Raw genomic sequence first — 57,671 nt, 5'->3', positions numbered from 1 at the left:
GCCTTCTGCGGCTACCGCGTGGTGCCGGGCCGTCTTCTCCTGTCACGGCGGCGGAAGCGGCGCTACGCCATCGCGCGCCGCCGGTGGGAGGCGGCCTTTCTGGCCGGGCGCATCGGCGCGCGAGAGGTCCAGGCCGGGTGCTGCGGCGCCCTGGCCATCACCGCCCATGCCGAGGCCGCGGCATGGCGGCGGGAGCATCTGCGCCGCCGGCCTCTTGCCGACGCGCTCGACCGGCTTTAACCTGAAAGGCGGGACGATGGTCGAAACACCGACGCCGAGCGCGTTCTTCGCGGTGGTTCCTGGATCAACGACGCACGGAACGTCCGCGCCGCGATCCGCAACCGGAACGCCCCGGACGACCGCAACGACAACTTCGGCTTTCGCTGTGCCTCAGCTCACGCCCGGACGGAGTCTGGACCTGACCAGAGCGTCGTCCGGGGCGTTCCTCCGGGGCCGCCGAAACGCAAGGGCGGCCGGTGTGCTGGTAGCCGGGGCGGATGCCCGGCGACGGCTCGCCGGCTGGCCGCGTTCCGTCCGGGGGAGCCGGCTGTGAGCCGGTCTGGAACCTCCGGCCGGCACCCGTTGGCCGACGGCCACCCGCCGGACTGGGCGAGCGGCTGGGGGCAGGACCGGTACGGCGTCTTCGTGACCCTCACGGTGGATGACGCCACCCAGCGGATGCGCTGGATTCCGCCGGGAACCTTCCGGATGGGCTCGCCGGAGGATGAGCCGGGGCGGTGGGAAGACGAAGGCCCGCGGCACGCGGTGACGCTGACCCGCGGCTTCTGGCTGTTCGACACCCCATGCACCCAACGGCTTTGGGGCGCGGTGATGGCGGACAACCCAAGCCGCTTCCGGTCGCCGGACCGCCCCGTGGACAACGTGAGTTGGAACGACGTTCAGGGATTCCTGAAACGCCTGAACGGCCGCATCCCCGGTTTGTCGCTGGGGCTGCCGACGGAAGCGCAATGGGAGCACGCCTGCCGCGCCGGGACCGAGACCGCGCTGTACAGCGGCGCCATCGCAATCGAAGGCGAAAACAACGCCCCGGCACTCGATGCGGTCGCTTGGTATGGCGGGAACAGCGGCGTCGGGTTCGAGCTGGACGATGGTCATGACAGCTCCGGCTGGCCGGAGAAGCAGTATCCCCACACACGGGCGGGGACGCACCCGGTGGGCCGCAAGCAACCAAATCCCTGGGGCCTCCACGACATGTTGGGCAATGTCTGTGAGTGGTGCGCGGACGGCTGGCGGGATTACACGGCGGACGCGGTCACCGACCCGCGCGGACCGGAAACGGACGACGCCGAGCGCGTTCTTCGCGGTGGTTCCTGGATCCTCGACGCGCGGTTCGTCCGCGGCGCGATCCGCCGCCGGTTCGCCCCGGACGCCCGCGGCGTCCTCTTCGGCTTTCGCTGTGCCTCAGGTCCGGCGTGAGCACCAGCCGGCGGGAAGCGGCGCCGGGCGTGCCCCTCGGCCGCCCCGGCTGGCGGAGCGCCGGGGTGCCGTGGGGCAGGCATGGCGCCGCGGCGGGGGACCGGCTACGGTTTCCGGGCGCGTTCACAGGCGTTCCGGCGCCGTCCAGACGCGGAAGGCTTGACGTCCGGTGAGGTCGGCCACCAGGCCGCGGCGGCGCAGGCCGTCGAGCAGCGTCTGGGCGGCGCGCGGGGTGACGCCGAGCGCGGCGGCGAGGGCGGTGGCGGACACCCCCGGCCGCGCCACCAGCACCTCGACCGCGCGCGGCAACGCCGAGGCCCGGCGGCCTTCTCCCGCGGCCTCCTGCAGGCGGTCGCGCCACGAGTCCAGGTTGCGGTGCAGTTGCAGGCCGCGCTCCGCCGCCCGTGTCACCGCCTCGGCGAAACGGCCCGGCCAGAGCGCCGGGTCGTCCGGGGTGTAGGCGGCGCGGGCGCCGAGCCAGCCGACGTTCATCAGCGGCAGGTGCGCCTCGAGCAGGCCGGCGCGGACCAGCCAGGCCGCGGCGAGCTGGCGGCCGGGCGTGCCGCCGAGCAGGGCGGCGGCGCCGCAGCGGTGCCAGTGTTCGATGAAGCGGGCGGCGGCGAGCAGCGGCGGCTGGCGCTCCAGCTCCCCGAGCCACACCGGGTCGAGCGCCTCGACCAGGGCGTCGTGGATCGCCGCGCGGTCGGGGACGAAGAGGCCGGTCCAGGCGGGCAGCCGGCCGGGGCCGGGCGCCCGGGTGGCCGCGGCCGGCCGGCGGTGGCCGGCGCCGGCGAGGAGCCGGGCCGGGCGGAAGAGGTGGCGCGGCGACCGGCGCAGCAGGTGGCGCAGCAGGGCGAGCACCAGGGCGGCCCGGGCGACGTCGGGGTTGGACGGCCCAGTGGCGATTCCAAGGTCGTGGTCGCGCAGGACGCGGGGATTGACCGCCGGCCCGTGATCGAGGCGGACGGCGGCGGCGGCGTCCTCGAGCACCATCCGGGTGTCGCTTTCTCCTGAGAATTTTCGTGGCCCCTCACCAAGGTCGTAGCGACATTTCAACGGGTTCCGTGCGACGTTTGTGGCTCAGACCTTTCTTGCGACTGAGAATTTTCTTGCAGCCGAACGCTTTCGCGGGAGGGCCGGCAGGGTATGGGGCAGCGATCCGACGACCCACCGGGCGACCCACGCTGGTCCGAGGCCGCGCGCCTCGCCACACAGCTCGACCGTATCCTTGATCGCTTTCCGCCGCACAGCGAGGCGCGTGCCGCCGCCATCGACGATCTGGCCGCCCGGCTGAAGCGGACGCCGCAGACGATCCGCAGCTACCTGCGCAAGTACGGCCAGCGCCGCCTGGTCCGCGACCTGTTGCGGGATGATTCCGGCCGCGGCCCGAGGCTGCCACCGGAGACCGAGGGCATCGTCAAAGCGATCCTCGACCAAAAGCACCTCACCCCCGAAGGGTGTTCCCTGAACGAGGCGATGATCGTGATCAACGGCCGGTTGGAGCAAGCTGGGCTCAAGCCGGTCTCGTTCAACACGGTGAAGAGCCGCCTTTGGAAGCATTGGACCGCCGAAGAGGTTGCGCGCCGCCGCGGCGATCGGACTGCGGCGCGGAAACATCGGCGGCGTGGCGGCGCGCTGGTGCCCGATTATCCGCTTCAGGTCTGCCAGATCGACGAGACGGAGATCGACGTCCTTGCCGTCGACGATGAGGGCAACCTCCTGAGGCGGCTCTGGGTCATCGTGCTGGTCGATGTGCTGACTCACATGATCCTGGGGTTCTGGCTGTGGCCGCGCTCGGCCAACCGGGAGGCCATCGGCTTGTGCATTCAGCACGCCATTCGGCCGAAAGGAGCCTACTTCCAGAAATTCGGCATCGAGGCCACGGATGTCTTCGGCCGGCCGGAGCGGATCATTTCGGACCGGGCGGCTTGGTACAAGTCTCTCCAGGACAATCGGAGCCTGGAGGACCTGCGCGTCGTGGTGGAGCCACGGCGCGGCGAACCGCACATCCGAGGCGTCGTCGAACGTCTCCAGGGTTCGATCAATCAGCAGCTCCGCAAGGGCCGAGGACAAACAGGCCGTTCTGTCGCCGACCGCGGCGATTACCCGGCCAAGGAACGCGCCTGCCTCACCTACGAGCAGATCGAGACGGCGGTCGCCATCACCGCGTTCCGCATCTGCAACGGAGAGATGGACGAGAAGACCCGGAAGCGCCCCGACCTCGAATGGGGCAAACACGCTTGCCGGATTCCCGAACATCTTCTGACCGTCGACTGGGAGGCGGTGCAGCTCGCTTTCCTGCCGGAACGAGCATGCCGCCTGTCCAGCAAGGGGATTCCGGCCTTTGGTCTCACCTACTGGGAGGACGAGGATCCCCGACTGGCCGAGCTTTACGCCAACCGCGGCCGGGAATCGCTGCGCATCAAGGTCAACCGCAACGATGTCAGCCACATCTACGTACGGCATCCGTCGTGGGAGTCGTGGGTCGCGGTGCCGCGGGCTGACGGCTTGCTCACGCCCCTGACGGCTTGGGAGTGGGAGGCGCAGAAGGAACGAGAGCGGGCTGAAGCCGAAACCAGTTGGATGGAGCGGGGAAAGTCACGCGAGATGGTCGACGCGGCCCTGACGCCGACGGCGGGAACCGGGCGCAAACCGCGCGTCAGCCGGAAGGCCGCCAGTGAGGCGGTGGCGGCGCGCGTCGCTGGCGATGCCCCCAAGCCCCACGCATCAGAGATGGCGCTCAATCGCCTCAAGACGTCCGGCGATGGACTGGGCCGCTTGCCGGTGGTCGACGACTGTTTCGATGTGGAACCCTGGGGGAATGCATGACCGACCATCTCAGCGATGAGGCACGCCGGCAGTTGGAAACGCTGGGGACCGCGGAGCGTTGCGCCGCAATCGAAGCGAACCGATGGATCGGCTACCCCGCGGCGGTCCGCGCCCTCGACGCGCTGACCCAGGTGCGGGAGCGCCCGAAATCCACCCGGACAACCGGCGTGGTCGTGTGCGGGCCGTTTCGCAACGGCAAAACGATGGTCGCCGATAAGTTCCTCAGCATGGAAACCGTGCAGGTTCGTGCCTCGCATTATTATCAGCTGCCGACCGACGCATCGCGGCAGGAGTTCCTGACCGGCATGATCCGGGCGATGGGACGGGTGCCCGATCCGACGCAACGGACGATCGAGGGGCGGCGCCACCAGTTAGAGGCCCTGCTCGATGAGTACGAACCGCGGGTGTTCATCTTCGACGATGCGCATCATGGCTTCCGGGGCAGCGCCGCGAAGGAGTTCCACACGCTTCTGCGGGTCATGGGCCATCGCTGGGACATGTCACCGGTGCTGATCGGCGACCGGTCGTTGGCGGAAGCGATCCACAACGATGGCGAACTGCGTACGCGGCTGACCAACCGGTCCTTGCCGCGGTGGCAGTACGACGCTGATTACGCCCGCCTGCTGAACAGTTTGGTGCGCGCCCTGCCGTTGCGCCAAAAGTCCGAGCTGACCGATGAGGCCCTGGCCAAGCGGATCTTCCAGGTGTCGGAAGGCCTGATCGGGGACATCGTGCAGAATGTCGCTGCGGCGGCTGTGGCGGCGGTCCGGGGCGGCGAGGAACAGATCACCTTGGCCCTCTTTGACTCCCTGAAGCTGGAGCCGCCTTCGAAGCGATTCTCACCGGACGAATTGCGCGGGCTTTCCTGATGGCGGGCCGCTTGCCGACCATCGGGCACGGCGAGGTGTATTCCTGCGAACCGCTCGAACGGGGCCGGCCCAGTCAGGGGGCGCACCATTGGGCGTCCGAACCGGCCCCCATCGAGGGTGAGCTCCTCAGCAGCTGGTTCAGCCGTTATGCCTGGGCAAGCGCGGTGGGGCCGCAAGCCCTTCTTTTTGAGTTTCGCGGGGTTTTCGGTCGCCATCCGGCCGATCTCGACAACGGACTGCCGCGTCGCACCTTCATGCTTCTCGCGCAACGCACCGGAATTCCCGTTCTGTGGTTCGAGCAGGCGCAGCGCTTTTCTCCAACCGTCTCTGCGATGTGGACGGGAGCGCTGCGCAGCCCACGCTTTTGTCCCGGCTGCTGGGCGGCGGACCCCATCCCCCATGTCCGCTGGCAATGGCGGGGATCCTTGTTCCGGGTCTGCACAGAGCATCAGGTTTGGCTCAATCCGTGCTGCCCGACGTGCCGGTCTCCGCTGTCCGTGCTCGGCGGGCGGCTCCGGCGCCCTCTGTGGCGCTGTGCAACGTGCCGATCCGATCTGCGGCAGGAGCGAATGGATCCGGCGTTGCCGCAAGCGGTGCTCACGCAAGCCCTCATCGAGGTCATCACGGAGTTGGCGAAGGAGATCGGACTGGAGCGGACCGTCACATCGGCGGCGCGTGCGTTGTCCGCACTGGATGCCGACATGAGCGCCTTGGAGGCCGCCCGGTTCGATCGGGATGCTCAGCCAACGAACGCGGCGGGCGGACCTGCGGGGCATCTTGAGGACTGGACCATCATCCAAAAGCGGGTGAACGCGTTCTCTCATGGTCGCCTGAGGGCCCTGCTGCTGCATCGGCTGCATCAGAGAGGGTTTCGCGAAGGAACGACGCGGAGCATGGCGAGCCCAGGGGAGCCATTGCTTCTCTTGTCACCGTCCACCCGCCTCGGCGCCTCCGTACCGCGCGTCCGGCCGGCCACCGCCGCCGACATCCCAGCGCTTCGACAATTCTGTCGGGACTTGCTGGAGGCCCTGGATGCGGATCCCCTGTCTGGAAAGGGGGGCGATCACCGCGAACTCCTGCAGGATCTCGTCGCTTTCCGGTGGCGGAGTTTCCTTGACACCAAACAGCCCGTGGTCTTGGGGATGGACGGCGGCCGCGTTGTCGGTGTGGCGATGGTGTGGACGGAGCGGCTCGTGGAGATCTTTGTCGAACCCGCCGCCGAGGCGACCTTCCTCCCCGTTCTTCTGGAGGGATGTGTTCATCTGGCCGCCCGCCGCGGGGTAAGGCGGCTCGAGGCGGAGGTCCATTATTCCAACCATGCCGATTACGAGCGGGCCGGTTGGGAGCGCACGGGCCCTGTCCCGCTGTGGAGCTTCGGCATCGGCGCCGCGACGGAAGCCTGACCGTCGGGCATGGGCAGGCGCCCCCGCCATCGCTCGGCGCGCCAGCAAATGATACCGAAGTCCTCGTTTGCTTCCGCGACTTCCGAGTCGCCTCGGACCACCATCGCCGATGGTTTGGATAATCGCCGTTATCCAAAGCTCTAACCCTTGACGGCGGCCGGTTGCCCGCCGAGGATGGCCGTCCCGCCGTAGCAATCCTTGCCCAAAGTCCCGCCCGATGACCGACCTGTCGCCGCCGTTCTCCGCAGCGCCCCATCCCCACAGCGTCCGGTTTCGCGCGGACGGCCCGCTGATTCCCCTCGATCTCATCCGTGCCCGCGACGTCGGCGAGGTGGTGTTCATCGTCGGTGCCGGTGCCTCCAAGGGCAGCGGCTTGCCGCTGTTCAAAGAACTGACCGAGACGGTCTATTTCGACCTGACCGGGGCCAATCCCGCGGCGCCGGAGGGCGTGCCGCACGCCGAGCACAACGCGTTTGCGAGTGCCTCCTACGACGTCGCTCTGGGGTTACTTGAAAGTCGGCTGGAGGGTGGTGGGCCGCCGGGGCCCGCCGCCTATCAGCGGGTGCGCGAGGCCGTGGATAAAGCGCTGGACGCCGACAAGGCCACACGGCTCGACCGTCACAAGGACCTGCTCACCCTCGCGCGCGATCCTGCAGGCTGCCCGCGGCTGGTCACCACCAACTTCGACACCTTGTTCGAACGGGCCTGGGCGGAGGTGTGCGACGCCGCCATGCCGCTGCGCTCGCGCGCCAATCGCGATCTGCCCGCGCCCGGATCCCGCGAGTTCACCGGCGTGTTGCACCTCCATGGGCGCCTGGGGGACACCAAGCTCACGCCGCGGCTGGAGGCGTCGGAACTCGTGCTCACGAACGTGGATTTCGGCGATGCCTATCTGCGGAGCGGCTGGGCGGCGCGGTTCCTCTATGATCTGGTTCGCCGGTACCATTTGGTTCTGGTCGGGTATGGCGCGGAAGACGCACCGCTCAAGTACCTCCTGAGCGTGATCGCCGCTGACCGCCGTCGGTTCCCGGATTTGAAGACAATTTACGCGTTGGACCAGGTGAGTGGCGACAGCCTGGACGCCGCCGCCGCCAATTGGCTGGCCAAGGGCATCACGCCGCTGCTTTGTGAGGCTGACGCCGCGTGGCAGCGACTGTACGAGACGCTGGCGGACTGGGCGGCGTTCACCGACGATCCCCAAGGGTGGGCCGACCGACACTTCCGCTCCATCGGAGCGACGCCGTACGGTGCGGCGGCTGAGCATGACCAACGGGTCATGCGCCTGCTCCTGACGACGGCGACCAACAGCGCGCGATTTCGGGAGCTTGGGGGTGACTTCTCCTGGATCAAAGCGATTGAAAGCCATCGTCCAAACCCGCCCCAGGACGAAGCCGGGCCCACAACCACGCGGTCATTGTCCTACGCGCGGGCGTTTTCGGCGTGGCTCAACGACCGACTCCACACCCCTGAGGCCATGTCCTGGACCGTCGCGCGGATCGCACCTCCTCCGCCGAAGCGGTTGTTCGAAGACGACGCCAACGGTGCTGTGACGGTTCAGGGAGATGTCGACACTGTGACGCAACTGCAGGGGTTCTCGCGGGACGAGCTTGCCGAACTTCGACGGCACGTTGATGTCGCCTCTCCGTCATGGTCTCCCGCCGTCCGTCGGTTCTGGTTTTTGGTGCTGCTCGTGGCCGATGATCTCCAACGCCACCGTCGGGAGCGTTACGCCTACCAAATCCTCAAGCGTCTCAAGGCCGCCCGTGAGGCGCCGGACGAGGCTGACGTCCACCGGTTGGCGGAATTCCTGCGTCCCACCGTGCGCATCGAACAGCCGTGGTCGAGGACCGACACCGTGGACGCAAGCGTTGCGCAAACCTTCGATCCATTTTCCCTCGTTTCTGTCCGGTTGGCGTGGGATGGTCATCCGGAACACCGGGAGGTGGTCGCCGCGTTGCCAGATTCGGCTGGCTGGCTGCTGAGTCTCCTGCGTGCGCTCGAGGCGGAGTTGGACCGGGTCTATTGGCTCGCGCGCCAGTACCAACAGCCCGATGAGCGCGACTGGCTGAGCTTGACCATCAACCGTGTCGCCACCGAACCGCATTGGACGCGGCGTAGAGACCACGCGGCCGGCGACAGCGATCCCGACCAATACGCTCTCGACCACACGGAGCTCGTTCGGGTCATCGCCGGCGCATGGGACAGGCTTGTCCAGCTGGATGGTGCGGTTGCGCGTCGGGTCGCTACCGGGTGGTCCTTACGCGACGACCTCCTGTTTCTCCGTTTGTATCTTCATGCCCTTAAGCGTCAGGAGCTCTGGACGGGTGCCGAGGTGGCCCAGGCCTTCGCCGATCTGTCCGACCGGCACTTCTGGTTCGATTTGCCGGAAGTTAAATTGCTCCTCGTCGACCGGTGGCGGAGCCTCGGCGACGCCGACCGCGCTGCGCTGGAGGGTCGTTTGCAAACTGGTCCTGCCCCCTCACCGTTGCACGCAGCAACAGAGGACGAGAGTCTGGCGTGGCGGAGTGATCTGGGGGCGCGCCGGCTCGCGGCGATCGCCACGTCCGGCGGTGCGCTGTCAGCGACGTCTTTGCAGATGGTCGCAGAATTGCACACCCGGCTTGGACTCGATCAGCCAGTTCCCGGGGTGACCGCCCCCCTTCCAAAAGAGGGGCTAATCAGGACAGCGCCGGACGGGGATGCCGCCGCCTTTGGCGGGCTCGAGGGCGCGGAGCTGGTCTCGGCGATGGTGAAACACACCGTGGGGCATCAGCTGGGTGACGGCGATGCGTCCGACGCGCTGATCCGGGATCAGCCGGAACGGGTCCTCGGCGCCTTGCTCAAGGCCCCTCAAGAGCCCGCCACCGCCGGTCTGTGGCGGCGACTGCTGCGGCGGCTCAGTGAGCCGGGAGTCTTGGAGGCAACATCCCCGCCGACGAAAGCCGAGGTCTTGCGTGCCATTGCACAGCTATCCCCAACCACACTGTGCGAAACGGCACAAGCGGCCGTACACTTTGTGCAACGTTTGGTGTTCAGCGACGGGAAAGCTGAGCCGACCTTTGTCGCGTCTCAACAAGCGCTGATGCTGGCGGCGTGGCAAAATCTGGCAGCCTACGCCCAGAGGGAAGCGCTCACGGACGCACCCTTCGCTCCGCACCAGGGCGAGCGCCTGATGCACCGTGCGCTGAACACAGCTGTGGGGGACGTCGCCTTCCTTGCTCTCGCACTCGCCGACCTGAGCGAGCGTCACGCGCCTATGCTTTCGACCATTGCGGCGCAGAGGGGCACGCTTGACCGGCAACTCGCTGACATTGCCGATCCCGCCCGGATGCTCGTCGCGGCACGCCTGACCCAGTGGCTGTCCAGCGCGATCCGCCTCCTCCCCAAAGCGACCGAGGAACTCGTCCTCGGCCCTCTCACCACCGCCGAGGTGGCGGACACCCATTTGGTACTCCTGGACGTGCTGGCCCGGTACGGACACGGTCTAACGCCGGACTTGTTTGCCCGTTTGCAACCCCTGATCGCGCAGGAGGTCAAGCTGAACCGCTTGTCCGGTCAGGGGATTTCCAGGCTGGTCGAGCAGATGACGTGGCGCACGCTTGACGGTTTTGCCGGTCGCCTTGATCCGGCGCCGGACGAGCGCAGCATGCGGGGCATCCTGCAGCGGACCAGTACAGGTGCGCGGGGCGACGCCGCCGAGGTGGTTGGCCGTTGGCTGCAGATGTCGCCTTCCGAGGAGCGGGTGGAGCTCTGGAATCGTGCTGGTGCGCGATTTTTTGACACCGCTTGGCCGTTCGACGCGGTTTTGCGCAGCCCTGAGGTTTCACAGCATCTCGCGCGCGTGCCGGCCGCCGCAGGTGCGGCGTTTCCCCACGCTGTGGCGAAGATCCTTCCGCTTCTGACTCCCTATCCGCTCTGGGATGTCGCCACGATCTTTCTCTTTGCCGGAACAGCCGGTGCGGAAAACGCCGCCGAACTGGTGAAACCGGAGCAGCAGTTTGCCGCCACCCACTGGGCAGCCGCGCTCGATCTCCTCGAGGGCGCCCTCGGTTCGGCACCGGAAATCGTCCCGTACGACTTGGCCGATTGGCTCAAGGAGGTGGGCGAACAGGCGCCCGACGCCGTCCAGGACCAGCGGTACCGACGCCTGCTGCGCCTGACCCAGCGCTAAAGCCCCTTACTTATCAAGACAGACGGTCAACACACCATGCCCTCGCCGAAGCGCCACTCTCCCGGCTCCATTGCCGGAAATCGACCGGGGGCCTGGCAAACCGCGAAAGCAGCGTTGGCGGCATCCGCTCGCATCTTCGCAGTTCGTTCAAAACCCGTGCCAAAGGGTGGCGCGTTCCACCCCGCACCACATGAGACCGGGTCGTGAGGACATGACGACAAAGCTCCCCGCCATCGGCGCCCCGGATCGGCACAGCGCCCTTGTCACCGAGCAGGAGATGCCGCCCGAGATCGTCGCGCGGGCCCAAGAGTACCTCGCCGATTTCAAGAGCGCGCGCGCCGCCAAGACCATTCGAGCCTTCGAGAACGGCGTCCGGTTGTTCCGCGCGTGGTGCGAAAGCGGCGGCCATGGATGGTTTCCCGCATCCCCGGCCACGGTGGCGGCCTTTGTCGCGTCCATTGCCAAGCAGCCGTTCCGGCGGATCGTCACCAAGCGTGGCAAGCCCACCGCGATCACCACCGGTCCGATCGCGGCGGCCACCATGAAGCAGTACCTGTGGGCCATCGGCCTGCTGCACCGCTCCGCTGATCTGCCGGACCCGACCAAGACCGGCAAGGTCGGTTTCGCCGTCGACGCCTTCGAGCGCGACGTTGGGGTGTGGCAGCGGCAAGCGCCGGCGCTCACCCGTGAGGCCAGCGACCGCATGGTCGCCGAGATCGAGCGGCGCCTCGGCGACGCCCGCGAGGACGGCAAACCAGCCTCGCTCTATGATCTGCGTGACCGGGCGCTGCTCCTCGTTTGGCGCGACACGCTGGCCCGGGTCGGCGAGGTGGTGCGGCTGCGCTGGGACGACTTCGAGCGTCACCCGGTCAAAGCCAGCGGTTCGGTCCGCATCCGCCGCAGCAAGACCGACCAGAAGGGCCAGGGCCACGCGCGCCACCTGACCGCCGAGGCGGTGGCGGCCCTGGACGTGTGGCGCGACGCCCACGCCGCGGCCATCGACCAGGCGCTCGCCGCCATACCGGAACCGTCAGCGGGCAACGTGGAGGCTGCGCGGAGGCGGACGCGCTGGGCCGCCCTCGCGGCGGCGCGCGACTTCGTCTTCGTCGGCGTGCACCGCGCCGGCATCACGCCATTGTCCGACACCGCAGCCGTCCGCGTGCTCAACGACCGCGCCGCCGACGCTGGTGTGCTGCAGCGCTTTTCCGGGCACAGCGTGCGCGTCGGCACCACCCAGGATCTGCTGGCCGACGGCCACGAGGTGGCGGCCATCGCCCAGGCCGGCGGCTGGAAGGACATCAAGATGGTGCTGCGCTACGGTGACCGCTTGCTCACCGAGCGCAGTGCCGTGGCACAGGCGGAGGCGTCTCGGAGCAGGAAAGAACCATAGTGCCAAACGCTTCCTGGCGCGAAGTAAGTGTGGGCCGGTGAGGAGACGATCCTGATCCGTCATTCCAAGAGGGCCGGACTCATGACCAGTAAGTGGCGGTTACCGCTATGTGGACGGCCGCCATGAGGTTGGTGGCGGAGCAGACATAATGGGTGGAGATGTGCCGGAAGTCCTTGAGGTGCCCGAACATGCGCTTAATGACATTAATGTTCCGGTAGATGTAGGCAGAGAATAAGTTTTTCCAGCGCTTGTTGGCACGTGGAGGGATGTTGAGTGCGGTCCCAGCCTGCTCGATCTTCCGGCGGAGTAGTCGTGCGCAAGGTGGCGCGCGGCTCCACGCTTCTCAGCGAGTGCACCGGCGCTCCCATCGCGCGGTTGCGGCCGACCGGCAACGGCGACACGGTCCAAGTGCTCTGGTCGAGCGGCGAGCGTTGGGGAGCATCAAGCCCGCCGGGGATTGCGACCATGGGCTTGACCGTGTCTTCGACTATGTCGCCAACGAGCCGGACTTCTGGATAAACGCCTGATCCGAACGCCGTGAAATTGGCCAGAGTCCTGGTCAGTCTCGGTGTTCCTGCTGATTTCGTTCGTCTGCTGACCTGAATGAGCCTCCTTTCAGCGTCAATGTGCTGGATTGTCGCAAAGATGCTTGGGCCATCATTCTATATGCTTCAACAGTGTTAATGTCCGTGGCTATGATTGCGCTTCCTTCAGCGTCGGAAATCGCCAAGCAGTCTTCAAACGTCAGCATTTTTCGTCCTTCTAAAAAGAATTTGAAAGGGGTTTTACATGCTTGTCAGCGCGTCGGGACCTGCGGGTTCTTGGAGTAGTCGTAGAAGCCGCGGCCGACCTTGCGGCCGACCCAGCCGGCCTCGACATACTTCACCAGCAGTGGGCAGGGGCGGTACTTGGTATCGGCCAGACCCTCGTAGAGGACCTGCATGACCGCCAGACAGGTGTCCAGACCGATGAAGTCCGCCAGTTCCAGCGGGCCCATCGGGTGGTTGGCGCCCAGCTTCAGCGCCGTGTCGATGGCCTGGACGCCGCCAACGCCCTCATAGAGGGTGTAGACCGCCTCGTTGATCATCGGCAGCAGGATGCGGTTGACGATGAAGGCCGGGAAGTCCTCGGCCACCGCCGCGGTCTTGCCGATGTTCGCCGTCAGCTCGGCGATCGCGTTGAAGGTCGCCTCGTCGGTCGCGATGCCGCGGATCAGCTCGACGAGCTGCATCACCGGCACCGGGTTCATGAAATGCATGCCCATGAACTTGGACGGGCGATCCGTCGAGGCCGCGAGGCGGGTGATCGAGATCGACGAGGTGTTCGTCGCGATCAGCGCCTCGGGCTTCAGGTTCGGGACCAGCTTCTTGAAGATCTCGCGCTTGAGCGCTTCGTTCTCCGTCGCGGCCTCGACCACGAGATCGGCGTCATGGAACACGGACAGGTCGGAGCCGGTGGAGATGCGGGCGATCGCCGCCGTCTTGTCGGCCTCCGACAGCTTCCCCTTCTGAACCTGACGGTCCATGTTCTTGGAGATGGCGGCCACCGACTTCTGCAGAATCTCCGCGCTGATGTCGGAGATGACGACCTCGTACCCCGCCTGCGCGCAGACGTGGGCGATGCCGCTGCCCATCTGGCCGGCACCGATGATGCCAATCTTCTTGATCGTGGACATATGAGCTTTCCCGCTTGTCTTTGGCCCGCTGGTCTTCGGAAGAGGACTGGCCGGTTACGCCTTGTCCAGCGCGGCCGTCAGCTCCGGCACCGCCTTGAAGAGGTCGGCGACGAGGCCGTAGTCGGCGACCTGGAAGATCGGCGCCTCCTCGTCCTTGTTGATGGCGACGATGACCTTGCTGTCCTTCATGCCGGCGAGGTGCTGGATGGCACCGGAAATGCCGACGGCGATGTACAGCTCGGGCGCCACGATCTTGCCGGTCTGGCCGACCTGGTAGTCGTTCGGCACGAAGCCGGCGTCCACCGCCGCCCGGCTGGCGCCGACTGCCGCCCCCAGCTTGTCGGCCAGCGCTTCCAGAAGCTTGAAGTTGTCGCCCGACTGCATGCCGCGGCCGCCCGACACGACGATCTTGGCCTGGGTCAGCTCCGGACGCTCCGACTTCGTCAGCTCCTGGCCGACGAACTTGGCCGAGCCGGCGTCGCCCGTCCCGGCGATGCTCTCCACCGTCGCCGAGCCGCCCGTGGCCGCCGCCTCGAAGGCGGTGGTGCGCACCGTGACGACCTTGATCGGGTCGGCGGACTTCACCGTGGCGATGGCGTTGCCGGCGTAGATCGGCCGCTCGAACGTGTCGGCGGAGACCACCCCGGTGATGTCGGAGATCGCCGCGACGTCGAGCAGCGCGGCGACCCGCGGCAGCAGGTTCTTGCCCTCCGACGAGGCGGCGGCCAGCACATGGCCGTAGCCCTTGGCCAGACCGACGACCAGCGGCGCGACGTTCTCCGGCAGCGGGTGGGCGTAGGCCGCGTCGTCGGCCAGCAGCACCTTGGACACCCCGGCGATCTTGGACGCCGCCTCGGCGACGGCCTGGGCGCCCTGGCCGGCGACCAGGACATGGATGTCGCCACCGATCTTGGCGGCGGCGCTGACCGCGTTCAGCGTGGCCGCCTTCAGCGCGGCGTTGTCGTGTTCGGCGATGACGAGAATGGACATGTCAGATCACTTTCCCTTTAGAGCCGGTGGGCCCTTCAGATCGCGCGGGCTTCGTTCTTCAGCTTGTCGACCAGGGCGGCGACGTCGGCGACCTTGACGCCGGCCTTGCGCTTGGCCGGCTCGGCGACCTTGAGCGTGGTCAGGCGCGGCGCCACGTCGACACCCAGCGCGTCGGGGGCCAGCGTCTCGATGGGCTTCTTCTTGGCCTTCATGATGTTGGGCAGCGAGGCGTAGCGCGGCTCGTTGAGGCGCAGGTCGGCGGTGACGACCGCCGGCAGGGTCAGCTGCACCGTCTCCAGGCCGCCGTCGATCTCGCGGGTCACGGTGACCGCGCCCTCGGCCGGGACGACCTTGGAGGCGAAGGTGCCCTGCGGCCAGCCCAGCAAGGCGGCAAGCATCTGGCCGGTCTGGTTGCAGTCGTCGTCGATCGCCTGCTTGCCGAGGATGACCAGCGTCGGGCCCTCCTTGTCGACGAGCGCCTTGAGCACCTTGGCGACGGCCAGCGGCTGCGTCTCGGCGTCGGTCTGGACCAGGATGCCGCGGTCGGCGCCCATGGCGAGGCCGGTGCGCAGCGTCTCCTGCGCCGCGGTCGGGCCGACGGTGACCACGATGACCTCGGTCGCCTTGCCGGCTTCCTTGAGGCGGACGGCCTCTTCGACGGCGATCTCGTCGAAGGGGTTCATGCTCATCTTCACGTTGGCGGTCTCAACGCCGGAACCGTCCGCCTTGACGCGGATCTTGACGTTGTAATCGACCACCCGCTTGACCGGGACGAGGACCTTCATGTCTGGGCTGCTTCTTCCGTGGTTCGAATGTCGGACAGGAAACGTTCGATTTCGGTGCGCAGGCTGGCGGCTTGCCGGGTAAGGTCGCCGGAGGCGCTCAATACATCCCCCGCCGCCGTCTTGGTGCTGTTGGCGGAGCGCGCCACGCCGTCGATGATGGCGGTCACGGACTGAGTTGCCGTTGCCGCCTGGCCGGCGTTGGCAGCGATCTCGGCAATCGCCGCGCCCTGCTCCTCGACGGCGCCGGTCACGATGGCGGAGATTTGGCCCATCTCCTCAATCACCGAGACGATCTGGCCAATGGCAACGGCTGCCCCGTCTGTTACAGACTGCATGGTGTCGATCTGGGTGCCGATTTCCTCGGTCGCTCTGGCCGTCTGAGCGGCCAGGCTTTTGACCTCCGAGGCCACGACGGCGAAGCCCTTGCCAGCCTCTCCGGCGCGGGCCGCCTCGATGGTCGCGTTCAGGGCCAGCAGGTTGGTCTGCGCCGCGATGTCGTGGATGAGCTGCACCACGGCGCCAATGCGGCCGGAGGTTTCCACCAGAACCCGCATGGTATCGCCGGCTTGCACGGAGGCGCCGATGGCCGCTTGGGTGATGCGGCTGGATTCCTCGTTGTGGCGACGGATGTTGCTGATGGAAGCGCGGAGTTGGTTGGCCGCCGAAGCCACGGTGCCGACACTCGCCGCGGTCTGCTCGGCCGCAGCGGCGACGCCGGTGGCCTCGTTCAGGGTGCGGTCGGCGCCGCCGCTCATGGCTTGGGCGGTCGCTTGCAATCCGTCCGCGGAAGAGGCCACGGCGCGGACGATGCCCCCGACACGGGCGTCGAAGCCTTGGGTTGCCTGCTCCAGCGCACGCGTCCACTTTTCGCGCTGAGCGCGCACCCGCTCCTGTTCTGCCCTTAGAACCTCGGCACGCCCCAATGCCTCCTGAAACACCTGCATGGCGCCAGCCATCCGGCCGATCTCATCGCGCCGATCCCGGGCCGGAATCGTGATATCAAGGTCTCCTTCGGCGAGGCGTTGCATGGCGTGGCTCATTGCGCTCAGCGACGTCGTGATGCCACGGGCAAAAAGGACGCCACCCGCGCAGATGATGAGCAGCAACAGGCAACCCGCGATCATCATCTGGTTGCGCATGGCATAAACCGGCGCCAGCACCTCCGCCACCGAGGCTTCCGCCAGAACGGTCCAGGCCAGCCGGTCGTGCCGCAGCGGGCGGGCGGCGGCCAGGGCCGTTGCCGTGCCAAGCGCGTTCATCGTCTCGACCACGCGCGCGTTGTTATCAGATCCGCCAGTTGCGCCCATGGTTATGGTTCCGCCGACGTGGCGGGACAGGACGGGCAGGCCGTGAGCGAAGCGGGGTGTGCTGCGCAGCAGGCCATCGGCGCCGAGAAGGTAGGTGTCGCCGGTCTCACCCATGCCATCGGTCGCCCGCATGATGCGGTTCAGGCCGTCGGGCTCCAGCCGAAATGTGAGGAGGGCGAGCAACTGGGCGCTGCCGTCCGGCTGCGGCATGGTGATGGGACTGACGAGGAAGGCCGAGGGCGCTTCGTCGGGCGCTCCATAGACGGTGAAGTCAGCGATCTGCAGAGTGCCGGGGCGTGGATCGCTTCGGACGGCGGCCTGAAGGTTGGCCAGGGCGGGTGACGCGACCGGCTGGGCAAAGTCGGCCCCCTTGGCCACGCTGTAAATCACTATCCCCTCAGGGTTCAGCAAAAGCACGTCGGCGAGACCCCGGCGCTGCATGAGATCCTGCATCCAGCCATGCAGGCGCAGGTGCGCGATGTCGTACATCGCGCCGGAATCCGCCTTTTCCAGCCTGTGCCGCTCGCCAGCCGGGTATGGGTTGTCATCCACGTAGCGCTTGCGCAGGGAAATGCCGGCGTCCCCGCGGTCGGCCTCGACGCGCCAGCCGTTGCTCATCCCGACCGCCGCGTCACGCATGGAGCGGGTGCTGGCGGTCAGCACGATGTCGTTTTCCAAATTGTCCAGATAGGCGCGCACGCTGGCTTCGCGCGCATCGGCCAGCGCCACCAGCTTGTCCTGCGCCGTCTCCCGCAAGCGCCTGGACGCAGCATCATAGGCGAAACTGCCGAGCAGCACGGCAGCGAGCACCGCCGAGGTCACCAACGCGCCAGGAATTTTGTACGTCAAGAACACGGCTAATCCTCCAGTGCACGGCAAGGAAAGATCAGCGGCTGCGCCTGCCAATCCAGGCAAGGCACTCGCCGACGACGCCGCGTCGGAAGACCAGCACGCAGACCACGAAGATGGCGCCGGTCACCACCGGAACCGGCACGTTGAAGTCGGCCAGGTAGCTCTGCAGCGTGACGACGATGGCCGCCCCCACCACCGGGCCGAGCAGCGTGCCCATGCCGCCGAGAAGCGTCATCAACACCACCTCGCCCGACATCTGCCACGTCACGTCGGTCAGCGAGGCGAGCTGGAAGACCAGCGCCTTGGTCCCGCCGGCCAGTCCGGCGAGGCTCGCCGACAGCACGAAGGCCAGCAGCTTGTAACGCTCGGTCCGGTAACCGAGCGACACGGCGCGCGGCTCGTTCTCGCGGATTGCCTTCAGCACCTGGCCGAAGGGCGAATGCACCGTGCGCCAGACCACCGCGAAGCCGACCAGGAACACCGCCAGCACGAAGTGGTACATGGACATCAAGTTATTGAGGTCGATCACCCCGAACAGATGCCCGCGCGGCACCGCCTGGATGCCGTCCTCGCCACCGGTGAACTTGAGCTGCAGGGCCATGAAGAAGACCATCTGCGACAGCGCCAGCGTGATCATGGCGAAGTAGATGCCCTGCCGGCGGATCGCCAGCGCGCCGAAGGCGAGGCCGAGCAGGGCGGAGAAGCCCATGCCGAGCAGGATGCTGACCTCCGGCCCCAGCCCCCAGACCTTGGCGGAATGGGCGGTGATGTAGGCGGCCCCGCCGAAGAAGGCGGCGTGGCCGAAGCTCAGCAGGCCGGCAAAGCCGATCAGCAGGTTGAAGGCGCAGGCGAACAGCGCGAAGCACAGCACCTTCATGACGAAGACGGGATACAGCACGTAGGGCGCCGCCAGCGCGATCAGCAGGCCGATGCCGAGGATGATGGCGTTCCGCGAGGTGTCCTGCCCCGGACGGCGCAGCGCGATGGTGGTCGTCTGGGTGTCGGCCGCCTTGAGGTTGGCCGCCTTAATGCCGGTCGTCTTGCTTTGAGTGGCCATGGCTCAGCGCTCCCGTCCGAAGAGGCCCGCGGGCTTGATGAGAAGGACGATCGCCATCACGACGAACACCACGATGTTGGAAGCTTCGGGGTAGAAGACCTTGGTCAGGCCTTCCAGCAGCCCCAGCCCCAGGCCGGTGACGATGGCGCCGAGGATGGAGCCCATGCCGCCGATCACCACCACGGCGAAAACGACGATGATCAGGTTGGAGCCCATCAGCGGCGACACCTGGTAGATCGGCGCCGCGAGCACGCCGGCCAGCCCGGCCAGCGCGACGCCGAAGCCGTAGGTGGCGGTGATCATCACCGGCACGTTGATGCCGAAGGCCTGGACCAGCACCGGGTTCTCCGTCGCGGCGCGCAGATAGGCGCCGAGCCGTGTCCGCTCGATGGCGAACCACGTCCCGAAACAGACGATCAGCGAGGCGACGACGACCCAGCCGCGGTAGTTGGGCAGGAACATGAAGCCGAGGTTCTGGCCGCCCTTGAGCGCGTCCGGGATCGGATAGGGTTGGCCAGACACGCCGTAGAAGTGGCGGAAGGCGCCTTCCATGATCAGGGCGAGGCCAAAGGTCAGCAGCAGGCCGTAGAGATGGTCGAGCTTGTAGAGGCGCGACAGCATGGTCTTTTCCAGCACCACGCCGAGCAACCCGACGATCAGCGGCGACAGGCCCAGCGCCCACCAGTAGCCGAGGCCGAGCTTCGTCAGCAGCAGCCACGCCACGAAGGCGCCGATCATGTAGAGCGCGCCATGGGCGAAGTTGATGACGTTCAGCATGCCGAAGATGACCGCCAACCCGAGGCTGAGCAGCGCGTAGAACGAGCCGTTGATCAGGCCCAGCAGCAATTGGCCGAACAGCACCTGGGGCGGCACCCCCAGCAGGTCAAACATGACCGTCCCTCCCTATGAATCGAGCGCTTGTTGGGTTTTGATTGTTGGACGGCAGGTGGTTTCCGTGCCGTCAGACGCCCAGATAGGTGTGGAGCTTGTCCATGTTCTGGGCGAGCTGGTCGTTGGGGATCATGTCCACGACATGGCCTTCCTCCATCACGTAATGGCGGTCGGCGATGGTCGCGGCGAAGCGGAAATTCTGCTCCACCAGCACGATGGTGAAACCGCGCTGCTTCAGCTTGCGCACCGCCACCCCGATCTGCTCGATGATGACGGGGGCCAGCCCCTCGGTCGGCTCGTCGAGCAGGATCAGGTCGGCGCCGGTGCGCAGGATGCGCGCGATGGCCAGCATCTGCTGCTCGCCACCCGACAGGCGCGTGCCCTGGGTGGTGCCGCGCCCCTGGAGGTTGGGGAACAGCTCGTAGATCTGCGGCACGGTCATGCCGCCCGACTTCACCACCGGCGGCAGCATCAGGTTCTCGTCCACGCTGAGGGAGGAGAAGATGCCGCGCTCCTCCGGCACGTAGCCGATGCCCAAGCGGGGGATCTTGTGCTGCGCCATGCCGATCAGCTCCTTGCCCTGGAAGCGGATCGAGCCGTTGCGCTTGCCGACGATGCCCATGATCGAGCGCATGGTGGTCGTCTTGCCGGCGCCGTTGCGACCCAGCAGCGTCACCACCTCGCCCTGGCGCACGTCGATGTTGACGCCGTGCAGCACATGGCTTTCGCCGTAGAAGGCCTGGAGGTCGCGGATTTCCAGCATGGTGGTCTTCACGGTCGCGCCGTCAGGCATGGCCCACCTCACCCGTGCCAGCCCCCGTACCCATGTAGGCTTCCATGACCTGCGGGTTGCGCGATACGACGTCGTAGGAGCCCTCCGCCAGGATCTCGCCGCGGCGGAGTACGGTGATGGTGTCCGACAGGTGCGCGACGACCGACAGGTTGTGCTCCACCATCAGGATGGTGCGGTCGGCGGAGACGCGCTTGATCAGCGCGGCGGTGCCCTCGATGTCCTCGTGGCCCATGCCGGCCAGCGGCTCGTCCAGCAGCATCACCTCGGGGTCGAGCGCCAGCGTGGTGGCGATCTCCAGCGCGCGCTTGCGCCCATAGGGCAGCTCGGCGGCGGTGTGGCCGGCCCAGGGGGTCAGGTTCACCGCCTCGATCAGCTCCTCGGCGCGGGCGTGCAGGTCGTGCAGGCTGGCCTCCGGCTTCCAGAAATGGAAGCTGGTGCCGCGCGGCCGCTGCAATGCGACGCGGACGTTCTCCAGCACGCTGAGGTGCGGGAAGACGGCGGAGATCTGGAAGGAGCGCACCATGCCGAGCAGCGCCACGTCGGCGGGCTTCATGGCGGTGATGTCGCGTCCCTTGTAGAGGATCTGGCCGCGCGTCGGCGTCAGGAACTTGGTCAGCAGGTTGAAGACCGTGCTCTTGCCGGCGCCGTTCGGGCCGATCAGCGCGTGGATGGTGCCGCGGCGAACCTGGAGGTTCACCCCCTTCACCGCGATGAAGCCTCCGAACTCCTTCGAGAGTCCGCGCGCTTCGAGGATGATGTCATTGGTTCCGGTGATCATGCCCGCTGTCCCAAGTCCTGTCTCGTTCGGCCGTGGCGTCCATCCTTTCAGTGTCCGGTGAAGCTTGGCGGCCTCTTGCCCAGCAAGGCGGCCACCGCTTCCTTGTGGTCGGCCGTCGCGTGGGCAAGCGCCTGCATCGCCGCCGACAGCTCGAGCAAATGGTCGAGCGTGGCGCTGCGTCCTTCTCTCAGCAGCCGCTTGGTCATGCGGACCGCGTGGGGTGGGTTGGCGGCGATGCGCATCGCCAGCTTGCGGGCTTCGGCGAGCAGCTCGTCGTCCGGCACCACCTTCGATACGAGGCCGCAGGCCAACGCTTCGGCCGCGTTGATCGGATCGCCGGTCAGAGCCATCTCGCAGGCTTTGGAGAAGCCAACGACGCGCGGCAGCAACCACGCTCCGCCATCGCCCGGCACGATGCCGACTTTGACGAAGCTCTCCGCGAACACGGCGCGTTCCGCAGCGATCCGGAGATCGCACATGCAGGCGAGATCGCAACCGGCACCGATGGCCGGGCCGTTCACCGCGGCAATGATCGGGACCTCCAGCGCCTCGAAGGCCAGGGGAAGCCGCTGGATCCCAAATTTGTAGTTCCGTCGGGTTTGGGCCGGCAAAGGGTCGTTGATTCCGCCCTGCTCACCCATCGTTCTCAAGTTGCCGCCGGACGAGAAGCTCGTCCCGGTGCCGGTCAGGATCGCCGCACGGATTGACAGATCGCGGTCAATCCGGTCGAGCGCCTCCAGCATCGCCTCAATCATGTCAGGGTCGGAGATGGGGTTGCGGGTTTCCGGCCGGTTGATCGTCAACGTGACGATCCCGTCGTCGTTCTCGAAGATGATTGGATCGGACATGGGTGGAATTCCTGATAAGCCGGTGTGGGTCGCCGACGGACGGCTGAAGGGAGGAGCGTGTCAGCGCAGCCCCAGGCCCCGCGCGATGATTCCGCGCAGGATTTCCCGCGTGCCGCCACGCAGGGAGAAGGCCGGCGCGTTGAGGATGGAGTAGCCCAGGACAGCCGACAGGGCGTCGTGCGACCGCAGGTCGGGCTCCATCGCCATAAGCTGTCGGGCGATCTCCGGAATCTCCTGCTCGACCAGGGCGCCCAGATCCTTGACGACCGAAGCCTGCAAAGCGGGATTGCGGCCATCTTGCAGCATGCCGGCCACCGACCTCGACAGGCGGCGGAGAACGACCAGCTGGACGCCCAGCCGACCGAGTGCGCCCGCCGCATCCGGCGTCATCTGGCTGCCAAGCGCCCGCACCAGTTCGACAAACAGCACGAAGGTCGACAGGAAGCGTTCTGGGCCGCTGCGTTCATAGGCCAGTTCGCTCATCACCTGGTTCCAGCCGTCCCCCTCCTGCCCGATCAGGGCGGAGTGCGGCAGAATCACGTCTTCAAACACGACCTCGTTGAAGTGCCGCGCCCCCGACAGGTCGGCGATGGGCCGGATGGTGATGCCGGGAAGTGTCAGGTCAACCAGGAACTGGCTGGTCCCGCCGTGCCGATCGTTCGCAGCGCCGGTGCGGCAGTAGAGGATCATGGCATGGGCATGGTGGGCATAGGTCGTCCACAGCTTGGTGCCGTTGACCCGCCAGCCACCCTCCACCGGAACGGCGCGCGTGCGCACCGCCGCGAGATCGGATCCGGAATCAGGCTCGCTCATGCCGATGCAGAAGAAGAACTCGCCGGCGGCGATGCGCGGGAGGATGGTGCGCTTCTGTTCCTCGGTCCCGACCTTCAGCAGCAAAGGGCCGCTTTGCCGGTCGGCGATCCAGTGGGCGGCAACCGGAGCGCCGGCCGCCAGCAGTTCCTCCAGAACGACGTAGCGTTCCAGTGCGCTGCGTTCGTGTCCGCCATACTGCTTGGGCCACGTCATGCCGATCCAGCCGCGCTGCCCCAGCTTGCGGCTGAAGTCGGCATCGAACCCACTCCAGGAGCGGATGCGTTTGGCGGCGGGATAGCCGGCCAGTTCCGCCGCCAGGAAAGCGCGCACCTCGGCACGCAGCTCGGCCGTGTCCGGCGCCGTCGGCGGCGCCGGGAATGAAAAATCTTGCATCGAGGGATGTCTCCGGGAAGGGCAGCGCTGATCAGAGAGCGGCGATCAGCGGCCAAACTCCATCGGCGCCGGCCTCGGCCATGCGCTGTCCGAACAGGCGATTCCAGTGCGCCTCGTTCCCAAACTCGTCGCGCCAGGACCACAGGCGCTTGGTCAGGAAATGCAGGCTGTGTTCATGGGTGAAGCCGATGGCGCCATGCACCTGATGGGCTATGGTCGCGACCACACCCGCCGCCTCGCCCGCCCGCGCCTTGCCGGCGGCGACGGTCAATGACCGGGCCCCCTGAGACAGCCCCTCGGCGGCGAGGTCGGCGGCCCCGGACGCGGCGGCCGCGTGGCCCGCCATGACGGCCAAGGACTGCTGGATTGCCTGGAACTTGCCGATGGGGCGGCCAAACTGAGCGCGCTCGTTGGCGTAGCCGACGGTCATTTCCAGCACGCGCCCGATGGCGCCGGCCATCGCGGCGGTGCGCAGGGCCGCCCCCATCGCCATGAGGTCGCCGATTTCCATTCCTTCGGGGAGAGGGGCAACCGCCGTGTCTGGAACCGGGCCGTCCACGAACAGGCTGTCGCGCGGTTCAACGGCCAAATTATGAGCCGATTCCGTCCGGACCTGCCCATCGCCGAGCCGGACGGCAAAGGTCTGTCCACCCGCCTCGGCCAGGACGAGAACGGTCCGTGCCGACCGCGCCCAGGGGACGCGGTGGGCGGTCCCGGACAGGCGCCAGCCGCCGCTCGCTCGTTCCAAATGGAACCGATCGGTGGGGCGGACCGGCGCCACGGTCACCGGTCCGGAGGACAGAGGCAGTCCCGCGGCGGCCAGGAAGCGGTTCGCCAGCATGGTTTCGGCCAGGGGCAGTGGCACGGCGTTGGCTCCGGCGACGCGGATCACCATCGCGGCGTCCACGTCGTCGAGTCCGACCCCGCCATCCTCCTCGCCAACCATGGCGAGGGGCAAGCCCATCTCCTCGATCAGGGTCCACTCCTCGTCCAGCCAAGCGCCGGTTTCGGCGCCCAGCAGACGTTGCGGGGAGATGCGTTCCGTGAACAGCCGGTTGGCCGTGTCGCGTACGATCTGACTTGTCTCGCTCACGTTTGGATCTCTTGGCATGAAGGGGAGGGTGCGATGACGACGACCGCGCGCCGGGAGCGAAGAGTGCCGCCCCCTTCCTATTTCTTGAGCAGCGGGCACTGGCTTTCGGCGACGGGGCGGAAGGCCTGCTCGCCGGGCACCGTTCCAACCACCTTGAACAGGTCCCAGGAGTCGCGCGATTCCTCAGGCTTCTTCACCTGGACCAGATACATCTCGTGCAGCATCCGGCCGTCTCCGCGCACGGTGCCGCCGTCGGCAAACATGTCCTTTACCGGCGTGGCCCGCATGGCCTCCATCACCGTGTCGGCGTTGTCGGTGCCGGTCGCCTCAACCGCCTTCAGGTAATGCAACACCGCGGAATAGGTGCCCGCCTGCACGCTGGTCGGGCGCTTTCCGGTCTTGGCGTGGAAGCGGTCGGACCAGGCGGTGGTCTCCGGAGTGCGGTTCCAGATGAAACCGCTCGACATCAGGATGCCGGCCGCGTCGGACAGGCCGATGGCGCGGATGTCCGGTTCGAAGGCGAGCAGAGCCACGACCTTGACCTTGCTGTCGTCGAGAATGCCGAATTCCTTGGCCTGCTTGATTGCGGTGATGGTGTCCTGGCCGGCGTTGGCCAGAGCGATGACCTTGGCACCCGAGGCTTGGGCCTGCAGCAGGTAGGAGCTCATGTCCTGCGTGGGGAAGGGATGACGGACGCTGCCGACGACCTTGCCGCCATTGGCGTCCAGCACCTTGCGCACATCGTTTTCCAGGTCATGGCCGAAGGCGTAGTCGGCGGTGATGAAAAACCAGGTGTCGCCACCGCTCTGCAAGGTTGCTTTGGCGTTCACGGTGGCCAGAGAATAGGTGTCGTAGACCCACGACACGCCGTAAGGAGAGCAGGACGCGTTGGTCATGCCGGACGTGCCGGCGCCGGTGTTCAGCGCCACCTTCTTCGAGCGGACCGCCACCTGCTGGAGGGCAAGGCCGACCGACGATGTCACCATGTCCGCGATGGCGTCGACCTGCTCGGTATCGAACCATTTTTGAACGACGGAGCTGGCGATATCCGCCTTGTTCTGGTGATCGGCCTTGATGATCTCAATAGGAACGCCCTTGACCTTCCCACCGAAATCCTCAGCCGCCAATTCGGCCGCGACCACCGAGCCGTTGCCGGCGATGTCGGTGTAGACGCCTGACAGGTCGGTGATGACGCCGATCTTGACCTTGTTGTCGGAAATTCCTTGCGCGAAGGCCACCTGTGTCAGCGCAACGAGCGACGTGGCCAGAGCCGCCAAAGTCTTCATGATGCTCTTCCTCCCAAACCTGGTTTTGCTTTTCGCGGTGGTCGTGCCGGTGCCGTGTCCGGTCAGTCCGGCAGGCGCGGCGGGGTGACGCCGGCAATGTCGCAGGCGTAGTCGAGCAGTGCGGAGAAGTCGCGCTGGGCATAGGCGCCGCCGCGGGCGGCGCCGAGCGCACCGGCCGCCGCCAACCCGACCGGCAGGCCGAGACGCTGCTGCGCGGCCGCCGTCAGCGCCAGCATCAGATCCTTGTGGGCAAGGTCGATGGTGAAGCCGGGCGCCGTGTCCCCCTTCAGCACCTTGGTCGCGAAGTTGATCTGGAACTGGCCATTGGTCGCCGTGGTCCCACCCGACACCGCCTTCATCACATCCACCGGCAGGCCAAGCTTGGTCCCCAGCAAAATGGCCTCTGCCGTCAACTGCGCGCCGATCACCGCCAGGTAGTTGTTGACGATCTTCATGCGGGTGCCGGCCCCCTCCGGGCCGCAGCGGTGGACGGTCGTCCCCATGGCGTTCAGCATCGGTTCGGCGCGGGCGAAGCCCGCATCGCTGGCCCCGACCATGAACAGGGATTCGCCGCGCTCCGCATGGCTGACCAAGCGGCCGACCGGAGCGTCAACGAAGGCGATGCCTTTCTCCAGACACGCCGCGGCGACCGTGTCCGTGGTCTGCGGGTCGACGGTGCTCATATCGATCACCAGCGAGCCCGGCCGGAGGCCGGCGAGAACGCCTGCACCGCCTAGGATCACCTCGCGCACCTGCGGAGGGGCGGGCAGCATGGTGATGACGACGGTGGCGTCCCGCACGGCGGCGGTGACGTCGCCGGCCGGGCGTGCGCCCAGCGCAACCAGCTTGTCGAGCTTGCCCTGATCGAGGTCGAAGCCGATGACCGAAAAGTTCTTGCGGACCAGGTTGGAGGCCATCGGCAACCCCATGGCGCCAAGCCCGATGAACGCGATCGTCTCTGACATTTTCTCACTCCCCTTCGAATGCCGCCGGCGCTGTAGCGCCGTCTGGCTTGCTGGCCGACTTTTTGGTTTGGCTGTTCCGTCCGGCGTCAGCCGGCGATGCCGTGGTTGATGTACGCGGTCTTGCCTTCCGTGAAGAACTCGACGGCCGCGCTGCCCTGCTCGCGTCCGCCATAGCCCGAGGGGCCGCGGCCACCGAACGGGACGTGGTAGTCGATGCCGGCTGTGGGAGCGTTGACCATAACGAGGCCGGCCCGCGAACGGCGGCGGAAGGTTTCGGCCGATGCCAGCCCACGCGTGACAATGCCGCTCGACAGGGCGTGGTCGCTGTCATTGGCGATGGCAATGGCGTGATCGAGCCCATCAGCCGGTATGACGCAGGCAACCGGGCCAAACACCTCGTCACGGTTGATCCGCATGGCGTTGTCGGTGCCGACGAACAGGGTCGGTTCCAGAAAATAGCCGTCCCCATCCATGCGTCCGCCGCCGAAAGCCAGCTCCGCGCCTTCGCTGCGCGCATCCGCGATGCAGTGCAGGTCCTTGGCGAGCTGGGCTTCGCTGACGACCGGCCCCATGTCCGTCGCCGCGTCCATGGGATCGCCGACCCGCAGGGCGGCGATCCTCGTCACCAGCCGTTCGACGAAAGCGTCGTGCACCCGGCGGTCGACGATGATGCGGCTGGTCGCCGTGCAACGCTGTCCGGTGGAATGAAAAGCACCCTGCAACGCGATGTCCACCGCCAGTTCCAGATCGGCGTCGTCATGAACCACCAGAGGGTTCTTGCCGCCAAGCTCGAGCTGGACGCGGGTCATGCGGGCGACCGAGCGTTCCAGGATCGCCCGGCCAACACCCGGCGAGCCGGTGAAGCTGACCGCGTCGGCTCCGTCGACCAACGCCGGTCCCAGCGTCCGGCCGTCCCCCACCACCAGATTGAAGGCGCCGGCGGGCAGCCCCGCGCGGTGCAGGATGTCCGCCAGTTCCCAGGCGCAGGCCGGCGTGACTTCCGAGGGCTTCAAGACCACCGTGTTGCCGAAAGCGAGCGCATAAGCGGTCTTCCAGGCGGGAACCGCCATCGGGAAATTCCACGGCGTGATCAGGACGACGACGCCGACAGGTTCACGGCTGACCATGGCGGTGGTGCCGTCGCGCAGACCGGGAAGGGCTTCGCCACCCTGGCGGAGCGGTTCCCCGGCGGCGTAGTGGAAGATCTGCGCGCTGCGCCGGACTTCGCCGACGCCTTCACGCAGCGTTTTGCCTTCCTCTCGCGTCAGCAAAGCGCCCAGTTCTTCGGCGCGGGCGTTCAACTCGTCGCCGACCCGCCGCAACACGTCGGAGCGGGTCTGCGGGTTGCTCGCCGCCCAACCCGGCAAGGCCGCGCGTGCGGCGCCGAGCGCCTCTTCCGCCTGCGCGACCGAGGCCCAGGCATAATGGCCGATTACCTCGCTTGGACGCGCCGGGTTGCGGTTCGCGTCCAGTCGGACACCGTCGACCAGACGTCCGGCGATCCAATTCCTTCGTTCCATCATCTTCTTGGTCTCACGTCTTCGATGCGGCGGGCCGTTGGCGCCGGAAAGGTCATAGGAAGGCCGTCACGAGCGACCCGCGGTGCCGATCACGCCACCGGCGCGCAGCTCCTCAAGCTCGTTTTCGGTGAGGTCCAGCAGGTCGGACAGCACCTCGTCCGTCTGCTCCCCCAGACGGGGCGGGACACGCCGGTAGCAGGCCGGGGTCCGGGACAGGCGCGCCGGAAAGCCGACGATCGGCACCGGCGTGCCGCCGGGCGTCTCCAACCGATGGACAAGACCACGGGCCACCACTTGCGGATCGTCGAACACTTGATCGATGCGATTGATCGGACCGGCCGGGACCCCGCCGCCGGACAGCGCTTCGATCAGGTCCGCGGACGTCCACCGTGCCATGCTGTCCGCCAACGTGGCCTCCAGCTCCGCGCGGTGGGCCTGCCGACCGGGGTTGCTGGCGAACCGTTCGTCCGCCAGCAAATCCTCGCGATCCAGCAAGCGACACAGGGCACGGAATTGCCCGTCGTTGCCGACGGCGACGATGATGTGGCCATCGGCCGTCGCAAAGCAGCGATAGGGGACGACATTGGGATGTCCGTTGCCGAGCCGCTTCGGCACCTGACCACCAACCAGCCAATTCATGCCCTGGTTGGCGAGCACGGCGACCTGGGTATCCAGCAGAGCGCAATCGATGTGCTGGCCCTCGCCGGTGCGATCGCGGTGGCGCAACGCCGCCAACACGGCAATGGTGGCATAAAGCCCGGTGAACAGGTCCGACACCGGCACGCCAACTTTGAGCGGCTCGCTGCCGGGTGTCCCTTCCGGCTGGCCTGTAACGCTCATCAGCCCGCTCATGCCCTGGATCAGGAAATCATAGCCGCCGCGGGGGGCGTAGGGGCCGGTCTGGCCAAAGCCGGTGATGGAACAGTAAACCAGGGCGGGGTTCTCCCGCTTCAGGCTCTCGTAATCCAAACCGTAGCGAGACAGGCCGCCGACCTTGAAATTCTCCAGGACAACGTCGCAGCTTCGTGCCAGCCGACGGACGAGAGCCGCCCCTTCCGGCTTGGCGATGTCGATGGCCAGTGACCGCTTGTTTCGGTTGCAGCTCAAGTAATAGGCGCTGGGCGGATCGTCGGTTCGGTCACCCGGTGCGGGCCGCAGGTTGGGCGGCCCCCAGGAACGGGTGTCATCGCCCTTTTCCGGATGCTCAATCTTAATAATGTCGGCGCCGAGGTCGCCCAGAATTTGGGACGCCCAGGGACCGGCCAACACACGGCTGAGGTCGAGCACCCGCAGCCCAGCCAGGGACATCGGGCCGGCGGCACGGTTGCCGGCTTCGTCGTGGGGTGATTCGGGCAAGGTCACAATGAGTGGTCTCCGGCTGCAAGCGTCACCGTTCCGGACCTGGAACGGGAGCCTCCCTTTTCACTTCCGACGCCTGGAACTTGCATTTCCCGGCGCCGCGACCATTTCACTCTGTGAAACGCTCATTTCATTATGGATAGGCTAACGGGCCCTCTGATAAAAGGCAACCGTCTTTTCAGCTTGGTCAAAAAACAGCGGGACGGACGGATGGCCCCTCCAACAATCCGTTGGCGATGGCGACATCGCTGGTGGACCCAAGTCCAGACGCCAAACAAGGGAACGTGACCTCGATGCCTTCCTTCAAACCCGTTGCGGCCCTGACCCGAGGCCTTGACGTCTTGCGCATCGTCAACGAACTGCGCGATGCGTCCGTTGCCGCTCTGCACAGGGAGACGGGGCTCGATAAGGCCACGATCGTGCGAATGCTGGAGACGCTGGAGCATGAAGGTTACGTGACCCGCAACCCATCCAACTCAGGGTACGTCCCGACCGGGCGCACGCTGCAGCTTAGCCGCGGTTACGACCTGCACCACCGGATTGGGCTGCTGTGCGAACCGATCCTGACGGAGTTCCGGCAGGCGATCGGTTGGCCATCCGACGTGGCGCTGTTCGATCACGACGCCATGATCGTCGTCCAGACGAGCCGCGAAACGGGACCGCTGTTCTTCAATCGCCGCCCTGGTTTTCGCGCGCCGATCTTGGAAACCTCCATTGGGCGGGCTTATCTCGCATTCTGCGCCGACAGCGAACGGGAACGCATTCTTGCGCGCCTGAGGCCCCGCACCGATCCCGCCAACGCCCTGGCCAGCGATCCGCAACGCCTTGAGGCTCTGCTCAGCGATGTGCGGGCCCGAGGTTTCGCATGCATGGATGACTCTTACAGCGACCGTGAATATTCCGGCCAGCTTTGGGCCATGGCGGTGCCGGTGCGTGACGAGCAGGGTATTCTTGCAACGCTCAACATCATGATGCTGCGCAGCGCTGTTTCTCCAGAAGCCGCCCAGGAGCGATTCCTTGATATGCTCATAACGAACGCCAACCGACTTGCCCATGTCCTCCGTCATGCTTCTTGGGGGTAACGAGATGGCTGTGAGTGACCTTGTTGGACGCTGTTAACGTCGCGACTGATTGAGCTGAGGGCCTGAACACCCGCTTGCTGGATGGTTCAGGCAGTCAGGGTGTAGAAAAGCGTGCAGGCTGAGTTCATCCACGCAGTCAGTGCTGAGGTGTCGAGGGCCACAGCGTTGGCGAGAACTTCGCTCGTCGGGCGGTGCATAAGACGCGCTGATGGAGCAGAGTTCACTTGGCGTGGCCGAACATCTGCCGCTTGATGAACTTCATGCGGTTGATCGGCCCCTGGACAGGGCCATTGCTCCAGGGGGTACTGTCAACTTCACGGCCGGTTGACGAGCTGAGGGTCTGAAGAACCTGCGTTTTGGATGGTTCAGGCGGTCAGGGCGAGGCCGGTCACCTCGCGCCAGATGGTGAAGGCGCGCGCTCGGGTGTCACGGTACTCGGTGGCGGAGATCAGATGGCGGCGGAGCTGGAAATGGTTGTGGATCGGGCTGTGGGTGGAGAGGAACCTCTGGGCATGCCGGACGGATTTGAACCTCTTCATGTGCCGCTCGCGCCGTCGGGTTGGTTGATGTGACACTTCGCAGGCGTTGTTCAGGTAGCGGCTTTGCCGATGCTCGCTGCCGAGCTTCAAGTCCTTCTTCGCTGCCGCGTAGGATTTCAGCTTGTCGGTCACCAGGACACGCGGGGCATAGCGCAGCCCCTTCAGCAGCTTGCGGAAGAAGCGCTTGGCTGCCTTCGTGTTGCGGCGGCTCTGGACCAAGATGTCGAGAACCACGCCATCTCGGTCGATGGCGCGCCACAGATAGTGCTGCTTGCCGCGGATGCGGATGAACACCTCGTCGAGAAACCACTTGTCGCCTGGCTTCGGCCGGCGACGCCTGAGGGTGGTGGCGAAGTCACGCCCGAACCGGAGGCCCCATTCCCGGATGGTCTCGTAGCTGACTTCGATACCGCGCGCCGCCAGGATCAGCTCAACCTCGCGCAGGCTCAGGCTGAAGCAATGGTACAGCCATACGGCCTCGTTGATGATCGCCGCCGGAAAGCGGAAGCCGCGGTACGGGTTGATGGATGTGCTCATGAACAGAAACCTGCCACGGACAGGGTGCGCCCGCCAACCTGACAGCACCGTGGCTGCCGCAGGCGGCGACGGCGGTTCAGGCAGCGGAGCCGGCGGAAGCCTCGGCCGTTGACGCATCGTCCGCCACCATCCTGGTCGTCGACGACGACGCGCTGATCGCCATGAGCACCGTCGACATGCTGACCGACCTTGGGCACACCGTTCTGGAAGCGCATTCGGGTGCGCAAGCGCTCGACCTGCTGCGTGATGGCTACGCGATCGACTTGATGCTGACCGACTACGCGATGCCGGGCATGACCGGTGTTGAACTAGTTGAGGCGGCCCGCGCGCTCCGACCCGACCTGCCGGTCCTGCTGGCGACGGGCTATGCCGAGTTGCCAGAGAGCACGGCCACAGACCTGCCGCGGCTCGCCAAGCCGTACACGCAGCATCAACTCGCGGCCGTGACAGCCAAGCTGCTGGCGAAAGCAACGAAAACGGCGATGTCCGGCGAGCGGAGCGGTGCTCTCCCATCCGTCTCACGAAAATCGGTCTGAGCCCGATGATTGCAGGTCCGTCTCAGCGAGTGTGGGCATAATCTCACTGAATCCGGGTTCACGGAGAGCGATGGTCTCACCGAATGTGGGCCGGAAACGGCCGATGAAATCGGGTCGGACCGTCGATGATTGCAGGCCGCCACACCTATGGTCTGATCATACGACGCTCTTTCGCGGGAACCACCCGATGCGCTGGAGTTGAATGGGCGCCTTCACAGGCAGCTCCTCATGACGAGCGGTTCGCGGCAGGGCGATGACCAACCTTGCAGCTCAAGAGGTAGCAATCATGAGGTCATTCATCTGAAAACGCGAATCACGCTGAATCGTTCGCCATCGTCCTGGTTATCTTGCGCAAAATTTGTTCAATATTGCTTTTACGAGGCTCGGCACGATGGTCGATTTTCCGCCAAGCATAGCGCTCGATGGGTGCCGGACCGCTTACTTATGCCTCCGTCAGACACAGTATGCATGCACCGACGAGACTGCCCAAAAAGAAGGCATTCTGTGTTTTTCCTCTATGGCGAAGAATTACGCCGAGATGGTGCTGCGCCATGGAAATATAATCCAGCGCTGGGAAGCAAAACAATTGCTCAAAAAAGTTCTGCGAGCTTGCGGGAGTGAAGATTGATTTTCATAGGGAGGCGTCCTCCCGGACAGAGTGTAGGAAAGAAGTTGTGGCGGTTTCTAATAGGACTGACAGCCCTGCCTCAAGGCATATGCCGATACCTATCTTTCGGACGGCGGTATTTTTGTCCAATCACATACCCGCGTATTTTTGTATAATGCTCCAGGGAAGAAAAGGGCGGCCCTTGGAGACAGGAATTGCTGAAGTCCTTACAGAAGCGAGCGCCTCGTAAAAAAGCCAACCGCCTGCTGTCATTCCTCCTGCTCATTGCTGCTCCGTTGCTGGCGTTCGAGCTCTTTCCGATCATGCAGCTTCATACGACCCGTGAGGCCGAGCTTCGACAGGATGCCAGCCACTTTCTCGACCTTGTGGACGCGGAACAAAGACGGATCATACAGCACATCCATGACATCCTGTTCGCTCTTACCGAAGCGGGGGTGGGGCGTATGGACGCCACGGCCTGCCAAGAAGTCATGTCCCGGATCAGGGGCAAGTATCCGAGCTACATGGCAGTGGAAATCTCCGACGCGAACGGTGCCGTATGGTGCTCGACAGACTCCATGACGGTGGGGCGGGTGATTGCAGACCGGCTCCTCCAGGATGCGGCGAGCACCGATGGCATCGTCACAGGCCAGTCAATGCGATCGCCGATCACGGGACAACCCGCCATTCCCTTCGCCCGTGCTCACCGCCGGGAGGATGGAGATTATCATGGAGTGATTGCGGCACTTCTCGACACCGCTTGGCTGCGGGAGTCCCTCACACAGGACTCTTTGCCGGACAACACCTGTCTCCTTGTCGCCGACCGTGACGGAACGGTTCTCGCAACCATCCCTGACGCACCGGAACTGGCCGGCCGCTTGTTGCCGGAACCGTTCGGTGCTTTGTTGCGCGAGGCGACCAAAGGTGTGGTTGAATTGGCGGGGATGGACGGTCGGCCACGGGTGTTTGCCTATTCACCGGCAACGTCGGGTGCCCGGGGTCTGTATCTGCACGTCGGGCTCGACAAAGCGACGGCGATGCGTCCCATCCACACCGCAACCTTCTGGACCGTGGCCATCTTTCTTGGGCTGCTCCTGACCACGGGCCTCGGCGCCCTGTGGGGTATACGCCGTTTTCTGAGAGTGCGCGAAGAGGCCCAGCACTCCGCCCGCAAAGTCAGCGTGTTGCTGGCCAACACCGTGGATGGCATCATCGAGTTCGATCGGGACTGGCGATTCCTCGGACTCAACGACATGGCCAGGACCCTGGTCGCTCAAGGCCGCGACCTGCTCGACATGCGGCTGTGGGACGCTTTTCCCGAACTCGCCGAAGGCCAACTGGCGGATGAGTTGCGCAGGGCCATGACCGAACGGGTTCCGGTGGACGTCGAATTCCGCGGTCCGCAGACCGGCCGCTGGTTCTGGCTCCGAGCGTTTCCCACCCCGAGGGGCCTGACCGTCCATCTGTTGGACATTTCCCGACGGACGATGGCCGAAGAGGAACTTCGGGCAAGCAACGAACGCCTCAGCTTGGCCCTGCAGTCGGCTCAGGCCGGCAGTTTCGACTGGGATTTGCGCACTGGGCGCGGGCACTGGTCGGAGGGCAGTTATCGCCTGTTCGGCTTGGACCCGGAGAGCGATGCTCCCTGCTTGGAGTCCTGGCTCCGTACAGTGAAACCGGACGATGTCGAAACCATCACGGCCGCGGCTCAGGCGCAGCTCTTCGGTGAGCGGAAGCCCTATCTCGTACTGGAATACCGCATCATGCTCCCGGATGGGGCGGTCCGATGGGTGTTATCCACCGGACGTGTCCACTACGACACGGACGGCACGCCGTTGCGCATGAGCGGCCTGAACATCGACATCACCGAGCGCAAGTCCGTGGAGGCGGCCTTGCAGCGGAGCGAACGTAATCTCGCCATTGCCTTGAACGCCGCAAACGCCGGTCTGTGGGATCTTGATCTCCGCACTGGCGTCGTGACCTGGTCGGACGGCATGTACCGTCTGTTGGGTGTCGATCCGACGACGTTCCACCCCAGTGAACCCGCGTTCTACGACCTGGTTGTTGCGGACGATCACCCGGTGTTGCGGCAGGCCGTGCAGGACGTGCTCGAAGGCCGGCGGCCGGTTTACCAAGCGGAGTTTCGCATTTCGCATCCGGGAAAGGGGGTCTGCTGGTTACTGGGAGTGGGGCGGGCGGAACATGATGGCAGCGGTCGTCCAGTCCGCCTGAGCGGCATGAACATGGACGTCTCCGAGCGTCGGGCAATGGAGCAGGCTCTACGGGATGCCAAGACCCTGGCCGATGAAGCCAACCAGTCCAAGTCCAGATTTCTGGCCGCCGCCAGCCACGATTTGCGGCAACCGCTCCAGTCGGCTTTGCTGTTCGCTGGCGTTTTGCAGTCTCATGCCCTCGAGGACCGGGGCCGCCGCTCGTTGATGGCCCTGGAGCGTGCCTTGGACACGTTGAAGGCCCTGCTCGACAGCCTGCTCGACGTTTCTCGCTTGGATGTCGGAACGATTGTGCCTCAGGTCCGTGACATGCCGCTTGCGTCGCTGCTGGATGAGATGCGAGCCGCTTATTCACCGATCGCGGCGAGCAAGGGTCTGGAACTCCATGTCACCGACCCCGGACCAACTCTGGCGGTGCGAAGCGATCCGGTGCTGCTCGGTCGCATATTGCGCAATCTGGTCGAGAATGCTTTGCGCTACACCCCTGAAGGCTATGTGCGGGTCGTCTGCGACATCGCTCCCGACCGCGTGAGCATCCAGGTTCACGACAGTGGAATCGGCATATCCGCCGAGCAGATGGGTCGGGTGTTCGAAGAGTTCCATCAGGTCAACAACCCGGAACGCGACCGGAGCCAAGGGTTGGGTCTGGGGCTTGCCATCGTGCAGCGGCTCTCCCAACTGCTTGATCACCCGGTGACCGTACGCTCCGAACCGGGGCGTGGATCGACCTTTGCGGTCGATGTCCCCCTTGCGAGCGCCGCGGGGACAAGTCCGCCCCGGCCCAAGCCGGTTGTAACGGCCGACGGGCAACGGCGTTTGGCTGTTCTGATCGATGACGACGTGATCGTGCTCTCCGGGTTGCGGACATTGTTCATGGAGTGGGGCTACGAGGTCGTCATCGCCGGGTCCGCGGCGCAGGCTCTCGAAGGTCTGCGAGACATGCCGCGTGCGCCGGACCTTGTCGTCGCGGATTATCGACTGCGAGGAGGCGAAGTCGGAACGGACGCCGTCGCCTCCATCCGCGCACAGGCTGGCCATCCGATACCCGGCATCATTCTGACCGGGGATACGGGGTCTGACAGCGAACGCCACGCCACGGCCCTCGGTGTGGCATTCCTCCGCAAACCCGTCGCCTCCAATCAACTCCTTGCCGCTGTGCAGGAGCTTCTCGGCAGTTGATCCAACCTTGTCGCTGAGTTGGTTCGATCCGCATCGGGTTTGGAAAAGGCCGTCCTGCTCGTATCACGCCGTTGTGGAAACGCCTTCGCTTTGTGCACGGCAAGGGCATGCCCATTGATCATGCCGCCAAGCGCGTTCTGGGAGCATCCCAACGGCCTTTCCGCGTGGCCATTCCACTGGAAGCGCGCATTGTCGCGGTCGCCGACGTGTTCGACGCGCTCACGTCGGAACGTCCCTACAAGGGAGCGTGGACGAACGAGGCCGCGGCGGCTTTCCTCTGGAAGCAGGCGGCCCGGAAGTTTCAATCCGGACTGCGTCGCGGCTCTCCTTGCAGACATGAGCGCCATCGCGGCCATCCAGCAGCATTTCTGCGATACCCCTTCGAGCGGGTTAGTGGCTGGCCGCTGACGCTGGTCACGGTGCCCCCTCGGGCAAGGGCTCTCGCTCGCCCGCCTATGGACGTGCGACAGAACCAGCCACTGGCAGGGCGACGCTGATCGTTGTTCCCGCCCCTGGGCGGGATTCCACCGTGATCGGATAGCCGAGGTGATCCGCCAGCGTCTTCACGATGGACAGGCCAAGGCCCAGGCCAACGACCTCATCTCCGGCTTCGATGCGGTAGAACTCTTCGAAAATGTCGGCCAGGGAACTCTCCGGGATGCCTCGGCCGGTATCGGAGACGTCGACCCATACCTTGCCGCCGGCAGTGCGGCAAACAATTCGGATTTCCCCGCGGTCGGTGTACTTGATGGCGTTGTCGATAAGGTTGTGGAGAATGCGCGACGCAAGCAGCCGGTCCGTGCGCACCGTCACCCCTCTGCCACTCCCTTCCATGCGCCAGTCGAGCCCCTTGGCTGCGGCGGCCAGTTGGAACGTCGCTGTGGCGTGCGTCATCAGATCGTCCAACGGGACGTCTTCGATCCGGACGGCGATCGTGCCGTCGTCCATCCCCACCAGATCCTGCACGCCATCCATCAGTCGCTTCACCACGCCCAGGCAGTGCTTCATCGTCGACACGTAGATTTCCCCGCGGTCTGTGACCCGGGACGACAGGGCGTGGGTGGCGAGGGTCAGGGCATGGACCGGTTGGCGCAGGTCATGGTTCAACGTCGCAAGGAGCCGGGTGCGCGCCGTGTTGGCCCGCGCCAGTTCCTTGGCCTGCGTCCGTGCGGCTTCGGCCGCCTCCTGCAACGATTCAAGCAGGCGGACGTTGGACAGCGCCAGGGCCGCCGATCGGGCGATCGCCAACAGGAGGGTGACGGTGCCCGTGTCGGGCGTGTGCCGCGCTGCCCAATAGGCACCAATGGCGGCGATGGGCTCTGGCGCGCCGACCGGCACCATCACGAGGCTGCGCACGAAGGTGGGGCGATAGGCTTCGTGTGGAATGCGCGGATCGGCGTAGATGTCCGGAATGACCGCCGGTTGCCCGGTCAGCATGGCCCAGCCCGAGATGCACGTGCCCATGGGAAACCGCTGCCCCTTCCACAGCGGGCTGATCGCGTTCTCCTCAACGTAATGGCACAGGTCGCCATCGCGCAGCACGATGGTGACGCCGTCGGCGCCGGTCAGGCGGCGCGCGGCCGCCCGGAGGATGGAGACCACGGCCGGCAGGTCATGGGCAAAGAACAGGCGTTCGTTGAGATCGACGAGCGCCGTCAGATGGTCGGCATCGCGCAGGGCGGACGGTTGCAGGGCATCGGTATCGGCAGCGGGCATCAGCCACGGTTCCCAGGCGGTTCGTTACGCCAACAGTCCTTGGCGTGAAGAAGCGGACGAGCGCTTCGTACCCCGAAATATAGCGCATGGAAGCCGCTTCCGCAGCAGGAACTCCAGCGCCGTTGACGACCTATGCCTGGGCAATCGTAACCTTTTGAGGTCGGTCCGGTTCCGGGGAATTTGCCGGAACCGGTTGAATTGGCGGAGGGTTGAATCGCCATTGCAGCACGGAGACAATTCATGGCGGAGGCTCTCAGCAACCGAACCATCGACATCGTCAAGGCCACGGTTCCCGTCCTGGAGAAAGGCGGCACCGCGGTCACCGACCGCATGTATCAGCGATTGTTCCGCACCCCGGAAATCCGCGACCTGTTCAATCAATCTCATCATGGCGAGACCGGGTCGCAGTCCAAGGCGCTGACGGCGGCAATCATCGCCTATGGCCGCAACATCGACAACCTGGGTGTGCTGGCCTCGCGGGTGGAGCGGATCACGCAGAAGCATGTCGGGCTGAACATCCTGCCCGAACATTACCCCTATGTCGCCGATGCCCTGCTCGGCGCAATCAAGGACGTGCTGGGCGACGCCGCGACCGACGAGGTCCTCGACGCCTGGGGCGAGGCCTATTGGTTTCTGGCGGACGTGCTCAAAGCGCGGGAGGCCAGCGTCTACGCCGGGCTCGCCACGGCGCCGGGCGGATGGAACGGCTGGCGCGACTTCACGGTGGAGAGCGTGACGCCGGAGAGCGACATCATCCGCTCCTTCATCCTGGTTCCGGCGGACGGGCGCGGTGTGATCCGCCACCGCCCCGGTCAGTATCTGACCTTTGCGCTGGATATGCCGGGAGCCGGTGTGCTGAAGCGCAACTATTCCATCTCCTCCGCTCCGGATTCCCGGTCCTACCGCATCAGCGTCAAGCGGGAGGAGGGCTCGGGCAGGCCGGCGGGGCTGGCCTCCAACTGGCTGCACGATCACGTCAAGCCGGGCACGGTGCTGAAGGTGGCGCCTCCGGCCGGCGAATTCTTCCTCGACGAGGCTTCCGCCGGGCCGGTCGTTCTGCTGAGCGGCGGCGTCGGGCTGACCCCGATGATGAGCATGCTGGAGAGCATTGTCGGTTCCGGCGATGGCCGGCCGACCTGGTACATCCACGGCGCCGAGAACGGCCGCGTTCATGCGATGCGCGATCATTCCCGGGCACTGGCCGCTCAGGCTCGCAACATCACGCTGCGCACCTATTACAACGCCCCTGACCCGGCCGACGTTCAGGGGCGCGACTACGATGAGCGAGGTTTCATCAGCATGGATTGGATCGTGGCCAACACCCCGACGCAGGAGGCGGCCTACTATCTGTGTGGCCCTCGACCGTTCCTGCGCGCTATGGTCGGCGGCCTCGCCGGCCGGGGTGTGCCATTGGGCAGCATCCATTACGAGTTCTTTGGCCCAGCGGACGAACTGCTTGCCGTATGAGGTTTCAGGGCGTGCGCCGATTCAGTTCAGGGGGACCGCCAAGGGCGCGGCGCATGCTGCCTTCCAATTGCCACCATGCGCCTTTGCTCTGCAGGGAGTCACTGTAATGCCTCGAAATCCACGGCGCTCCGCTTTCTTGCAGAAGCATAATCTGGTGTCATTCCTATTGACCCATCTGGCGATTGGGGTCGTGGCCGGCGTTGTCGTTTGCCTCGGCCTTCTCGCGCTGGATGTCGCCAGTCTCCGTACACTGCTCCTTGGCTCCGACTACTGGCTGATCGGTTTCATCCTGCTCTTCGGCTCGGTTTGCGGAACGTTTGGCGGTGTGGCGATGGCTGTCGCCGTGATGAATCTGGGCGACTGGTCCGATCACCCGGATCGGGATTACTGACCCAACCCTGGCATCGTCAGGGGACGACCGCCGTGAAGCCGCGACGATCGGGTTGCCGTGTGGGGTTGAACAGAGGTCCTTGATCGACGGACCCGTCGTCCGGGCTCACGCCGCTCACATGGCCGCGCTCTTCGCGCCCTCCCATCCACCTCGACCTCATGCAACATGAAGTGCATGGCCCTGCGCGTCCAGAACCAGCACCGATTGCCGTGCCCGGTAGCGGAAGGTCACCCGCCTCCGACCATGGTCCACACCCGTTCCCTGTTCATGAACCTGATGGACCATGCCCTTCTTCAGTTCTTCCATGAAGGCGCCCGGTTCGAGGCCGAGGAGCGACCCCACGATCGCGGCGTCAAACACGAGATCCCCAGCTCCGTCCACCTCGGCAACCTGGGTTCCGAGCAGCGCTGCCGGCTGTGGTTGCGTTTCCGTCATGTCCGCCTCGCTTGTCCTTGGAATGATGACCGGAGGGGATCATGACATGAGGCGTTGTCGCCGTCTTTGCCCAGGGGCAAACGCACGAAAACTGCCCGGTCACCGGCGGCGCACCGTTCGCCATGGCGGCCGCCGGCCTCAACGGGCCTTGGTCGGATCGCCATACTGGACCGGCTGGCCCGTGGCCGGAGCGCTGATCCCGAAGCGGCCGGCCATCTGCCGCAGGGCGTCGCGGTCCTTCTGGATGGACACCAGACTGGTGATCGCGAAGGTGGCAAGCTCGCGGTCCGGCGTGTTCGACGCCTCGGTCTGGTAGAGGTCGACGATGCGGTCATGAATGCGAAGCTGCGCCTCAATGTAGCCCTTGGCGAAGGCATCGCCCGACGCCCCGGACAGCGCCTTGACGGCGTCCGGCGTCATGCCCTCCTGGGCGTTCGCCGGGTTGGTCACCGCCCCAGCGGCACCGAAGGCGTCAGCGCGCTCCGGCTTCAACTGGTCAGCCGGCGGCAGGGGGCGGGCCGAAGAAAGCCGCTTCAGGGACTCGCCCAAAGTGGTGTGGGTCTCCGCAATTCCTTTGGCCAGAGTCTTGAACGCCTCGTCCGGCCCCTTCTCCGCCGCAAGACGCCCGAGCTCCGCCTGCCTCTGGCTGGCCGCGGCCGCCTCCTTGAGGAAATGCGCATCCTCGACGGGCAGGGACTGCCCCGGTTGCGGCGGCAGGCGGGGCGTAGTGTCCGGCCGGATGTTGACCTGCGCCCAGGGAGAGCCGGACACCAGGACGGCTCCGAGGATGGCGGCAAGGATGATCCTGAGCATGATGCCTCCTGTTTCTTGAGCGTTCAGCCGGTCAGCTGGCGGTAGATGGCGGGCAGCGCCGCGGGCAGGCGGGCGGCGTGCGGGAAGATGGCGTAGGCGCCGGGGCCGAAGATGTAGGGCAGGTAATCGCGCCCCTTCTCGTCCACCGTGACGCCGAACAGCCGCAATCCGGCACGGCGCGCCTCCTGCACCGCCACGCGCGTGTCCTCGATGGCGTAGCGGCCCTCGTAATGGTCCGTGTCGTTCGGTTTGCCGTCCGTCAGCACCAGCAGAAGCCGGTGTGTGTGCGGGCGGTCCTTGAGAAGGGCCGTCGCGTGGCGCAGCGCCGCTCCCATACGTGTGTAGCTGCCCGGCTTGAGCGCCTGGATGCGGCGCACGACGCGGGCGTCCAACCGCTCCTCGAAGTCCTTTACGGTGCGCATGTCCACCCGGTGGCGCCGGTGCGAGGTGAAGGTGAGGATGGCGTGCTCGTCGCCGCAGGCGGTCAGCCCGTGCGTCAACGCCAGCAGAGCCTCCTTCTCGACGTCGAGCACGCGCCGATCCTCGATGCAGCTGTCGGTGGACAGCGAGACGTCGACCAGCACGCACACCGACAGGTCGCGGGCGACGTTGCGCACCGCCGTGTAGACCCGATCCGATCCGATGCCGCCTGCGCACCGGTCGGCGACCGAGCGGACCAGAGCCGACAGGTCGAGGTCATCACCGTCGGGCTGCCCGGTCATCATTTGGCGGCGCGGCCGCATCGCCTCGAACTGGCGGCGGACCAGGCGGATGCGGCGCAGCGCGTTGTCGTCGGGCCGCCACTCCTCCCCCTCCAGCGCGGCCGGCTCGGCGATCACGCGGCAATGGTCGGGATGATAGAGACGGCGTTTCCAGTCCCACTCGTGATAGGTGATTTCCGCCCGCAATGGCGCGACGTCGGCGTCCTCGGAGGCCAGATCGAGGTCGAGCTTGAGCTTGGTCGACGCCTTGCGCTCGTGCTGACCCACCGAGATCTCGTCCAAGTCCTCCGCGGCCTTGCGCGCGCTTTCCTCGTCGTCGTCCTCAACCTTGCGATTGAGATTGACCATCTCCGCCAGCCCGAGAATCTTCTCGAAGCGGTTCAGCATCAGCGGGTCGTCGCGCCGGGTCTGGTCGTTGTCGCGGCGCTTGGCCCTGCGGCGCTTGCCGTCGCCTTCGGCCCCGGCGCCGCCCTCCTCATCCGTCTCGGGGGAAGCGGCGCCCTCCGGTGGTGCGGACACCTCGCCCCACAGCGGCACCGGCAGGAAGGGCCGATAGCCGGAGGCGGCGCGGAAGCGGTCGAGCGGGACCGTCGCGTCGGTGACCGCGGCCAGCAGGTCCGGATCGGCTGGGCCGCCGCTGCCGATGAGCGTTCCAACGAGTGCCTCGACGGCGGCCTCCTGTCCGGGCAGCCGCCGTTTGGGCCGGGCCGCGCGCATGGCTTGGCAGAGCCGGACGTGCAGCGGGCGCAGACCCGGCCATTCATCGAGCGCCCGTTGCGTGGCCCGACGGGCCGAACGCAGGCGGACGAGGTCGGCCTGCAGCGGGTCGTCGGGCATCGCCGGAGGCGGTTCGGCCTGGACGAAAAAAATGGCGAGCCATTCGTAGAGCGCCGCGTTGTCCTCGCGGGAGGGGAAGACATCGACGCGGTCGGGAAGCTGGAGGGTGACGCCGTCGTAGCGGGCGCGCTCCAGCTTTTCCGTCCCGAGACCAAGACGCTGCTTCAAACCGAGGCGATGCCCGGAGGTTTCGGCGGAGGTCCCGGCGATGCGAACGGCACCGGGGCCGCCGAGCGCCCGAAACAGCACGCCGAGGCGCGCCCGCATCGCGTCCAGGCGAACCGCGGCGTCGGGATGACGCGGGTAGGACGCGGCGTCACCGACCAGACGGTGCCACAGGGCTCCGACGAACTCCTCGGGTTCCCAGATGGAGGCCATGCGATCATCCCAGCGTGAGTTCGGCGACCCGAAGCAGCGCCTTCTTGACCTCCGGGTCGTCGGTGAGCGGCTCGATCATCGACGCCAGGATCGCCTCGTCGCGAGGCATGCCGTCGCGGATCAAGGAGGCGCAATACACCAACAGCCGGGTCGACACTCCTTCCTCAAGATCCTGCCCCTTGAGAGCGCGCAGGGCATTGCCAAGCCGCACCAGCGGAGCGACCCGGTCTGCGGGCAGCCCGCTTTCCTGGACGACGATCCCGGTTTCGGCATCGGGCTTCGGGAAGCCGAACTCGATGGCGACGAAGCGCTGGCGCGTGCTGGGCTTCAACGATTTCAGGATGTTCTGGTAGCCGGGGTTGTAGGAGACGACCAGCATGAACGCCGCCGGGGCCTCCAGCAATTCGCCGGTGCGCTCCAGGGGCAGCAGGCGGCGGTCGTCAGTCAGCGGGTGCAGCACCACGGTGACGTCCTTGCGCGCCTCGACCACCTCGTCGAGGTAGCAGATCGCGCCTTCGCGCACCGAGCGGGTCAACGGGCCGTCGGTCCAGACCGTGTCGCCGCCTTTGAGCAGGTAGCGGCCGGTCAGGTCGGCGGCGGTCAGGTCGTCGTGGCAGGACACCGTGTGGAGCGGACGCCCCAGCCTTGCGGCCATGTGCGCGACGAAGCGGGTCTTCCCGCAGCCGGTAGGCCCCTTGAGCAACAGCGGCAGACGGTTGCGGTGGGCATGCTCGAACAACGCCACCTCGTTGCCGGTGGGAGCGTAGAAGGGGACGGCGCCGCCCGCCGTCCCATGCTGGGAGGACGTCTCCTCCGCCATCACTCGGCCGGCGCGACGGAGGGCTGGGTGCGCGCGGGCACCCGCCCGTGCGCCGGTCCGAACACCGCATAGACGAACATGAGCACCGAGATGACCACGAAGATGCCGGAACCCAGGCGCATCCAGTAGAACAAGGCCAGCTGCTCCTGGACCTCCATGTAGGTCATGCCCAGCACGCGCTGCAGATGGACCTGCACGACGCCCGCGAAGGTCAGCGTGAAGGTCATGAAGGCCATGGCCGAGGTCATGATCCAGAAGCTCCACATGTTGAGCACCTGGTTGTAAGGCGCGCGGCCGCGCAGGCTCGGCAGGGCGTAGCTGATGATCGCGAGGTTCAGCATCACGTAGGCTCCGAAGAAGGCAAGGTGCCCGTGCGCCGCGGTGACCTGGGTGCCGTGGCTGTAGTAGTTGACCCAGGACAGCGTGTGCATGAAGCCCCACACGCCAGCACCGAAGAAGGCCATCACCGGGGTGCCGAGCGTCCACAGGAAAGCGGCCTTGTTCGGGTGGTCGCGCCGCCCCTTCCAGGCCATGGTGAAGGCGAACACGACCATGGCGAAGAAGGGCGCGACCTCCAGCGTGGAGAACAGCGAGCCGATCCACTGCCAATAACCCGGAGCACCAATCCAGTAGTAATGGTGGCCGGTGCCCAGCAGGCCGGAGAAGAGGGCGAGGCCGACGATGGCGTAGAGCCACTTCTCCACGACCTCGCGGTCGACGCCGGTCATCTTGATGACCAGGAAGGCGAGGACAGAGGCCATCACCAGTTCCCACACGCCCTCGACCCACAGATGGACGACGTACCACCAGTACAGCTTGTCCAGCGCGAGGTTGGTCGGGTTGTAGAAGGCGAACAGGAAGAAGACCGCGATTCCCCACAGCCCGAGCAGGAGGACGTTGGTGATCGCCGTCCTGCGGCCTTTGATCACGGTCAGCGAGACGTTGTAGAGGAAGATCAACGCCGCGACGACGATGCCGATCTTCACCCACAGCGGCTGTTCGAGGAACTCGCGCCCCTCGTGGATGCCCAGCGTGTAGCCGACCACCGCGCCCAGCGCGCCGACCATCAGGATGGCCAATTGGGCGTAGGCGAGCATCGGGCTCTCGATGTCGCGCTCCGCCTCCTCCGGGATCAGGTAATAGGCCGAGCCGAAAAAGCCGAGCAGGAGCCACACGATCAGCGCGTTGGTGTGGATCATGCGCAGGATGTTGAAGGGCAGGATCTCGGACAGGAAGTTCGGCAGGACGTAGACGGTCCCGGCGAGCGAGCCGACCAGCACCTGGACGACGAACAGGGCCATCGCGCAGGCGAAGTACCAATAGGCGATGCGTTGGGTCGCGTATTTCATGCCATGCCTCCCCTTCAGCCCGCTTGGTTCGGTGGCCAGCCTTGCGTGTCGATGCGGCTGGTCCATTCGAGGAAGTCGACGAGGTCGTTGAGTTCCGCGTCGGTCAGGTTGAACTGCGGCATCTGGCGGCGCCCCTCGACCCCGCTGGGCTGCGACTGCATCCAGGCGATCAGCGCCGTGCGCGCGCCTTCGGCGTCCTCCCGCCCGCCGTAGCGGACCCAGACGTTGCCGAGCTCCGGGGCGAAGTAGGCACCCTCACCAAGCAGCGAGTGGCAGTTGATGCAGGCGTTCCTCTCCCACACGTGCTTGCCGCGTGCGACGCTGTCGGACAGCGTGGCCTCGTCCGTGCTGGTCATTCGAATGTAGTAGTGGCTGTGAATCGTCAGGGCGACGAAGGTGACGAAGAAGAAGAGCGACCCGCCGTAGAAGATGTTGCGCGCCGCTGATTTCGTGAACCGCTCGGCCATCACCTCCCCCTGCTATCGTTACACGGTTAGGTTACGCGTCCAACACCAGTGGAAGCGCAAACAGGACCGTTGGGCCAGTGCGGAAAAGGATAGGATGGAACGACCGAGTGTCCTCGAACGCGGTTCTCGAAGCCGAAGGGTGCTGCATGGCGCGGCAATCCTGTGCGGCGGCATTGTTCACGCCGTGAGCCGCGGCGGGATGTCGCAAGGGCGCCGGACCGATTCCATGCTCCCAGCGGGACGGACGATGAGCTGCTCAGTGACCTCATCAGCATCCGCCTTGTGATTTGTGGTTTTTCTCAGTCCTTTGCAGGCGATACACCCCTTCAACCCCCTCGCTCCAGAAAGCAACTTCTCGCAATTGCGAAAAAATCAGAATAAAAACGGAAGTGATCGGAGTGTTGCCCTTACCTAAAATTCTTGACGACCGTTAAGTAACGGGGCCGGGAAATCCGGGATGTTGGCTTCAGAAGCAACACTCGCCCTGGATTGCATCATGAAAACCAAGACCTTCCTGGCCACCGTCAGCGCCGCCGCCCTCATCGCCCTGTCGGGGATCGGCGCCGCATCGGCCACCACGCTGTACGCCGAGCCGAAGGTCAAGGAGCCGACGGTCGACATCGTCCAGGACCCCGCGGCGGTCCCGGCGCCGGAAGCGGCGGGCACACGTGCGCCCAAGACCCACAACGTCGTGCTGACCACGACCGAGGTCGAAGCCAGGCTGGATGACGGCACGACCTACACTTACTGGACGTTCAACAACAAGGTCCCCGGCCCGATGGTCCGCGTCCGTGTCGGCGACACGGTGAACGTGTCCATGACGAACGCGCCCGGATCGATCATGAACCATTCCATTGATTTCCACGCGGCCACCGGTTTCCTTGGCGGCGGACAGATCACCCAGGCGGAGCCGGGCCAGACCAAGGAATTCTCGTTCAAGGCGATGGCGCCGGGCGTCTACGTCTATCACTGCGCCACCCCGATGGTTGCCCAGCACATCGCCAAGGGCATGTTCGGTCTGATCGTGGTCGAACCCGAAGACGGTCTGCCGAAGGTCGACAAGGAATTCTACGTCATGCAGCAGGAGATCTACGCCACCAAGGCGAAGAACCTGCCGGCGGCGGAAGACGACTACGACGGCTTGGTGAACGAGAAGCCCGGCTATCTGGTGTTCAACGGCGCCGTGGGTGGTCTGGTGAAGGACAAGCCGCTGAAGGCCAGCGTGGGCGAAACCGTGCGCATCTGGTTCGGTGTCGGCGGGCCGAACTTCACCTCGTCGTTCCATGTCATCGGCGAGATCTTCGATCGCGTCCACAATCTCGGTGCCCTGGACACGCCGCCGCTGAAGAACGTGCAGACGGTCACGGTGGCGCCGGGCGGGGCGACGATGGTGGAGTTCAAGGTCGACTATCCGGGCAAGTACGCCTTGGTCGACCACGCTCTGAGCCGCGCCACCAAGGGGCTCATCGGCATTCTGGAAGTCGATGGCAAGGCGGATGACAGCGTCATCCTCGACAAGAGCGGCGACTCCCGCAAGCAGCTCGGCGAGATGAAGCATTGATCCCACCCCGGTGGGATGCGCAGGGGGAAGGGTGGGGGGCGAGACCCTGCCTTCCTCCGTTGGGCATTTCCCGCTTGCCACCGGTGGTGGCCGTGCCGTTTGCGCGAGGACAAAGAGGCCCTCGCATCATCGTGGCATGATCCGGTTATGACCTTTCCATCCTTTTATGATGCGGCGCCGCGGCTCGTCGTGTGCGATCCGCTCAGCGCGTTCCTCGGCGCGGCCGAGGACGGTCTGCTTGAGTATGGCTATGCCGATGCGGTGCGGCTGGCCGGCCATTCCTGCCCGACCGTCGCGGGCGCTTACCTGATGACCATACGGTCACTGGAGCGTCTGTATCCCGATGAGGTGCCCGAGCGCGGGGCCGTTGCGGTGTCTGTTCGCGAGGCCGCCGCCGAAGGCGTGGCCGGTGTGATGGCAAGCGTCGCCACGCTGCTGACCGGAGCGACGGAGAGCACCGGCTTCAAAGGCATCGCTGGCCGCTTCGACCGCCGGAACCTCCTGTCCTTCGGGGTCGGCATTCAAGGGACAATGGCCTTCGTCCGCATGGACACGGGAGCGGGAGTGCAAGCGACGCTCGACAGCGGCGTCGTGCCGGTCGATCCGGCGATGCCCGGCCTTCTGCAGCGCCTGTTGTCCCACGCGGCATCCCCGGACGAAGTGGCACAGTTCCGCATCCTGTGGCAGGAGCGGGTCCGACGCATGCTGGTGGACCACGCCGACGATCCTCGACTGGTCAGGCTTGCCGCTTGGAATGGCCGACCCGACGCGTGACCCCCTTTCAAAAGACTTCGGACATGCACACCGACAGCAAGACCGGCCAACTCCTGCACGATGATCATCACCGGACCATCGACCTTCTGAACGCGTTCGAAGCCTACCTGGAGCGCACCACGGAAGACGACATCCCACATCTGGACGTGGACGGTCGCGTTCTGCTCGCCACCCTTGGCAAGGAGTTGGGCCAGGACCTCGAACGGCATTTCCTCCTGGAAGAGCAGTGGCTCTTCCCGCCCATTGCCGCCGCTGGCGCTTACGAGATGACGGCCGACCTCTCGACCGACCACGAAGCCCTGCGCCCGCTCGTCCGCCGCATCACCCGGCTGTGTGCCCTGGCTCTGCGTGAGGGGTTCGATGAGGAAAGCTGGCCGGTCTTCCGCCATTTCGGGCAGCAATTGATCGAGGGCCTCGTCCTGCACATTCAAAAGGAAGAGACCGCACTGCTCAGTGCCGTTGACGCCGTGCTCACGCCGACACAGGACGTCTCCCTTGCACGGGCTTACCGTTGTGGGCAAGAGGCGCTTGGCGGCGCGGATGAACGCGCATCATTGCCGCAGGTTTAGGACGGGCATTCAGCGGCAGGTTCAGCGGCAGATCGGTCGCGGCCAACGTGCGCCGGTGTTCCGAACCGCATCAAGCCGGATTCATCGGCTCGGTGGGCGGGGCGGGTTTGTCCTCGGGTTCCGCCGGCGCGGCGGGCACGGGCTCGTCCTCCTGCTCGTCCGGAAGACGACCGAGGCAGGACCCGTCGGGGCGTGCGAAGGGAGACGAGGGCGGGGGTGCGGACCGCTGGGGCTTCATGGTGATTCCTCCCTTCCTGTCAGAACACCGTTCACGCCGCATCATCGCGACGGCGTGAAAGCCTGCCGGTGAGGCGGCATCCATTTGCGGGCATCAGCCCCGCGCGCGCCGACGCCGGCCGGAACGGGATTTTATTGGGCGTCGGCGCCTTGTTGAGAATTCCCTGTCACCTCGTCAGAGCCGAGGATGGCCCGCAGGCCTTCGAACGCGGTTTCGAGAACGCTGACATCAGGCTCCGCCGGGTGAACGGCGTAGATGGGCAAACTGAACGGGTGCGCTTCGGGAACGACTTCCCCCACCCCCTGGTCGAGCATGGGCTGGACCAGACTCCGTGGGAAATGCCCGGTTCCCCCGCACTGCCTGACATAGTCCAGCCCGAGCGTGCCGACGCCGATCGACAAGGGTGTGGACAGAAGCTCCGGATTTCGCAAACGGATGCTGCGCTGGAATTCGTCGCTCCAGTCGATGAGGACGTAGTGGTCGCCACCGGCGCTCGGAGCGGGGCGAACCCTCACAAGGACCAAATCCTCTTCCAGCAGCAGGCGCACCGCGAGGCCCGGCACGGCGCGCGGCGAATAGAGGACCGCGAGATCGAGCGTCCCGTCGCGAAGGCGCTGGAGCAGATCGTCCGCCAACCCGACCTCGCACCGCAGGGCGATGTCTTCGGCATTCCGCCGCATCCAGGGAATCCAACGGTTCAGCATCCGGTTCCACAGACCGGCCTCGCTGCCGATGCGCAGCAGGGCGCGATGCCCGATGGGAAGCGCGGCCTCCTGCCGGGCCTGCTCCCAAAGGCGGAGCATGGCGATGGCGTGACGCTGGAACCGGACCCCGGCCGCGGTGAGCATTGCGCCGTTCTTGTTGCGCACGAACAATTGGCAACCGAGCTGATCCTCCAAGTGCCGGATGCGCGTGCTGACCGTCGATTGCGTGACGTGCAGCCGCTCGGCCGCCGCGACGAAGCTTCCAGCCGTGGCCGCCTCAAGGAAAGTGCGGGCCGTTTCCATGTCCATGCGACGCCCCCACCGGAACTTGCATCGGCTATTCCGATGCAATCCATCGAATAAATTCGCTTTTGCTATGTGTAGGCGCGACCTAGGCTCTGCGCAACCGTGTTACGAGCCGTCGGGCAAGGCGCCTGTGATCCTCCCATTCCAAAACGGGACGGGAGTCCGCGCGCCCTGCGCTGGGCGGCCCTGACCGGCCATCGCCGACCGGGCCGCCATGACGTCGGCTGTCCGGCCGTTCCCGCCTTGCGACGTCGACAGGGTCTTGCGCATGACCGATCTCGCGATCAGCACCACGCTATCCATACCCGGGGCCGGACGGACGGACGGCGACGCGGCCTCGTACGACGCCGGAGACGCCGCGGTGCGGATGTTCATTCGGGCATCCCTGTTCTGGTGTGTGGCCGGGCTGGCAATGGGCTTGTGGGTTGCCCTTCTGCTGGTCGCTCCGACGCTCAATCTTGGACTGGAATGGACCAGCTTCGGCCGCGTCCGGCCGATCCACACCACTCTGATCGTTTATGCCTTCACCGGGAACGCGCTGATCGGCTCGTCGTTCTTTGTGGCGCAGCGGACCTGCCGAACCGCCCTGTGGGGAAGCCGGGAACTGCACCAGCTGCTGTTCGGGTGCTATCAGATCTTCGTCCTCCTGGCGGTGTCCGGCTACGTGATCGGCGCCACCCAGAGCAAGGAATACGCGGAGTTCGAGTGGTACACCGACCTGTTCCTGCTCGGTGTGTGGCTGCTCTACGCGACGATCCTGGTCCGGACGATCCTGCAGCGGCGGGAGAGGCACATCTACGTGGCTCTGTGGTTCTACCTGTCCTTTGTCATCGTCGTCGGCATGGTGCACACGCTGAACAATCTGGCCGTGCCCGTCTCCTTCACCGGAGCGAAGAGCTACCCGTTACTGTCCGGCGTGCAGGATGCCATGGTGCAGTGGTGGTTCGGGCACAACATCGTCGGCTTTTTCCTGACCGCCGGCGTCGTCGGCATGATGTATTATTTCGTGCCGAAACAGGCGGATCGGCCGGTCTATTCATACCGCCTGTCGATCGTGCACTTCTGGTCGCTGGTGTTCATCTACATCTGGGCCGGTCCGCACCACCTGCACTACACGGCTCTGCCGGACTGGGCGCAAACGCTGGGCATGACCTTTTCGATCATGCTGTGGATGCCGTCCTGGGGCGGCATGATCAACGGCATCATGACCCTGTCGGGTGCCTGGGACAAGCTGCGCACCGACCCGGTCCTGCGCTTTCTCGTGACGTCGGTGGCCTTCTACGGCATGTCGACCTTCGAGGGTCCGCTGATGGCCATCAAGCCGGTGAACGCCCTGTCGCACTACACCGACTGGACCGTCGGCCATGTGCATTCCGGGGCGCTCGGCTGGGTGGCTTTCATGGTGTTCGGCTCCCTCTACCACCTCGTCCCGCGGCTCTGGGGGCGGGAGCGCCTGTACTCCGTGGCGCTGGTCAGCCTGCATTTCTGGACGGCGAGCGTGGGCATTCTGCTCTACATCGCCGCTATGTGGGTGTCGGGCATCATGCAGGGTCTGATGTGGCGCGCCTACGACACCCTTGGCTTTCTTCAATATTCGTTCGTCGAGACGGTCACGGCCACTCACCCCTTCCATGTCATCCGCGCAGCCGGCGGCGCCCTGTTTCTCGCGGGGGCGCTCATGATGGTCTACAACCTGGTGCGCACCATGCGTGGCGATGTGGCGAGCGAGCCCGGACGGACAAGCCGCGCCGCGAACCTTCGGGCGGCGGCGCGCTGACGCGCGCCATCGGGACAGGCCAGGAGTGGCCGAACAGCCGGACCACGGCACGCAGCAAAGGATGCCGAGCATGGACAATGGGAAATCCCCGCAGACGATCGCCGCCGCCAACGGCATCGGGAGCGACGCGCAGTACGGCGCGGTGACGCCGCCGATTCACCTGTCGACCACCTACCGGTTTCCCGGCTTTGAGAAGCCCGGACCATACGACTATTCGCGAACGGCCAACCCGACGCGCGATCTGCTCGCCGATACCCTCGCCCAATTGGAGGGCGGGGCCGGTGCAGTGGTCACGGCCACCGGCATGGCCGCCGTCAGCCTGCTGCTGGCGATGCTTGACCCTGGCGACCTGATAGTCGCTCCTCACGATTGCTACGGCGGAACCCATCGCCTGCTTTCGATGCGAGCGGCGAAGGGGCATTTCGACGTGGCGTTCGTCGATCTGAACGAGGCGGCAGGTTTCGCCGAGGCTCTTCGACGCGGCCCGGCCCTTATTCTGATCGAAACACCGAGCAATCCGCTGATGCGCATCACTGACATCGCCAAACTGGCCGAACAGGGCAAGGCGGCGGGAGCCAGGATCGCCGTCGACAACACCTTCCTTTCGCCCGCGCTCCAGCAACCCCTGGCGCTCGGGGCCGACTTCGTCATCCATTCAACGACCAAGTACCTCAACGGCCATTCCGACGTCGTGGGGGGAGCTGTCATCGCCGCGCACACGCAGGATCTGAACCACCTCAAGGAATGGGCGAACGCGATGGGCCTCACAGGGTCGCCCTTCGACGCGTACCTGACGTTGCGTGGCTTGAGAACGCTGTTCCCACGGCTGGAGTACCAGCAGCGCACCGCCTTTGCGGTGGCCGATTTTCTCGATCGTCATCCGTGCGTGGAGACCGTGCATTATCCAGGCCTGCCGTCTCACCCTGGCCACGCCATCGCGGAGCGCCAGCAGCGTGGTTTCGGCGCCATGCTGAGCTTCAACATCAAAGGCGGAGCGGACGGCGCACGCCGTTTCGTGGAGGCGGTGAAAGTGTTCACGCTCGCCGAGTCCCTTGGCGGCATCGAAAGCCTCGTCGCTCATCCGGTGACGATGACGCACGCGAGCATGGGGATCGAGGCGCGGCGCGCAGCGGGCATTGACGACAGCCTGTTGCGCTTGTCCATCGGATTGGAAGGGGAACGAGACTTGCTCATGGATTTGGACCAAGCCCTGAGAACGGTCGCTCCGCTGCTTGGTCGCAGTTCCGTGTAAGGGTTCCGTCAGGTGTCGCGCCATACATGAGTCGACGATGCCAAAGGGCTGGCGGGAGGGGCTCTGTTGCAAAGTTTACCGGCAGGCGCGAGATGATGGTAACGGGCATCACCGCCGATGCTATGCATCCTGGAGTTCGAGCTGCTGGCTGATGAACTGGACGGCCTCGGCGAGCACGCAGGGTCCGACGTTGAAGGCGCGTTCGACGAGGCGCGCCTCGCCCCGCATGTCGCGGGTGATGTTGAAGCTGGACGCTTGGCCTTTGCGGAGCGCCCGCATCACCTCAAAGCCCTTGACCGTTGCGTAGGCTGTCTTCAGGGTCTTGAAGCCCCGCACCGGGCGGATCAACTGCTTCAACTTGCCGTGGTCGACTTCCACCACATTGTTCAAGTATTTGACCTGCCGGTGCTCCGTGTTCTCCGGGCATTTGCCTTCGGCTTTCAGTTCCGCCAGGGCTGGCCCATAAGTCGACGCCTTGTCGGTGTTGATGACCGTCGGCGTCTCCCACGCCTTCAGACCGTTCAACGCCTTGGACAGGAAGCGCTTGGCGGCGGCGGTGTTGCGCGTGGGAGAGAGGTGGAAGTCGATGGTGTTGCCATGCTTGTCAACGGCACGGTACAGGTAGGTCCACTTGCCACCGACCCTCACGTAGGTCTCGTCGACCCGCCAGCTGGTCGACCTCGGACAGCGCCACTGCCCGCGTAACCGCTTCTCGATCTCCGGCGCGTACTTCTGCACCCAACGGTAAATGGTCGAGTGATCGACCGAAACACCGCGCTCGGCCATCATCTGTTCGAGATCACGGTAGCTGATGCCGTATCGGCAGTACCAGCGCACCGCCCAGAGCACAATCTCACCCTCGCAGTGGCGTCCCTTGAAGTCCGACACGGCTTGGCTCCCAACAGCGTCCAGCCATTTCGCCGCCTGCCGGCCAACTTTGCAACGGAGCCTGGGGCGACATAGCGGCCTGTTCGAACCACAGGTACTGGCGCAGGCACTGTCAACTTGTTGATCACTCAGTTGCCCGGGTCGACGGAGGCGGGGTATGGGACGGCATGACGACGCGTCCCGATCCCCGCTACGCCGGCTTTCGCTATCCAGCCGAGATCATTGCGACGGCGGATTGGCTGTACTTCCGCTTTCCGCTCAGTCTGCGGATGGTCGAGGAGCTGCTGGCGGCGCGCGGCATCACCGTCAGCGACGAGACGGTGCGCCAGTGGGAGCTGAAGGTCGGTCGTGAGTTTGCTATTAGAAACTTTCCTTAAAAAAACACTGATTAAACCATTGATTCCGGAGGGAGAGGGTCGCTTTGGTGTTGAGAAAACAATGTCTTTGGCGCTCAGATTTTTCAAAGAAAATTATCAGAAGAAAGCAACACCGGGCTTGCCAGCCGGCGCGCAGCGCGGGCGGCGAGCGGGCGAGGCGCTCGTCGAGGCGGACCAGCGCCGCCGTGGCGGCGGCGACCGCGGCGACCAGCGGCGGCGTTCCCCCGCTCAGCGGCGCGGGCGCCGGCTCCTCGTCGACCCGCGGCCGCCAATCGACGTCCTCCGCCGCGTCGTCATCGTCCCAGGCGCGGCGGGGCGGCAGGGCGTCGTCGTCGGGGTGGGGGAGGAGGCGCGGCATCGGTGATCCGGGCGGGTGGGGGACAGCGTCGCTCGATGACGGGCGCTCAGGGACGATAGAAACCAGAAGGTTGGAGAGCAAGAGCGAAGCTAGAAGGCGTTTAGCTTCTCTCTGCCGGAGTCTGCAGGGCGGCCGGTCCTGATAAACCGCCGATAAGCCACGCTATCGCATGTTTATCGGAGATGTCGGCTGTCGAAATAACCTGAACTGAAGGGTTTTCAGCCGGAATCCCGGTCGCAATAACGTGAACTGGCGCCTGCTCCCGCCGCCGTTCCCACCTCAATAGCCTTTACTGACATCCCCAATAACCTTGACCGGCGCTCCGATCTGGCCGGACCGAAGCCTCACGCCATAGGCGTTTCAACGCCCCGGCCGGAGGTCCCGGACCGGATGTGGAATGGGTGCGGTCGCCCGAAAATTTTTTCCGCTGGTCCATAACCGGACGGTTGTTGACCGTTGCAAGCCTTGAAAATGCCAGGTTTTCGCAATACGACTTGGGTAACCGCCGCTTCGACGGATGAAAGAAGGCAGGCCATGGCGCTGATCGGCTACGCGCGCGTCTCCACCGAGGACCAATCCACCGAGGCGCAGTTCCTCGAACTGAAGCGGTTCGGCTGCACCGAGATCGTACGCGAGAGCGCCTCCGGTGCCGACCGCGAGCGTCCACAGCTCAAGGCCGTGCTGGCCCGCGTCCGTAGGGGCGACACGCTGGTCGTCGCGCGCATCGACCGGCTGGCCCGCTCGCTCGCCCATCTGCTGGAGATCATCGAGACGCTGGAGCGCAAGGGGGTGGCCTTCAAGTCGCTGGGCGATCCCATCGACACCGGCAGCCCACAAGGCAAGTTCACTCTGCAGATCCTCGGTGCAGTGGCCGAGTTTGAGCGCTCCCTCATCCGCGAGCGCACCAAGGCCGGCGTACGGGCGGCCAAGGCGCTCGGCCGGCAGCCGGGCAACCCCGGCCTGATCTCCGGCGACCCGCTGACCCGCCGCCGTGTCGCCCGAGCGCGCGACGAGCGCCTGAGCGAGCGGGTCATCGCCGGTGCCGACGAGTTCCTGCCCATCGTGCGGCGCCTGCGACCGGCCCAGCCGTGGGACCGCGTCGTTGACGTACTCAACACAGCGATGAAGAAGCGGCCCGGCGACAACTCGGCGCCGTGGACGCGCGACGCCCTGATCCGCGCGGTGCGCCGTCTGGTCGCCGACGGCTTGGCGCAACCTGAGTTGCTGAAGGCGGCGCCGCGCCGCTCCAAGAAGGCGGTGGCACAGGCCAAACGACTGCTAGAATTGGTCGCCACCATTCACAACGCCGCCGAAGCCGGGCAAAAGCCGACACTGGCCCGCATCGGCCGGCAGTTGGAGCGTCAGGGTGTGCGCACCGGAACCGGGGCCAAGACCTGGGCACCGTCAAGTGTCAAGTCCCTGCTCGACCGCGCGCGTGAGCAAGGCTTGCTGGACGGACTGCCCAGCTCAGCGATGGAATAGCCCCACACACCGGAGAGCACCCTTGAGCGAGACAGCATCATGACCCCCACCCAGTGCAAAGCCGCTCGCCGGAGGCTCGCCTGGTCCATTGAGGAGTTGGCGCATCGAGCCATGCGCAGCCATACCGTTGTCGGTGAATTCGAACGCGGCAAGAAGCCCGGCAGTGCGGCGGTCCTTGCCTCCCTCCGCCGCGCCTTTGCCGAGGCCGGGGTGGATGCGGAAGCAATCCCGGCAGACGATGGCAACGATGCGGAGGATGCGGCATGTTCACGGTGAGCGAGGACGAACGCGCGGCGATCTGCCGGGCCTATGAGGAGAGTGGCGAATGGGCGGCCGTTGCGGAACTGCGCCGCTACTTTTCCATCGAGGACAATCAGAGAGCCCTGTACGCGGTGCGCAGCATCTTACGGTGGAGACCAGCTTCCGTCCCCCGCCCAGCCTAGGCGAGTAGCCTCTGTCAAACCCGGCGCGGTTCACCTTGGGCATGAGATTCCTTCGCCAGCTGCTTACTAAATTCCATTCCTTGTCGATATTGCAGCTATGGCCGCCCGCTGGTACTGTCGAGCATCGGCTAACCAGCCGTGCCGTCCACATTGGCAAAGCCTTCGGGGCAGGTTCTTAGCACCATCCTGACACTCTCTTCCGAGGCGCTCAGGGCTTAGTGGGCACGCCTTTCTCCAGCGCCGAGAAGGGGGATGGCATCCGTTTTTTCTTTCCTAATCTCACCCGTCCGAAAAAAGCCGCGAAGCACCTTTCCGCGGCGTTTCCGGAGATTTCTCTGTCTGGTGTTCAGCGGGCCATTGCCGTGGCCTGCGGCTACCGCGACTGGCACGAGCTTGAGATCAGCCACACCGCCGCCGAGCCAAGCATCCTGGATGAGCACTTGCCCGAAGGCGCCTTCCGGGAACGGGCCGTCACGCTGGTGCGCAGCCTGGGGGCGTCGCTGAACATTCTTGATGGCGACGTGCAGTCGGCGTTACCCGACATGAGGCTTACCGGAAATCGAGCTTTCACCTATGAGGATCATGAGGCGATCAGAACGGCGTGTTGGCGGGCTGGCCCAATTCCTTGGAAAGAAGGTCGGCATCCCGGCGTCATCTTTCGTATCAAAAGCAAGGGCTTCTCCAAGTCAGAACCACATTGGTGGCGCCGATCCACGAGCGCAGTAAGATTCATCGACCACTCCGCCTCCAACGGCGTATGTGCAACGTTCGAGGCGGTTGTCCCACGCACCCGGATGGCGGATTTCATACCCCGGCGCCTATGGTTGCCATATGGCTGGATGGACATCGAGGACGGCAGCCGGGTTCTGTTTTCCCGCGATTATCTGCCTCTGTGGCGGATCGCTGATGGCAAAGTGGAACGGCTCATGCCAACAACTGAGGTTCATGCTTACCGTGACCGGCAATGGTTTCCGGAAAGTGGCAGGCCGTGGTCCTATGGCCCAGCGAGAGAAGCCGCGGAGCGGATGCTGGCGGAATACGGCATCACGGCGCTTCCCCGGTTGGCGGACGTTCTTCCAATCCTGATCCAGGACGAGCACATCGACGTCAAGGGTGCAGCTAAGGTGCTGGATGGCGTGCGAGAACTGGCTTAGGTGAAAATAAATGGGGAGGCCGGTCATGCCCCCCACTTGTGAAGCAGCTGATGGACAAGCGGCCAAGCCGTGACGCGCCACGCTTCCCAATCTCACGCGGTGCGTTCTCCGCTCATGGCGGCAGCAACGAGGGCCTGCGCCTCGCCGGCCACGGCCCGTCCGGTCTCCCGGCGCTCGC

The 57,671-nt window shown here is 65.7% G+C and carries 48 protein-coding genes and 3 pseudogenes (1 of these 51 cut by a window edge); 23 read left to right on the top strand and 28 right to left on the bottom strand.

Annotated elements, in window-relative coordinates; all coding sequences use genetic code 11:
- The 3 genes and pseudogenes from JJL56_RS24955 to JJL56_RS24945 form a co-directional block, all read left to right on the top strand.
- Positions 1-240: the 3' portion of an RNA-directed DNA polymerase gene (locus JJL56_RS24955; protein ID WP_200486708.1), read on the top strand. 780 nt of this gene lie to the left of the window's left edge; only the last 240 of its 1,020 coding nucleotides appear in the window; its start codon lies beyond the left edge, outside the window; its stop codon occupies positions 238-240.
- Between the two features lie 42 nt (positions 241-282).
- Positions 283-378: pseudogene (locus JJL56_RS34095) on the top strand (formylglycine-generating enzyme family protein); the annotation flags it as partial.
- Between the two features lie 171 nt (positions 379-549).
- Entirely contained in the window at positions 550-1,437 is an 888-nt protein-coding gene (locus tag JJL56_RS24945; protein ID WP_200486707.1) for an SUMF1/EgtB/PvdO family nonheme iron enzyme, read from the top strand.
- Between the two features lie 123 nt (positions 1,438-1,560).
- Here JJL56_RS24945 and JJL56_RS24940 read toward each other — a convergent pair whose 3' ends face one another.
- Entirely contained in the window at positions 1,561-2,430 is an 870-nt protein-coding gene (locus JJL56_RS24940; RefSeq protein WP_200486706.1) for a helix-turn-helix domain-containing protein, read from the bottom strand.
- 153 nt (positions 2,431-2,583) lie between these two features.
- Between JJL56_RS24940 and JJL56_RS24935 the strand changes: the two genes are divergently transcribed.
- The 5 genes from JJL56_RS24935 (at position 2,584) to JJL56_RS24915 (ending at position 12,099) form a co-directional block, all read left to right on the top strand.
- On the top strand, positions 2,584-4,266 hold the full coding sequence (locus tag JJL56_RS24935; protein WP_200486705.1) for an integrase catalytic domain-containing protein: 1,683 nt from the start codon (positions 2,584-2,586) through the stop codon (positions 4,264-4,266).
- Positions 4,263-5,135 (top strand): TniB family NTP-binding protein, encoded by an 873-nt coding sequence (locus JJL56_RS24930; RefSeq protein ID WP_200486704.1) that lies wholly within the window; start codon positions 4,263-4,265, stop codon positions 5,133-5,135. The genes JJL56_RS24935 and JJL56_RS24930 overlap by 4 nt, the downstream gene beginning before the upstream one ends.
- 11 nt (positions 5,136-5,146) lie before the next feature.
- A complete protein-coding gene (locus JJL56_RS24925; RefSeq protein ID WP_200486703.1) occupies positions 5,147-6,538 on the top strand; it encodes a TniQ family protein in 1,392 nt (463 codons plus the stop codon).
- Between the two features lie 217 nt (positions 6,539-6,755).
- Positions 6,756-10,709, top strand: coding sequence for an SIR2 family protein (locus tag JJL56_RS24920; RefSeq protein WP_200486702.1), 3,954 nt, complete (start codon positions 6,756-6,758; stop codon positions 10,707-10,709).
- Positions 10,710-10,920: 211 nt separating this feature from the next.
- Entirely contained in the window at positions 10,921-12,099 is a 1,179-nt protein-coding gene (locus tag JJL56_RS24915; protein ID WP_200486701.1) for a tyrosine-type recombinase/integrase, read from the top strand.
- A 79-nt stretch (positions 12,100-12,178) separates the two neighbouring features.
- On the opposite strand, the pseudogene JJL56_RS24910 reads toward JJL56_RS24915, so the two are convergent.
- The 16 genes and pseudogenes from JJL56_RS24910 to JJL56_RS24835 all read right to left on the bottom strand — a co-directional run.
- Positions 12,179-12,406, bottom strand: a pseudogene (locus JJL56_RS24910) (IS5/IS1182 family transposase); the annotation flags it as partial.
- A 489-nt stretch (positions 12,407-12,895) separates the two neighbouring features.
- Positions 12,896-13,774, bottom strand: a complete 879-nt coding sequence (locus JJL56_RS24905) for a 3-hydroxybutyryl-CoA dehydrogenase (RefSeq protein ID WP_174441996.1) — start codon at positions 13,772-13,774, stop codon at positions 12,896-12,898.
- A 54-nt stretch (positions 13,775-13,828) separates the two neighbouring features.
- Complete coding sequence (locus JJL56_RS24900; RefSeq protein WP_174436237.1) at positions 13,829-14,764, bottom strand: electron transfer flavoprotein subunit alpha/FixB family protein; 936 nt, start codon at positions 14,762-14,764, stop codon at positions 13,829-13,831.
- A 35-nt stretch (positions 14,765-14,799) separates the two neighbouring features.
- Positions 14,800-15,549: an electron transfer flavoprotein subunit beta/FixA family protein gene (locus JJL56_RS24895; RefSeq protein WP_174442234.1), complete on the bottom strand. Its 750-nt coding sequence runs from the start codon at positions 15,547-15,549 to the stop codon at positions 14,800-14,802.
- Entirely contained in the window at positions 15,546-17,711 is a 2,166-nt protein-coding gene (locus tag JJL56_RS24890) for a methyl-accepting chemotaxis protein (protein WP_174436861.1), read from the bottom strand. The genes JJL56_RS24895 and JJL56_RS24890 overlap by 4 nt, the downstream gene beginning before the upstream one ends.
- A 31-nt stretch (positions 17,712-17,742) precedes the next feature.
- The gene (locus tag JJL56_RS24885; protein WP_174436860.1) at positions 17,743-18,765 is read right to left on the bottom strand and encodes a branched-chain amino acid ABC transporter permease; all 1,023 of its coding nucleotides are present in this window, start codon (positions 18,763-18,765) and stop codon (positions 17,743-17,745) included.
- A gap of 3 nt (positions 18,766-18,768) precedes the next feature.
- Positions 18,769-19,656 carry a branched-chain amino acid ABC transporter permease gene (locus JJL56_RS24880; RefSeq protein ID WP_014197554.1) on the bottom strand — a complete coding sequence of 296 codons (888 nt, stop codon included), beginning with the start codon at positions 19,654-19,656 and terminating at the stop codon, positions 18,769-18,771.
- A gap of 70 nt (positions 19,657-19,726) precedes the next feature.
- Entirely contained in the window at positions 19,727-20,449 is a 723-nt protein-coding gene (locus tag JJL56_RS24875) for an ABC transporter ATP-binding protein (protein ID WP_014199493.1), read from the bottom strand.
- Positions 20,442-21,227 carry an ABC transporter ATP-binding protein gene (locus JJL56_RS24870; RefSeq protein ID WP_137118772.1) on the bottom strand — a complete coding sequence of 262 codons (786 nt, stop codon included), beginning with the start codon at positions 21,225-21,227 and terminating at the stop codon, positions 20,442-20,444. The genes JJL56_RS24875 and JJL56_RS24870 overlap by 8 nt, the downstream gene beginning before the upstream one ends.
- A gap of 47 nt (positions 21,228-21,274) precedes the next feature.
- Positions 21,275-22,075, bottom strand: coding sequence for a crotonase/enoyl-CoA hydratase family protein (locus JJL56_RS24865; RefSeq protein WP_174436764.1), 801 nt, complete (start codon positions 22,073-22,075; stop codon positions 21,275-21,277).
- A gap of 60 nt (positions 22,076-22,135) precedes the next feature.
- Positions 22,136-23,281 carry an acyl-CoA dehydrogenase family protein gene (locus tag JJL56_RS24860; protein WP_200486700.1) on the bottom strand — a complete coding sequence of 382 codons (1,146 nt, stop codon included), beginning with the start codon at positions 23,279-23,281 and terminating at the stop codon, positions 22,136-22,138.
- A gap of 31 nt (positions 23,282-23,312) precedes the next feature.
- On the bottom strand, positions 23,313-24,374 hold the full coding sequence (locus JJL56_RS24855) for an acyl-CoA dehydrogenase family protein (protein ID WP_200486699.1): 1,062 nt from the start codon (positions 24,372-24,374) through the stop codon (positions 23,313-23,315).
- Positions 24,375-24,451: 77 nt separating this feature from the next.
- Positions 24,452-25,660, bottom strand: a complete 1,209-nt coding sequence (locus JJL56_RS24850) for an ABC transporter substrate-binding protein (protein ID WP_174443602.1) — start codon at positions 25,658-25,660, stop codon at positions 24,452-24,454.
- 62 nt (positions 25,661-25,722) lie between these two features.
- Complete coding sequence (locus JJL56_RS24845; RefSeq protein WP_338084174.1) at positions 25,723-26,715, bottom strand: NAD(P)-dependent oxidoreductase; 993 nt, start codon at positions 26,713-26,715, stop codon at positions 25,723-25,725.
- Positions 26,712-28,148: an aldehyde dehydrogenase family protein gene (locus tag JJL56_RS24840; protein WP_174436768.1), complete on the bottom strand. Its 1,437-nt coding sequence runs from the start codon at positions 28,146-28,148 to the stop codon at positions 26,712-26,714. Before JJL56_RS24840 ends, JJL56_RS24845 begins: the two co-directional genes overlap by 4 nt.
- Before the next feature lie 63 nt (positions 28,149-28,211).
- On the bottom strand, positions 28,212-29,507 hold the full coding sequence (locus JJL56_RS24835; protein WP_345772637.1) for a CaiB/BaiF CoA transferase family protein: 1,296 nt from the start codon (positions 29,505-29,507) through the stop codon (positions 28,212-28,214).
- A 233-nt stretch (positions 29,508-29,740) separates the two neighbouring features.
- Here JJL56_RS24835 and JJL56_RS24830 point away from each other — a divergent pair, with 233 nt between their 5' ends.
- A complete protein-coding gene (locus tag JJL56_RS24830) occupies positions 29,741-30,586 on the top strand; it encodes a helix-turn-helix domain-containing protein (RefSeq protein WP_247891232.1) in 846 nt (281 codons plus the stop codon).
- A gap of 365 nt (positions 30,587-30,951) precedes the next feature.
- Here the strand turns inward: JJL56_RS24830 and JJL56_RS24825 are convergent, their stop codons facing one another.
- On the bottom strand, positions 30,952-31,662 hold the full coding sequence (locus tag JJL56_RS24825) for an IS6 family transposase (RefSeq protein WP_174442104.1): 711 nt from the start codon (positions 31,660-31,662) through the stop codon (positions 30,952-30,954).
- Between the two features lie 38 nt (positions 31,663-31,700).
- Here JJL56_RS24825 and JJL56_RS24820 point away from each other — a divergent pair, with 38 nt between their 5' ends.
- The 3 genes from JJL56_RS24820 (at position 31,701) to JJL56_RS33965 (ending at position 36,712) form a co-directional block, all read left to right on the top strand.
- Positions 31,701-32,198 carry a response regulator gene (locus tag JJL56_RS24820; RefSeq protein WP_174436178.1) on the top strand — a complete coding sequence of 166 codons (498 nt, stop codon included), beginning with the start codon at positions 31,701-31,703 and terminating at the stop codon, positions 32,196-32,198.
- Between the two features lie 822 nt (positions 32,199-33,020).
- Positions 33,021-36,215, top strand: coding sequence for a PAS domain-containing protein (locus JJL56_RS24815; protein ID WP_174436174.1), 3,195 nt, complete (start codon positions 33,021-33,023; stop codon positions 36,213-36,215).
- A gap of 107 nt (positions 36,216-36,322) precedes the next feature.
- Positions 36,323-36,712 carry an HD-GYP domain-containing protein gene (locus JJL56_RS33965; protein WP_345769632.1) on the top strand — a complete coding sequence of 130 codons (390 nt, stop codon included), beginning with the start codon at positions 36,323-36,325 and terminating at the stop codon, positions 36,710-36,712.
- On the opposite strand, the gene JJL56_RS24810 is transcribed toward JJL56_RS33965, so the two are convergent.
- Positions 36,669-37,931 (bottom strand): sensor histidine kinase, encoded by a 1,263-nt coding sequence (locus JJL56_RS24810; RefSeq protein WP_174436173.1) that lies wholly within the window; start codon positions 37,929-37,931, stop codon positions 36,669-36,671. The two genes, JJL56_RS33965 and JJL56_RS24810, sit on opposite strands and share 44 nt — an antisense overlap.
- Before the next feature lie 240 nt (positions 37,932-38,171).
- Between JJL56_RS24810 and hmpA the strand changes: the two genes are divergently transcribed.
- Together hmpA and JJL56_RS24800 are read left to right on the top strand one after the other, a co-directional pair.
- The gene (gene hmpA, locus JJL56_RS24805; protein ID WP_174436172.1) at positions 38,172-39,398 is read left to right on the top strand and encodes an NO-inducible flavohemoprotein; all 1,227 of its coding nucleotides are present in this window, start codon (positions 38,172-38,174) and stop codon (positions 39,396-39,398) included.
- Between the two features lie 166 nt (positions 39,399-39,564).
- Positions 39,565-39,789: a hypothetical protein gene (locus JJL56_RS24800; RefSeq protein ID WP_247874577.1), complete on the top strand. Its 225-nt coding sequence runs from the start codon at positions 39,565-39,567 to the stop codon at positions 39,787-39,789.
- A gap of 156 nt (positions 39,790-39,945) precedes the next feature.
- On the opposite strand, the gene JJL56_RS24795 is transcribed toward JJL56_RS24800, so the two are convergent.
- From JJL56_RS24795 to JJL56_RS24770, 6 genes are all read right to left on the bottom strand, one after another.
- Positions 39,946-40,224 carry a DUF6522 family protein gene (locus tag JJL56_RS24795; RefSeq protein ID WP_174436171.1) on the bottom strand — a complete coding sequence of 93 codons (279 nt, stop codon included), beginning with the start codon at positions 40,222-40,224 and terminating at the stop codon, positions 39,946-39,948.
- 138 nt (positions 40,225-40,362) lie between these two features.
- Positions 40,363-41,037: a DUF4142 domain-containing protein gene (locus JJL56_RS24790; RefSeq protein WP_059399807.1), complete on the bottom strand. Its 675-nt coding sequence runs from the start codon at positions 41,035-41,037 to the stop codon at positions 40,363-40,365.
- 23 nt (positions 41,038-41,060) lie between these two features.
- Positions 41,061-42,974: a nitric oxide reductase activation protein NorD gene (locus JJL56_RS24785; protein WP_174436170.1), complete on the bottom strand. Its 1,914-nt coding sequence runs from the start codon at positions 42,972-42,974 to the stop codon at positions 41,061-41,063.
- A 4-nt stretch (positions 42,975-42,978) separates the two neighbouring features.
- Positions 42,979-43,794, bottom strand: a complete 816-nt coding sequence (locus JJL56_RS24780; protein ID WP_174436169.1) for a CbbQ/NirQ/NorQ/GpvN family protein — start codon at positions 43,792-43,794, stop codon at positions 42,979-42,981.
- A complete protein-coding gene (locus JJL56_RS24775; RefSeq protein WP_200486698.1) occupies positions 43,794-45,143 on the bottom strand; it encodes a cbb3-type cytochrome c oxidase subunit I in 1,350 nt (449 codons plus the stop codon). Before JJL56_RS24775 ends, JJL56_RS24780 begins: the two co-directional genes overlap by 1 nt.
- A 14-nt stretch (positions 45,144-45,157) precedes the next feature.
- Complete coding sequence (locus JJL56_RS24770; RefSeq protein ID WP_174436167.1) at positions 45,158-45,610, bottom strand: c-type cytochrome; 453 nt, start codon at positions 45,608-45,610, stop codon at positions 45,158-45,160.
- 496 nt (positions 45,611-46,106) lie between these two features.
- Here JJL56_RS24770 and nirK point away from each other — a divergent pair, with 496 nt between their 5' ends.
- The 3 genes from nirK (at position 46,107) to JJL56_RS24755 (ending at position 48,514) form a co-directional block, all read left to right on the top strand.
- A complete protein-coding gene (nirK, locus tag JJL56_RS24765) occupies positions 46,107-47,171 on the top strand; it encodes a copper-containing nitrite reductase (RefSeq protein WP_174436166.1) in 1,065 nt (354 codons plus the stop codon).
- A gap of 147 nt (positions 47,172-47,318) precedes the next feature.
- Positions 47,319-47,945, top strand: coding sequence for a hypothetical protein (locus JJL56_RS24760; protein WP_200486697.1), 627 nt, complete (start codon positions 47,319-47,321; stop codon positions 47,943-47,945).
- A gap of 23 nt (positions 47,946-47,968) precedes the next feature.
- Positions 47,969-48,514, top strand: a complete 546-nt coding sequence (locus JJL56_RS24755) for a hemerythrin domain-containing protein (RefSeq protein ID WP_174436164.1) — start codon at positions 47,969-47,971, stop codon at positions 48,512-48,514.
- Positions 48,515-48,883: 369 nt separating this feature from the next.
- Here the strand turns inward: JJL56_RS24755 and JJL56_RS24750 are convergent, their stop codons facing one another.
- On the bottom strand, positions 48,884-49,765 hold the full coding sequence (locus tag JJL56_RS24750) for a LysR family transcriptional regulator (protein WP_032492181.1): 882 nt from the start codon (positions 49,763-49,765) through the stop codon (positions 48,884-48,886).
- A 364-nt stretch (positions 49,766-50,129) separates the two neighbouring features.
- Between JJL56_RS24750 and ccoN the strand changes: the two genes are divergently transcribed.
- Both ccoN and metB read left to right on the top strand, forming a co-directional pair.
- Positions 50,130-51,539, top strand: coding sequence for a cytochrome-c oxidase, cbb3-type subunit I (gene ccoN, locus JJL56_RS24745; RefSeq protein WP_247891238.1), 1,410 nt, complete (start codon positions 50,130-50,132; stop codon positions 51,537-51,539).
- Positions 51,540-51,564: 25 nt separating this feature from the next.
- Complete coding sequence (gene metB, locus JJL56_RS24740; protein ID WP_200486695.1) at positions 51,565-52,791, top strand: cystathionine gamma-synthase; 1,227 nt, start codon at positions 51,565-51,567, stop codon at positions 52,789-52,791.
- Positions 52,792-52,911: 120 nt separating this feature from the next.
- Here the strand turns inward: metB and JJL56_RS24735 are convergent, their stop codons facing one another.
- A complete protein-coding gene (locus JJL56_RS24735) occupies positions 52,912-53,679 on the bottom strand; it encodes an IS6 family transposase (RefSeq protein WP_200486694.1) in 768 nt (255 codons plus the stop codon).
- 167 nt (positions 53,680-53,846) lie between these two features.
- On the opposite strand from JJL56_RS24735, the pseudogene JJL56_RS24730 reads away from it, so the two are divergent.
- Positions 53,847-54,044: pseudogene (locus JJL56_RS24730) on the top strand (IS6 family transposase); the annotation flags it as partial.
- Here JJL56_RS24730 and JJL56_RS24725 read toward each other — a convergent pair.
- Entirely contained in the window at positions 54,040-54,414 is a 375-nt protein-coding gene (locus tag JJL56_RS24725) for a hypothetical protein (RefSeq protein WP_200486693.1), read from the bottom strand. The pseudogene JJL56_RS24730 and the gene JJL56_RS24725 sit on opposite strands and share 5 nt — an antisense overlap.
- 471 nt (positions 54,415-54,885) lie before the next feature.
- Here JJL56_RS24725 and JJL56_RS24720 point away from each other — a divergent pair, with 471 nt between their 5' ends.
- The 3 genes from JJL56_RS24720 (at position 54,886) to JJL56_RS24710 (ending at position 57,493) form a co-directional block, all read left to right on the top strand.
- The gene (locus JJL56_RS24720; RefSeq protein ID WP_345772636.1) at positions 54,886-55,896 is read left to right on the top strand and encodes a recombinase family protein; all 1,011 of its coding nucleotides are present in this window, start codon (positions 54,886-54,888) and stop codon (positions 55,894-55,896) included.
- Between the two features lie 39 nt (positions 55,897-55,935).
- Entirely contained in the window at positions 55,936-56,172 is a 237-nt protein-coding gene (locus JJL56_RS24715) for a helix-turn-helix domain-containing protein (RefSeq protein ID WP_200486692.1), read from the top strand.
- 385 nt (positions 56,173-56,557) lie between these two features.
- On the top strand, positions 56,558-57,493 hold the full coding sequence (locus JJL56_RS24710) for a hypothetical protein (RefSeq protein WP_200486691.1): 936 nt from the start codon (positions 56,558-56,560) through the stop codon (positions 57,491-57,493).
- Positions 57,494-57,671 lie beyond the last annotated feature (178 nt).

Source organism: Azospirillum aestuarii (genome assembly GCF_016632405.1).
Classification (GTDB): Bacteria; Pseudomonadota; Alphaproteobacteria; order Azospirillales; family Azospirillaceae; genus Azospirillum; species Azospirillum aestuarii.
This window is presented reverse-complemented; position numbering and strand designations above follow the sequence as displayed.

Coding starts and splice junctions, on each gene's coding strand:
- JJL56_RS24785 (WP_174436170.1), bottom strand. CDS start 42,974: ATGGCCTCCATCTGGGAACCCGAGGAGTTCGTCGGAGCCCTGTGGCAC.
- JJL56_RS24810 (WP_174436173.1), bottom strand. CDS start 37,931: ATGCCCGCTGCCGATACCGATGCCCTGCAACCGTCCGCCCTGCGCGAT.
- JJL56_RS24920 (WP_200486702.1), top strand. CDS start 6,756: ATGACCGACCTGTCGCCGCCGTTCTCCGCAGCGCCCCATCCCCACAGC.
- JJL56_RS24795 (WP_174436171.1), bottom strand. CDS start 40,224: ATGACGGAAACGCAACCACAGCCGGCAGCGCTGCTCGGAACCCAGGTT.
- JJL56_RS33965 (WP_345769632.1), top strand. CDS start 36,323: ATGCCCATTGATCATGCCGCCAAGCGCGTTCTGGGAGCATCCCAACGG.
- JJL56_RS24930 (WP_200486704.1), top strand. CDS start 4,263: ATGACCGACCATCTCAGCGATGAGGCACGCCGGCAGTTGGAAACGCTG.
- JJL56_RS24780 (WP_174436169.1), bottom strand. CDS start 43,794: ATGGCGGAGGAGACGTCCTCCCAGCATGGGACGGCGGGCGGCGCCGTC.
- JJL56_RS24870 (WP_137118772.1), bottom strand. CDS start 21,227: ATGATCACCGGAACCAATGACATCATCCTCGAAGCGCGCGGACTCTCG.
- JJL56_RS24790 (WP_059399807.1), bottom strand. CDS start 41,037: ATGCTCAGGATCATCCTTGCCGCCATCCTCGGAGCCGTCCTGGTGTCC.
- JJL56_RS24940 (WP_200486706.1), bottom strand. CDS start 2,430: ATGGTGCTCGAGGACGCCGCCGCCGCCGTCCGCCTCGATCACGGGCCG.
- JJL56_RS24725 (WP_200486693.1), bottom strand. CDS start 54,414: ATGCCGCGCCTCCTCCCCCACCCCGACGACGACGCCCTGCCGCCCCGC.
- JJL56_RS24775 (WP_200486698.1), bottom strand. CDS start 45,143: ATGAAATACGCGACCCAACGCATCGCCTATTGGTACTTCGCCTGCGCG.
- JJL56_RS24860 (WP_200486700.1), bottom strand. CDS start 23,281: ATGCAAGATTTTTCATTCCCGGCGCCGCCGACGGCGCCGGACACGGCC.
- JJL56_RS24915 (WP_200486701.1), top strand. CDS start 10,921: ATGACGACAAAGCTCCCCGCCATCGGCGCCCCGGATCGGCACAGCGCC.
- JJL56_RS24825 (WP_174442104.1), bottom strand. CDS start 31,662: ATGAGCACATCCATCAACCCGTACCGCGGCTTCCGCTTTCCGGCGGCG.
- ccoN (WP_247891238.1), top strand. CDS start 50,130: ATGTTCATTCGGGCATCCCTGTTCTGGTGTGTGGCCGGGCTGGCAATG.
- JJL56_RS24900 (WP_174436237.1), bottom strand. CDS start 14,764: ATGTCCATTCTCGTCATCGCCGAACACGACAACGCCGCGCTGAAGGCG.
- JJL56_RS24935 (WP_200486705.1), top strand. CDS start 2,584: ATGGGGCAGCGATCCGACGACCCACCGGGCGACCCACGCTGGTCCGAG.
- nirK (WP_174436166.1), top strand. CDS start 46,107: ATGAAAACCAAGACCTTCCTGGCCACCGTCAGCGCCGCCGCCCTCATC.
- JJL56_RS24905 (WP_174441996.1), bottom strand. CDS start 13,774: ATGTCCACGATCAAGAAGATTGGCATCATCGGTGCCGGCCAGATGGGC.
- JJL56_RS24755 (WP_174436164.1), top strand. CDS start 47,969: ATGCACACCGACAGCAAGACCGGCCAACTCCTGCACGATGATCATCAC.
- JJL56_RS24715 (WP_200486692.1), top strand. CDS start 55,936: ATGACCCCCACCCAGTGCAAAGCCGCTCGCCGGAGGCTCGCCTGGTCC.
- JJL56_RS24770 (WP_174436167.1), bottom strand. CDS start 45,610: ATGGCCGAGCGGTTCACGAAATCAGCGGCGCGCAACATCTTCTACGGC.
- JJL56_RS24830 (WP_247891232.1), top strand. CDS start 29,741: ATGGCGACATCGCTGGTGGACCCAAGTCCAGACGCCAAACAAGGGAAC.
- JJL56_RS24865 (WP_174436764.1), bottom strand. CDS start 22,075: ATGTCCGATCCAATCATCTTCGAGAACGACGACGGGATCGTCACGTTG.
- JJL56_RS24895 (WP_174442234.1), bottom strand. CDS start 15,549: ATGAAGGTCCTCGTCCCGGTCAAGCGGGTGGTCGATTACAACGTCAAG.
- JJL56_RS24850 (WP_174443602.1), bottom strand. CDS start 25,660: ATGAAGACTTTGGCGGCTCTGGCCACGTCGCTCGTTGCGCTGACACAG.
- hmpA (WP_174436172.1), top strand. CDS start 38,172: ATGGCGGAGGCTCTCAGCAACCGAACCATCGACATCGTCAAGGCCACG.
- JJL56_RS24880 (WP_014197554.1), bottom strand. CDS start 19,656: ATGTTTGACCTGCTGGGGGTGCCGCCCCAGGTGCTGTTCGGCCAATTG.
- JJL56_RS24885 (WP_174436860.1), bottom strand. CDS start 18,765: ATGGCCACTCAAAGCAAGACGACCGGCATTAAGGCGGCCAACCTCAAG.
- JJL56_RS24720 (WP_345772636.1), top strand. CDS start 54,886: ATGCCAGGTTTTCGCAATACGACTTGGGTAACCGCCGCTTCGACGGAT.
- JJL56_RS24750 (WP_032492181.1), bottom strand. CDS start 49,765: ATGGACATGGAAACGGCCCGCACTTTCCTTGAGGCGGCCACGGCTGGA.
- JJL56_RS24840 (WP_174436768.1), bottom strand. CDS start 28,148: ATGATGGAACGAAGGAATTGGATCGCCGGACGTCTGGTCGACGGTGTC.
- JJL56_RS24875 (WP_014199493.1), bottom strand. CDS start 20,449: ATGCCTGACGGCGCGACCGTGAAGACCACCATGCTGGAAATCCGCGAC.
- JJL56_RS24760 (WP_200486697.1), top strand. CDS start 47,319: ATGACCTTTCCATCCTTTTATGATGCGGCGCCGCGGCTCGTCGTGTGC.